Annotated in this window: 39 protein-coding genes and 8 pseudogenes; 14 read left to right on the forward strand and 33 right to left on the reverse strand. The window is 68.9% G+C overall.

Annotated features, from left to right (window positions below; translation table 11 throughout):
- Positions 1-703 precede the first annotated feature (703 nt).
- The 3 genes from ACZ4YY_RS27525 to ACZ4YY_RS27535 form a co-directional block, all read right to left on the reverse strand.
- Positions 704-1,939 (reverse strand): glycoside hydrolase family 5 protein, encoded by a 1,236-nt coding sequence (locus ACZ4YY_RS27525; RefSeq protein ID WP_468295739.1) that lies wholly within the window; start codon positions 1,937-1,939, stop codon positions 704-706.
- Between the two features lie 308 nt (positions 1,940-2,247).
- Positions 2,248-3,126: an alpha/beta hydrolase family protein gene (locus tag ACZ4YY_RS27530; protein ID WP_468295742.1), complete on the reverse strand. Its 879-nt coding sequence runs from the start codon at positions 3,124-3,126 to the stop codon at positions 2,248-2,250.
- 621 nt (positions 3,127-3,747) lie between these two features.
- A complete protein-coding gene (locus tag ACZ4YY_RS27535; RefSeq protein WP_468295745.1) occupies positions 3,748-4,395 on the reverse strand; it encodes a PaaX family transcriptional regulator C-terminal domain-containing protein in 648 nt (215 codons plus the stop codon).
- A 327-nt stretch (positions 4,396-4,722) separates the two neighbouring features.
- Between ACZ4YY_RS27535 and ACZ4YY_RS27540 the strand changes: the two genes are divergently transcribed.
- From ACZ4YY_RS27540 to ACZ4YY_RS27550, 3 genes are all read left to right on the forward strand, one after another.
- Positions 4,723-5,451 carry an NUDIX hydrolase gene (locus ACZ4YY_RS27540; protein ID WP_468295748.1) on the forward strand — a complete coding sequence of 243 codons (729 nt, stop codon included), beginning with the start codon at positions 4,723-4,725 and terminating at the stop codon, positions 5,449-5,451.
- A gap of 328 nt (positions 5,452-5,779) precedes the next feature.
- Positions 5,780-6,367, forward strand: coding sequence for a hypothetical protein (locus tag ACZ4YY_RS27545; protein WP_468295750.1), 588 nt, complete (start codon positions 5,780-5,782; stop codon positions 6,365-6,367).
- 1,147 nt (positions 6,368-7,514) lie between these two features.
- Positions 7,515-8,444 (forward strand): DMT family transporter, encoded by a 930-nt coding sequence (locus tag ACZ4YY_RS27550; protein ID WP_468295753.1) that lies wholly within the window; start codon positions 7,515-7,517, stop codon positions 8,442-8,444.
- Positions 8,445-8,679: 235 nt separating this feature from the next.
- On the opposite strand, the gene ACZ4YY_RS27555 is transcribed toward ACZ4YY_RS27550, so the two are convergent.
- Complete coding sequence (locus ACZ4YY_RS27555; protein WP_468295757.1) at positions 8,680-9,153, reverse strand: GNAT family N-acetyltransferase; 474 nt, start codon at positions 9,151-9,153, stop codon at positions 8,680-8,682.
- A 364-nt stretch (positions 9,154-9,517) separates the two neighbouring features.
- On the opposite strand from ACZ4YY_RS27555, the gene ACZ4YY_RS27560 reads away from it, so the two are divergent.
- Positions 9,518-10,084, forward strand: a complete 567-nt coding sequence (locus tag ACZ4YY_RS27560; RefSeq protein ID WP_468295760.1) for a transposase family protein — start codon at positions 9,518-9,520, stop codon at positions 10,082-10,084.
- Positions 10,085-10,186: 102 nt separating this feature from the next.
- On the opposite strand, the gene ACZ4YY_RS27565 is transcribed toward ACZ4YY_RS27560, so the two are convergent.
- The gene (locus ACZ4YY_RS27565) at positions 10,187-10,591 is read right to left on the reverse strand and encodes a type II toxin-antitoxin system PemK/MazF family toxin (protein WP_468295763.1); all 405 of its coding nucleotides are present in this window, start codon (positions 10,589-10,591) and stop codon (positions 10,187-10,189) included.
- Positions 10,592-10,756: 165 nt separating this feature from the next.
- Here ACZ4YY_RS27565 and ACZ4YY_RS27570 point away from each other — a divergent pair.
- Positions 10,757-11,436, forward strand: a pseudogene (locus tag ACZ4YY_RS27570) (hypothetical protein).
- 36 nt (positions 11,437-11,472) lie between these two features.
- Here ACZ4YY_RS27570 and ACZ4YY_RS27575 read toward each other — a convergent pair.
- Positions 11,473-12,384, reverse strand: a complete 912-nt coding sequence (locus tag ACZ4YY_RS27575) for a MerR family transcriptional regulator (RefSeq protein ID WP_468295766.1) — start codon at positions 12,382-12,384, stop codon at positions 11,473-11,475.
- A gap of 125 nt (positions 12,385-12,509) precedes the next feature.
- Here ACZ4YY_RS27575 and ACZ4YY_RS27580 point away from each other — a divergent pair.
- A pseudogene (locus ACZ4YY_RS27580) lies at positions 12,510-12,770 on the forward strand (BTAD domain-containing putative transcriptional regulator); the annotation flags it as partial.
- A 93-nt stretch (positions 12,771-12,863) separates the two neighbouring features.
- On the opposite strand, the pseudogene ACZ4YY_RS27585 reads toward ACZ4YY_RS27580, so the two are convergent.
- Positions 12,864-13,219 (reverse strand): annotated as a pseudogene (locus ACZ4YY_RS27585) (transposase); the annotation flags it as partial.
- A 240-nt stretch (positions 13,220-13,459) separates the two neighbouring features.
- Between ACZ4YY_RS27585 and ACZ4YY_RS27590 the strand changes: the two are divergent.
- Together ACZ4YY_RS27590 and ACZ4YY_RS27595 are read left to right on the forward strand one after the other, a co-directional pair.
- Positions 13,460-14,011 (forward strand): DUF6585 family protein, encoded by a 552-nt coding sequence (locus ACZ4YY_RS27590; protein WP_468295770.1) that lies wholly within the window; start codon positions 13,460-13,462, stop codon positions 14,009-14,011.
- A gap of 74 nt (positions 14,012-14,085) precedes the next feature.
- On the forward strand, positions 14,086-14,385 hold the full coding sequence (locus tag ACZ4YY_RS27595; protein ID WP_468295773.1) for a hypothetical protein: 300 nt from the start codon (positions 14,086-14,088) through the stop codon (positions 14,383-14,385).
- 474 nt (positions 14,386-14,859) lie between these two features.
- Here the strand turns inward: ACZ4YY_RS27595 and ACZ4YY_RS27600 are convergent, their stop codons facing one another.
- Positions 14,860-15,978, reverse strand: a complete 1,119-nt coding sequence (locus ACZ4YY_RS27600) for a fatty acid desaturase family protein (RefSeq protein WP_468295776.1) — start codon at positions 15,976-15,978, stop codon at positions 14,860-14,862.
- Between the two features lie 8 nt (positions 15,979-15,986).
- The gene (locus tag ACZ4YY_RS27605) at positions 15,987-17,042 is read right to left on the reverse strand and encodes a ferredoxin reductase (protein ID WP_468295779.1); all 1,056 of its coding nucleotides are present in this window, start codon (positions 17,040-17,042) and stop codon (positions 15,987-15,989) included.
- Between the two features lie 86 nt (positions 17,043-17,128).
- Here ACZ4YY_RS27605 and ACZ4YY_RS27610 point away from each other — a divergent pair, with 86 nt between their 5' ends.
- On the forward strand, positions 17,129-18,268 hold the full coding sequence (locus ACZ4YY_RS27610; RefSeq protein ID WP_468295782.1) for a PucR family transcriptional regulator: 1,140 nt from the start codon (positions 17,129-17,131) through the stop codon (positions 18,266-18,268).
- Positions 18,269-18,459: 191 nt separating this feature from the next.
- Here the strand turns inward: ACZ4YY_RS27610 and ACZ4YY_RS27615 are convergent.
- From ACZ4YY_RS27615 to ACZ4YY_RS27645, 7 genes and pseudogenes are all read right to left on the reverse strand, one after another.
- Positions 18,460-18,576: pseudogene (locus tag ACZ4YY_RS27615) on the reverse strand (hypothetical protein); the annotation flags it as partial.
- A gap of 323 nt (positions 18,577-18,899) precedes the next feature.
- On the reverse strand, positions 18,900-19,535 hold the full coding sequence (locus ACZ4YY_RS27620; RefSeq protein ID WP_468295785.1) for a TetR family transcriptional regulator: 636 nt from the start codon (positions 19,533-19,535) through the stop codon (positions 18,900-18,902).
- A 187-nt stretch (positions 19,536-19,722) separates the two neighbouring features.
- A complete protein-coding gene (locus ACZ4YY_RS27625) occupies positions 19,723-20,133 on the reverse strand; it encodes a nuclear transport factor 2 family protein (RefSeq protein WP_468295788.1) in 411 nt (136 codons plus the stop codon).
- 28 nt (positions 20,134-20,161) lie between these two features.
- Complete coding sequence (locus ACZ4YY_RS27630; RefSeq protein WP_468295793.1) at positions 20,162-20,416, reverse strand: hypothetical protein; 255 nt, start codon at positions 20,414-20,416, stop codon at positions 20,162-20,164.
- 207 nt (positions 20,417-20,623) lie between these two features.
- Positions 20,624-20,971, reverse strand: a pseudogene (locus ACZ4YY_RS27635) (alpha-galactosidase); the annotation flags it as partial.
- Positions 20,972-21,066: 95 nt separating this feature from the next.
- Complete coding sequence (locus ACZ4YY_RS27640; RefSeq protein WP_468295796.1) at positions 21,067-22,485, reverse strand: non-reducing end alpha-L-arabinofuranosidase family hydrolase; 1,419 nt, start codon at positions 22,483-22,485, stop codon at positions 21,067-21,069.
- Positions 22,486-22,595: 110 nt separating this feature from the next.
- The gene (locus tag ACZ4YY_RS27645) at positions 22,596-24,905 is read right to left on the reverse strand and encodes a beta-L-arabinofuranosidase domain-containing protein (protein WP_468295799.1); all 2,310 of its coding nucleotides are present in this window, start codon (positions 24,903-24,905) and stop codon (positions 22,596-22,598) included.
- Between the two features lie 1,253 nt (positions 24,906-26,158).
- On the opposite strand from ACZ4YY_RS27645, the gene ACZ4YY_RS27650 reads away from it, so the two are divergent.
- On the forward strand, positions 26,159-26,866 hold the full coding sequence (locus ACZ4YY_RS27650) for a family 43 glycosylhydrolase (protein ID WP_468295802.1): 708 nt from the start codon (positions 26,159-26,161) through the stop codon (positions 26,864-26,866).
- Entirely contained in the window at positions 26,863-27,210 is a 348-nt protein-coding gene (locus tag ACZ4YY_RS27655) for an RICIN domain-containing protein (protein WP_468295804.1), read from the forward strand. Before ACZ4YY_RS27650 ends, ACZ4YY_RS27655 begins: the two co-directional genes overlap by 4 nt.
- Positions 27,211-27,319: 109 nt before the next feature.
- Here the strand turns inward: ACZ4YY_RS27655 and ACZ4YY_RS27660 are convergent, their stop codons facing one another.
- From ACZ4YY_RS27660 to ACZ4YY_RS27675, 4 genes and pseudogenes are all read right to left on the reverse strand, one after another.
- Entirely contained in the window at positions 27,320-29,587 is a 2,268-nt protein-coding gene (locus tag ACZ4YY_RS27660) for a glycoside hydrolase family 97 catalytic domain-containing protein (protein WP_468295807.1), read from the reverse strand.
- A 276-nt stretch (positions 29,588-29,863) separates the two neighbouring features.
- The gene (locus ACZ4YY_RS27665) at positions 29,864-30,280 is read right to left on the reverse strand and encodes an AbfB domain-containing protein (RefSeq protein ID WP_468295810.1); all 417 of its coding nucleotides are present in this window, start codon (positions 30,278-30,280) and stop codon (positions 29,864-29,866) included.
- A gap of 74 nt (positions 30,281-30,354) precedes the next feature.
- A pseudogene (locus ACZ4YY_RS27670) lies at positions 30,355-31,067 on the reverse strand (LamG-like jellyroll fold domain-containing protein); the annotation flags it as partial.
- An 80-nt stretch (positions 31,068-31,147) separates the two neighbouring features.
- Positions 31,148-32,578 (reverse strand): glycoside hydrolase family 43 protein, encoded by a 1,431-nt coding sequence (locus tag ACZ4YY_RS27675; protein ID WP_468295817.1) that lies wholly within the window; start codon positions 32,576-32,578, stop codon positions 31,148-31,150.
- A 1,070-nt stretch (positions 32,579-33,648) separates the two neighbouring features.
- Between ACZ4YY_RS27675 and ACZ4YY_RS27680 the strand changes: the two genes are divergently transcribed.
- On the forward strand, positions 33,649-35,007 hold the full coding sequence (locus ACZ4YY_RS27680; RefSeq protein WP_468295823.1) for a glycoside hydrolase family 43 protein: 1,359 nt from the start codon (positions 33,649-33,651) through the stop codon (positions 35,005-35,007).
- A gap of 225 nt (positions 35,008-35,232) precedes the next feature.
- Positions 35,233-36,512: pseudogene (locus ACZ4YY_RS27685) on the forward strand (fused MFS/spermidine synthase); the annotation flags it as partial.
- A 488-nt stretch (positions 36,513-37,000) separates the two neighbouring features.
- Here the strand turns inward: ACZ4YY_RS27685 and ACZ4YY_RS27690 are convergent.
- From ACZ4YY_RS27690 to ACZ4YY_RS27715, 6 genes are all read right to left on the reverse strand, one after another.
- On the reverse strand, positions 37,001-38,431 hold the full coding sequence (locus ACZ4YY_RS27690; protein ID WP_468295827.1) for a glycoside hydrolase family 43 protein: 1,431 nt from the start codon (positions 38,429-38,431) through the stop codon (positions 37,001-37,003).
- 664 nt (positions 38,432-39,095) lie between these two features.
- Entirely contained in the window at positions 39,096-39,275 is a 180-nt protein-coding gene (locus ACZ4YY_RS27695; RefSeq protein WP_468295830.1) for a hypothetical protein, read from the reverse strand.
- A gap of 33 nt (positions 39,276-39,308) precedes the next feature.
- Positions 39,309-40,556, reverse strand: a complete 1,248-nt coding sequence (locus ACZ4YY_RS27700; RefSeq protein ID WP_468295835.1) for an MFS transporter — start codon at positions 40,554-40,556, stop codon at positions 39,309-39,311.
- 11 nt (positions 40,557-40,567) lie between these two features.
- A complete protein-coding gene (locus ACZ4YY_RS27705) occupies positions 40,568-41,461 on the reverse strand; it encodes a dihydrodipicolinate synthase family protein (RefSeq protein ID WP_468295838.1) in 894 nt (297 codons plus the stop codon).
- A gap of 35 nt (positions 41,462-41,496) precedes the next feature.
- Positions 41,497-42,816 (reverse strand): aminotransferase class I/II-fold pyridoxal phosphate-dependent enzyme, encoded by a 1,320-nt coding sequence (locus ACZ4YY_RS27710; protein WP_468295842.1) that lies wholly within the window; start codon positions 42,814-42,816, stop codon positions 41,497-41,499.
- Between the two features lie 220 nt (positions 42,817-43,036).
- A complete protein-coding gene (locus ACZ4YY_RS27715; RefSeq protein WP_468295845.1) occupies positions 43,037-43,471 on the reverse strand; it encodes a hypothetical protein in 435 nt (144 codons plus the stop codon).
- A gap of 300 nt (positions 43,472-43,771) precedes the next feature.
- Between ACZ4YY_RS27715 and ACZ4YY_RS27720 the strand changes: the two genes are divergently transcribed.
- Positions 43,772-45,190, forward strand: a complete 1,419-nt coding sequence (locus ACZ4YY_RS27720) for a non-reducing end alpha-L-arabinofuranosidase family hydrolase (RefSeq protein ID WP_468295849.1) — start codon at positions 43,772-43,774, stop codon at positions 45,188-45,190.
- Between the two features lie 586 nt (positions 45,191-45,776).
- Here ACZ4YY_RS27720 and ACZ4YY_RS27725 read toward each other — a convergent pair.
- From ACZ4YY_RS27725 to ACZ4YY_RS27755, 7 genes and pseudogenes are all read right to left on the reverse strand, one after another.
- The gene (locus tag ACZ4YY_RS27725; protein WP_468295853.1) at positions 45,777-47,834 is read right to left on the reverse strand and encodes an alpha-L-fucosidase; all 2,058 of its coding nucleotides are present in this window, start codon (positions 47,832-47,834) and stop codon (positions 45,777-45,779) included.
- Between the two features lie 684 nt (positions 47,835-48,518).
- Positions 48,519-49,307, reverse strand: a pseudogene (locus tag ACZ4YY_RS27730) (AbfB domain-containing protein); the annotation flags it as partial.
- A gap of 199 nt (positions 49,308-49,506) precedes the next feature.
- A complete protein-coding gene (locus tag ACZ4YY_RS27735; RefSeq protein WP_468295858.1) occupies positions 49,507-52,521 on the reverse strand; it encodes a hypothetical protein in 3,015 nt (1,004 codons plus the stop codon).
- A gap of 192 nt (positions 52,522-52,713) precedes the next feature.
- Positions 52,714-53,415, reverse strand: coding sequence for a FadR/GntR family transcriptional regulator (locus ACZ4YY_RS27740; RefSeq protein ID WP_468295861.1), 702 nt, complete (start codon positions 53,413-53,415; stop codon positions 52,714-52,716).
- Between the two features lie 86 nt (positions 53,416-53,501).
- The gene (locus tag ACZ4YY_RS27745) at positions 53,502-54,545 is read right to left on the reverse strand and encodes an ABC transporter permease (RefSeq protein ID WP_468295867.1); all 1,044 of its coding nucleotides are present in this window, start codon (positions 54,543-54,545) and stop codon (positions 53,502-53,504) included.
- 2 nt (positions 54,546-54,547) lie between these two features.
- Positions 54,548-56,143 carry a sugar ABC transporter ATP-binding protein gene (locus ACZ4YY_RS27750; protein WP_468295872.1) on the reverse strand — a complete coding sequence of 532 codons (1,596 nt, stop codon included), beginning with the start codon at positions 56,141-56,143 and terminating at the stop codon, positions 54,548-54,550.
- Positions 56,144-56,259: 116 nt separating this feature from the next.
- Entirely contained in the window at positions 56,260-57,309 is a 1,050-nt protein-coding gene (locus tag ACZ4YY_RS27755; protein WP_468295875.1) for a sugar ABC transporter substrate-binding protein, read from the reverse strand.
- Positions 57,310-57,671 lie beyond the last annotated feature (362 nt).

The raw sequence follows: 57,671 nt of genomic DNA on the forward strand, positions 1-57,671 counted from the left end.
GGAGACGGGGGTTGCCGTCTGGTGTTTCCCACCGCCGCACACCTGGCCCGGAGCCAGTCCCCCGCCCCGCGGCCCAGGCACTGCTGCCGCAGACCGTGCCCGGCCGAGTCCCGCCGCGCCGCCCTCGCGCTCTCCCGGACCGCGGCCAGCGGCGCGATGATCGTGGGTGCCTTGCTGGGCGGCGTACTGCTCGCCGCGGTCGGCCCCGGCTGGGGCCCGGCCGTCGACGCGCTCAGCTTCGCGCTCGCCGCCGCGTCCTTCGCGCTGGTCCGCGTCGAGGCCGCGCCGCCCGCGCCCAGCCCCGGCCTGGTGCATGACCTGCGCGTCGGCAGGGGGGAGTTCTCCTCGCGCTCGCCCCGTACACCCGGGTGCTGGTCGTGGCCGACTTCGTGGCGGGCGTGGGCGATGAGCAGGCCGGCGTCGCCAAGTGCGCGACCCTCGACGCTGACGCGTCAATCACCACGGGGAGTGGCGATTCGGGAGCGGAGGCGGAGGCGGTCGTCGGCTCCGGCTCCGGTGTCCCGCCGGCGGGGCCGTGCCCGCCGGCTTTCGTTCCGGTGCCCGGTGCCCTTGCGCACCACACCGAGCATCTGCTGCCCCGGCAGCGCCTTTCCGCGGCAGCGCGTAGGCGGTGGCGGCAAGGGCGACCGCGCCATCGGCACCGGAACGCAGGCACGTACCCGTCACCGGGTCTCCGGTCCTGCTACGTGCCGGACGGGCCGGGTTCGGCAGCACGGGCACCAACGCCGTTCATGATGGCATCGATGATGCCCTGCTGGGTCACCGTGAGGGAGCGCCGGTTGAACAGCCCGAACCCGTACCGGTCGGTCGCACCATTGTCCCAGTAGACGGTGGCTGCCCCGTACTTCTTGGAAGTGGCCGCGACGGCCCGTGCGAAGTCCGCGCGATACCTGTTGTTCGACGAATCGAATGATGACTTGTCGATCGAACCGTATTCGCCGACAACTACCGGATACCCCTTCGTGACGAATGCGTCGTACATTTTTTTGAGCTGCGAATCCAGATAGTCTTCCTGCCCCCAGGTCGACGTTTTCGACGGGTTGGTCGCCGCTCGCCCCCACTGCGTGATGGTGCCGCTTTCCTCTCCGGCGAAGTCCCACGGGCTGTAGTGGTGAACGGAGATCATGAGTCGCCGCTCGTTCGCGGGAATGGAGGGGGATCGATACTGGTCGGTCGGAAGCGTGAAGCCGTAGTTCCCCGCGGTGTAATCGATGTTCGTGTTCCAGCCGGGAACGAGCAGCCACCTCGAACTGTTGTTTCCGCCGGTCTTCCGTACGGTGTCCACGAAGATCTGGTTGTAACTGTTGATGTTTGAGTAGCACGGTTGGGTCGGGCGGCCGTACTGCCCGTCGAACTCCTCGTTCATGGACTCCAGGATCAGCCGCTGGTCGTAATTCTTGAACCTGTTCGCGACTTGCTGCCAAGCTTTCTGATACTTGGCCTTGATCGCCGCTTGGGAGGGTGAGTCGCAGATCAGCCACGAGCCGGTGATGCTCTTGTAGCCGTCGCCATGCATGTTGATCATCACATGCAGGCCCCTGTTGTAGGCGTAGTTGACGACTTCTTGGATCCTGTTCAGCCAGGATGGGTTTATCGTGTAATCCGGGCCGGGTCCTATGTACCCCAGGTAGGAGACCGGGATGCGGATCGTTCTGAACCCTGCCGCCCTCACTTTGTCGATGAGGGCTTGTGTGACGGTCGGCTGGCCCCATGCCGTTTCGCTGGGGTATCCGTTGGCGTTGGCTTCGAGTTGGTTCCCCAGGTTCCAGCCCGCGCCCATGTCGGCCACGATCTGCGAAGCGCTCGACCGTGCCACGGTGCCGGCCGATGCCTGATTCGCCGCGCCGTACACAGATGCGGCAAACGCCAACAGGACGGCAAGGAGAACGACTCTGATCTTCCCTGCTGGTGAAACCATGGGCTTACCTCTCAGATTTTGAGGGTCCCGGCCCCCAATTGGACATGTCTGCCCGAACGCAGGGGCCGGAGCCGCCGGCTGTTCGGGGATCTGTTCCCGGGCTCGGCCTGGGAACGCACACAGTGAACGGCGCCACGACCGGACTCGCAGGCGTCCGGGAAGTGGTCGGGAGCAGCCAAGCGCCCGTGCCGGGGACGAGGGCCGAGCCCCGCTGTTGCGTGTCCGTGGGCGGCCACGCGCATCCTGCACGGACCCCGATGCGCCGCGATCACGGCAGACGCGCGCCCGGGGCCGTGCGTGGCCGCTCGTCAGCTGAGGACGGACTCCCAGGTGGTGGCGCTGGAGGTGGCGTCGGCACGAAGGCGGTCGCGGGCTGCGGTGTCGCCGTACAGACTCCACCGCATCCAGTCCACGAACGTGTTCACGGTCCGGGAGTCGCCGAAGTAGTTGCTGTGGCCGGCGCCGCGGAAGGTGAGGAACGCCTTGGCGGCGGGCAGTTCCCGGTACGCCTGGCGGGCGGAGGAGATCGGGCAGGTGCTGTCCCGGTCGCCGTGCATGAACAGGACCTTGGCGCGGACCGACGGACTCGGGTTGCCCATGTCCACACAGGACATGGGAACCGCGGCGGTGATCCGTGCGTCCGGCCAGGCGGTCAGCAGGCCGTGGGTGGTCATGCCGCCCATCGAGTGGCCGGAGACGCCGACTCCGACCGTGGTGTTGACGTGGCCGGCCAGCGGGTCCCCAGCCGTGTTCAGGGCGAGGGTCCGGGTGATGACCTCGGAGACGTCCTTGGACTGGTTGCCGTTGTAGACGTCCTGGCCACTGAGGTTGGCGAAGTGGGGGGCGGGGACGATGAACCCCGCCTCGGCCAGAGGGCGGATGATCGCGAGGGACTTCTGCGGGCTGCTGCTGAAGCCGTGCATGAACTCGCAGACCGGGAAGACGCCCTGGGCGACGGGGGCGTTGGCGACCGGGGGGCCACCGGCGGCGCCGGTGGCGGGGTAGTAGACGTAGGTGGTCCACCGGCGGCTGCCGCGGCTCCAGGCGTACTGGCGCACGCCGACCGCGAACCGCTGGGTCGGAGCTCCTGCCCTCGCGGTGGCACCTGCTTGTCCCGTACCGAGCAGGGACATGCCCACGCCCGCGGCTGCGCTCAGGGTCAGGAAACTACGCCGTCGCATGGTCATGAGGACTCCTGGTGTGGGGGGTGAGCGGAGCGCTGCTCGGCCAGGTGCCGGGAGGAGTCGTCGGCGATGCTGCGGCAGTGACGCTGACCGAGGTGGTGGGGGGTAGCGGTGGGGGTGGTCAGGCCGGCGTGTCGCGCACGGTGGAGGACGTCCCGGCTCTGCCGGTTGCAGCGACCGTGGTGGTGATCGATGTGGCGTGGCCTTGCAAGCAGAGACATGGCGAGCCGGTGAACACCGGCCGACCCATGACCCGATCACGGGCGAAAGCCCTTGGCGCCCACCTGCCCGCCCGTCGGAGGGAGGTGGGATTTCCGCGGAAGCGTCGCAGCGGGGTGCCTCTCCTTCCACTCGCCGTGTGCTGCGCTTCTGGGAGCGTTCTCACATCGTCTTGCACCAGTCAGAGTCCCGATCGGGTGCCGGTCTGTCAATCATCGGCGCCCAACTCTGTTGCCTTCGACGCGCATTCGACAGATCGCAGGGGTGGGGGAGTGTTGTGTGGTTTCTCCGCGGACCGCCCGGTCACGCTCGCGGCGGTCCGCCGTCAGCCGTGGCCGACACCCGCACTCATACCGGCGATCGTATGGGCCCTGATGTCGAGGTGCGGTCCCTGCACGAATCGGGTCACCAATCAGCGCGGACATGGTCCTGGGCCGGCTGGAGCAGACCGTCGTACACCGCGACGCAGACTTCCCGTCCCCGTGACCGGGGCCGGCCGGGTGGCAGCAGCGCGATGGGGAGCAGCAGGTCCAGGATGGGGAAGTGCCGGTAGGCGTGCATGACCTCGGTCCGGGCGCGGACCGCGTCGGCACCGGTGACGCCGTCGGCGCTGATGTGCGGAAGCAAGTCGCTCCAGCGGCTGATGAAAGCCTGGGGTAGTGCTCGGCGATGCAGGGGCAGGTCCCACGCCTCGACCGGCTTGCGGTCAGCCTCCGTGTCCAGCTCCTCCTGCCGCGCGCGGAACACGGTCACCGCTCCCCGCGCCAGGTCGGCCACCTCGGTCCGCTCCTTGGGGGTCAGTGGGTGCGGCGGCACCCAGAGCGCGTCGTACAGCGGCGCGAATCCGCGCCCACGCAGCGCGCTGCGCAACGCGCGCCGCCGCGGGCTCTCCTGTTCCGGGACGGAGAAGGCGATCAGTGTCCACTGTCCGTCCCATGAGTCGGGTTGAGTGGTGAACGTGGCGATCGAGCGGGCGCCGTTCCACAGGTTGACGGCCGCCTCCGACGTCAGCCGGTAGGAGCTGTACCGCCCTCGCCGGCCGCTCTCCAGCACCCCTCGAGGGGCCCTGCCCCCACAGTTCAGCCACAACTGATCGACAGCGGCGGTGAGCTGAGACCCCAATGCCGTCGCCCCCCAGCTGTTGGTCACGCAGCGCGGCATGTCCGCGACCCTGCGCGGCCCTGTCGGTACTGGTCAGCGTCGGTCCGCCGGGCGGATTCTTCCCAGGCGGCCCGAATTCCCGGCTCGAGGCCTGTGGCGAGCGGTACGATCCGGGGCCCGCGGCCGGGGGCGCACCGGCATCGCGTTCCTGATCCGCGCCGCCCCGCGGAGGGGACTGGACGGGAGGTTTCGTTGCCCGATCAACCGCAGCCTCCCGCAGTGGAGCTTCCCGGCGTCCGCCGCCTGCTCCTGGCGGAGACGGACCCACTCCGGCTGACCGATGAGCAGACGGCGGCGATGAAGGGCAGGTGGGAAAAGGCCGTCGCGGCGAACCCGGCACTGTTCGACGGGCCCACCGTGGTGTGCGCGGGGCTGGAGTGGAAGGACGCGGAGACCCTGCTCCTGACCTGGTACCGGGCGACCTATCGCCGGTACGTCCTGCGGCTGGACCCTGTTCACGCCGTGTCCGCCCCGTCGGTGTTCGTGTCCGTTGCGCAGCCCACGGATGACAGCCGGCTGCTGGTGGGGCGCATGGCGCCGTCCACTGCGGCTCCCGAGCGCTGGCAGCTGCCCGGCGGGACGATCGAGCCCCCCGAGGTGGGCACCATCCTGGACGTGGAGTGCCTGCGCCGGCACGCCGCTCGGGAGCTCGTGGAGGAGGTCGGGCGCGAAGTTGCCTGCAAGGACCTGGAGCTGTGGACGGTGACCCGCGGCGACAAGGGCAACGTGGGCGTGCACTTCCGCGCTGCCGCATGCCCGGCCGACGAGCTTGCTGAGCAGTACGCGAGGCTTGTCTCCGCCGAGAGCGCCCAAGGCCGCACCCCGGAGCTGGACCGCATCACGTTCATCGGGTCGGACGCCGACGTGGCGGGTCTCGGCGGCCGCTGGGCCGATTTCCTGCCGGTGCTGGCCGCGCGCCATGCCGGCGAGCTCCGAGGTCCCGGCTGACGACCGGACACCCGGTGTACCGACGCTCACCGGGCGTCCGGCGTCCGCAGATCGATACGGGCGAACCGGGTGGCTGGGTGGATGGGCGGTGCCGCTGCCCGGGTGCCGCCGAGTCCTTCGGACCGGTCCTGGAACCAGGCCGTGATCTCCGGCCAGCCTGCGGGTACAGCGCGACCGTGTGGGTTGTCGTGGGTGCCGACGGAGCGTCAGGCGTCTCCGCCGACCAGGTCAGGGGCTGTCGACGGGGGACGGTCGGTGGAGCCACCCACCCTCTGCGGTGGCGAAGGGCGCCTGCGGGGCGCTGAGGGGTGGAGGATAGCGTGCGGGCATGGCGATGACGGGGAAGCGACGGATCCTGTACCGGCAGGGCAGCGGATTCTGGCGGATGACGGCGAAGTGGGTTCTGGTCTTCGGGGCCCTGTACCTGCTGGACGGCGGGCTGCTCCGGTCGTGGGGCGACGCTCTGGTCTGGCCGGTGATCGGGATCCTGCTGTGGGTGCCGTTCGGGATCGGCGTCGTCTGGTACCCGAGGAAGGACCAGCGCGTCGAGTTGACGGCGCGTGAACTGCGGGTGCGGCGCAAGCGACTGCCGATGGAGATGGTGAACCTGCTGCACGTGGCGCGACTGTGGTTGGAGGGACGGTCAACCGCGGACGACCAGCCGGTGCAGGAATGGACACGGTTCGACCGGGTCGTGTGGGTGCCGCTGCGGGACGGCCGAGCGTTCGGTGTGGAGTTCCGCGACCCGGCGGCGTTCGCCAAGGTTTTCGGTGCCTTCGCGGTCGAGGCGTGCGGCGGACCCGACATCGTCCGTGCGAGGGCCGCGGCGGAGACTTACCCGGATCCGCTCCCGATGCGGCCCCGCTCCGCCGCCGACGCAGATTCGTGGCTGGACGTCCTGGACATCTTCAACTGACAGCCGGAAACGCCGGCAAGGGGGCAGCTCCGTCAGAGCCCCAGGGAACTTCATCCGGCCGACGTTCTCGACCAGCTCCCTCAGGAGGCGCGTTCCACACAGAACACCTCCTGGTATCTGCCGAACTTGCCTGCACCACCGAGTATGCGCCTGACCCGCACAGGGACCCTTTGCCCTCCGGATAACGGCGGAGGCCGGCCCCAGGGCTCGGGTGTGCGTGTTCCGCTCGGCGCTGTCCGGATGGACGAACGTGGCCGGGGGCTGCTGCTGACGGTGCCGTCCGGGCCGACGTCCTCAAAGGTGACCGCGGCCAGGACCAGCGCGCCCGCCTCGTCCTGGTCCACCCTCCACCGCTCCTCGGGGACTCGGCCGCCTCGGATGCGCGACGCCTGGCCGGCGCGGCCGCTTCCCGCGGCAGCCCGGCCGTCACCGCGGGGCCTCCACGTCGCACCGTGACGCGAGGACGCCCGCCTCCAGCACGGCCATCCGGCCCTGTGGCGCCTCGAGCGGCTCGGCGGATGCCTCCAGCTCCCTACCTACCAGCGATGACGGCGGCCACGAGCTGGTGCAGGGTCTCGCTGAAAGCGGGCCCGGGCGTCAGCCACGCTGCAGCGTCCACGGCCGGCTACGGCCTCGACAAGGAAGGAGCCATCACCCAGTTCGAAGCAGCCAACGCCCGGGAGCTGACTCGCGTCAATGCGTCAATGCGTCACTGAAAACATATGCCGAGGCGCCTGCCCCCGTTGCCAGGTAACGTGATCACATGCAGCAGTTTCTGACGCCTCCGCCGCCCGCCGCTTAAGTCCTCGCACTGTGCCCGCCCGGGCCGCGCGGCCCGGCACCGCCCCTCGCCGCGTTGCCGGAGAGCCCTGTTAGCTCCGCTACGAGGACTCTCCGGCGCCTTGCGATGCACGGCACCGGACCACGCGGCCTGATCAGGCGCGCTCATAGTGCGAGGACCCCTAAGGCGGGCAGTCGTGCACAGCCGTCCCGAGGTGTCGGGATGGCTGTGTGGGTTGCCCACGGAAAGGATCGTGCTGGCAATCACTTGAGGAGATCTCCGTTGCAGTCCTCTTCTGCCCTGACTGTTCGTCAGGGTGCTTCCTACGTCGCGATTGCGGCCACAGCGTGGGGCACTGGCGGTGCTGTGGCCGCCGAACTGTACGACGTCGGCGGGATCGGCCCCATTTCCGTTTCCTTCTGGCGATTCCTGACCGGACTCGGACTCCTCCTGACCGCTCATCTGGTCCGGCGGACCCGGCGGCCGGAGACGGCACTCTCGCTGCGCGCAACGTACGTGGCGAACCCACGGCGAGTCCTGCTCACAGGCTTCGGGCTGGCCGTGTACCAGACGGCCTACTTCGCCGCCGTGCAACAGGCCGGACTGACCCTGGCCACGGTCGTGACCCTGGGCTCGGGCCCCGTACTGGTCGCCGTCGGAGCCCGGCTCACGCTGGGCGAGCGCACCGGCGCCGCCGGATCCGCCGCCGTAGTGAGCGGTGTCATCGGCCTGGTGCTGCTGATGGGCGGCGCGGGCGCGAGCACCGGCTCGGCTCCCCTCCTGGGCATCGGGTACGCGCTGCTCTCTGCGGCCGGCTACGCGGGCGTGACCCTGCTGGGCCGCTTCTCAGGCCGGAACAACGCCGATGGCACGTTCGAAGCAACGGTGACCGGCTTCGCGGTGGGCACAGTCTGCCTTCTGCCGATGGCTCTGCTGGAGGGCTTGCTGCCCGACATGGAACGCGCGGCCTGGACCTTGTGCCTGATCCTCTACTTGGGAGCGGTGCCGACGGCGCTGGCGTACACGTTGTTCTTCGCCGGCCTCAAGGGCGTTCGGGCGACCACGGCCTCCGTCGTCGCCCTGGTGGAGCCGCTCACGGCGGCGGTCATCGGCGTCCTGGTCTTCGAAGAGCGGCTCAACGCGGTCGTCCTCACCGGCACGACCCTGCTGCTGTTCGCCGTGCTCTTCCTCACGGCCGGCGAAGGGGCCGGCCGAGCGGCGACCCGACGGACGCCCGACCTCAGTGCTGACCACGGCCGGAACACGCCGCATCCGGCCAGGCAGACCAACGACTGAAGCCGACGCCCCTTGCCTGGTATTCCAGATGTGAATCGTGATCTCGCTGGTGCGGGCCGGTGCCCGGCTCCTGCGGTCCTGTGTGTCACACCCCAGTGGCAGACTGGCGGAACAACGATGTTCCGGAAGGGCAGGCAGGGCGATCCGGCAGGGTCACGCGGCAGCGGCACTGTTCGGGAGCGGCTGATGCCACGGGGGAGATGTACGGCTGTGATCGCTGGTGACGGCTGGTCGGTCAGGGGCATGAGACGTTGAGCGGCAGAACTCGGTGGAAGACGGCCATGGCTCGGCCTGGGCCGTTGTAGTCGTCGACGATCTTCGTGTCGAATCCGAGGCTGCGATGGAAGGCGATCGAGCCGGTGTTCTCGAGTGACGTGATCGCCTTCAGCTGCCGTGCACCATGACGTTCCGCGGCCTCAGCGAACGCCGCATACAGGCGACGCCCGAGACCGGTGCCTCGGGCGTCGTCACGGGTAGCGACCAGATGCACGTACCCGGTGCCGTTCGGAGTGACGAACCCGAAGATGTACCCACGGATTCCGTCCTCGGCCCGGGCAACCAGGCAGGTCGAACCAAACTCCTGCACCAGTGCCAGAAGGTGCAGCGATCGAAGGTCACGTTCGCCCCAGTAGCGGGAGTGATCAGACAGGACCTGGTGGAAGTCGGCCATCCCGGCCGGCACGATCTGTACGCCCATGGCGACGATCATGGCAGGAATCGTGGCCGTCACAAACGAAGACCCGTACGCGTTGGGCGAGTTGGGACGCAAACCTGGGCCCGTGTGGCTTGTTTCCACCCTGCCCCGTCGGGTACCTCTCGTGCGCACTTCGGCGAGTTGCTCGAAGAACCCGCCCCGAGGTGGGGAGCGGTCCGGAAGGCGGCACTCCACTGACGGCGCGGGGAGTCCGGCGGCGGGCCGCCGGAGCAGGGCCCCGGCAGCGGATGGTGTTGACCGAAAGGATCCTGGTCACGCCGGCGCACCTGGGGGCTGTGGCTGCCGGCTCGCCGCGCCGGCGGAGCTGCACAGGGTGAATCGCTCCAGCGTGTGCGGAGCGATCCGTGAGATGCGCCCCATGCTGGCCGCTCGCGGTTTCGCAGTCCTGGACCGTCCCGGGCCGCGGCTGCGTACGCTGGAGGGTCTGTTCGCCCGCGCCCACGTCCACGCGGAAGGCGTGGGCCTGCGGATCGACGGGATCGAGGTGCAGGTCCGGCGCCCGAGCGCGGGCCGCCCCGGCCGCAGGGCGTTCGTGTCCGACAAGAAGAAGCAGAACACCATCAGGACCACCACGTTCAGCGAAGCCAAGGGGCGGACCCTGTTCAGCAGGGTGTCAGGCCAGGCCCGCATGCACGACCGGACCGCCGTGCGCACCGAAGGCATCACCGAGCAGTTCCGCTGGCACCCGAAAGTGAGGACCGGGGTCGACGAGGGCTATCGGGGTCTGGCCAACGAGTTCCCCACCCACAGGTGGGCGCCCCGCCGGAGAAGCCGCAGGATGACGCGTTCCCCGGGCTTCGAGGCCGCAAGGGCTCTACGCGTACTCGCTGCTTCAGTCGAACGTCGCCGCCCGCGTCCGTGCCGTCTTCCCCAAGGGGCAGCGCGGCCGGCCTCGCCGCGATGCGGCCCAGTACTCCAGCCGTAGATCGTGATCTCGATGGTGAGGGGCGTCGAGGAGACAGGTGGCCGGCGTCGATCGTCTGGACGAGATCGGCCACGCCATCGGGGGCGTCCGTTCCTTCTCGGCCTACGCGAGTCCGCCGAGACGGAGGGCGTCCCTTATCTCGCTGAGCTTCGCGGTCGTCGCCGGGGTCCACTCCTTCTCCTGTTCACCGAGTCGGAGGGCATCCTCGATCTCGCCGAGCTTCGCTGAGGACAGGGCGCCCGCCCGCTCGATCAGGTCGTCTCGGGACACGGTGGTCAGCCACGTGCAAGGGGTAAGGCCTGGACGCGGGAACGCGAACCGCAGCACGCCTTCAAAGGGCAGTCCTTCCATGGCGCCTACTACCACTTCGACGCCCAGACCGCTGATGTCGACGCCCGCCGGAGCGACGACCTGCATCACCCGGATCCCGGACGCGTCGTCTCCCGACAGCAGTACGACCAGCCGCCGCTCGTCGAACTGGACCCACCAGACTTCGCCACGTTGCACATGTCCTCCTGACACGGGACGGCAGGCGGACGCTGCGCGACCCTGACGCGCTGTGGAGACGGTGCGGCCGCCGTTGATCATCGGTGTGTGAAGGCTGAAGATCATGCGGTGGCCGCAGGTCACAGCGTAGACCCTGTCCGCTGGCAGGAGGCGTTCGAGGGCCTGATGAGCCGGATAGCGGGGCGGTTCGCGCGGGTCGAACCCCGGTGTCGAGCGGGGAAGTTGGTGCTCGGGCTGCTGTCGGACCTGCCGCGCGAGAACTGCTGGACCATCGCCGAGTGGGCCGGGGAGGCCACCCCCGACGGCATGCAGCACCTGCTCGGCCGGGCGGGGCCGGAGCCAAGGGCCATCGCTTCTACGACTGGGCCGTCATCGACCTCGCCGACCCAAGGCCCGGCAGTCGCCAACTGCTGATCCGCCCCAACCGCAGCACCGGCGAACTCACCTACTACCGCTGCTCCTCGCCCACACCGGTGCCGCTGACCACGCTGGTGCGAGTCGCTGGATCAAGATGGCGAGTAGAGGAGTTCTTCCGATCCGGAAAGGGCCTGGCCGCCCTGGACGAGCATCAGGTCCGCCGCTACGCGTCCTGGTCCCGCTGGGTCACCCTGGGCATGCTCGCGCACGCCTTCCTCGCCATCGTCCGAGCAGACGAGCAAGCCCGCCGTCCTGCACGAGACGCCCTCGTACCGCTCACCTGCAACGAGATCCAACGCCTTTTCATCGCCCTGGTCGTCCGACCCGTCCACGACGTTGCCCATCGGCTGGGCTGGTCGGCCTGGCGACGCCGCCACCAAGCCCGATCCCGGGCCAGCCACTACCAGCGACAAGCCGCCCAGGCATGAAGATGACGATCTACGGCTGGAGTACTGCGCCGTGTTTCAGGTAGCGGGTGAGTCTTGGGCGGATAGTTCTTCCGCCAGTTCCATACAGCGCAGGCGAGCCGGGGAGAAGTCGTAGGGCATCTTGCCGGTGGCTTCGAACGCGCTCATGGAGTCAGCCTCCCGCCTGCCGGAGCTGAGGTCGGCCTCGTCCTCGCCGTCATCGGCGGTGGCAGCGGGCACAGTGTCCCAGGCGTCGAAGAGGGCATCGTCGTCCTTACCCAGGCCGGACTTCTCGATGACGGCCTGCAGGGCGCTTTCGAAGGCGTGCCGCTCGGCGGCCACTCGAGCCACCCGTGGATCATCGACGGCGACGCTGTCATCGAGTGCCTCCTCGGCGTCATCGATGCGGTCGGAATCCTCCCGCAGAGTGGGATGCGTGGCCAGGGCGACGAAGCGGGTGGCCTGGACGGCCGCGCCGAGCGGGCCGAAGATCCGCTCAGTGACCAGCAGAGTGTCCAGGTCCGCCTGACGAAGGGAGCCCTCGGGCAGGCTCTTGAGGCGTTCGGTGACGATGTCGGAGAGCAGGCCCATCCGGCTGCCTTCGGTGCGCATCCGCTGCACGGCGGTCCGTTGCCGCCGCAGTTCCGCCTCCTGCTCGGCGAGCGTTTCCTCCAACCGATCCAGGATGCCCGCGATGCCTTCTCCGCTGTCCGCGCCGACGGAAGCCGTGCCGGTGGTGAAGGCGTCACGGATGTCGTCCAGGGCGATCCCGGCGTCGGCCATCTTGCGAATCCACAGCAAGCGGATCATGTCCTCGTACCCGTAGCGGCGGCGGTCATCGCCGCCTCGCTCAGGCTCGGGGAGCAGGCCGATCTCGTGGTAATGGCGAATCGCCCGTGGCGTGGTGCCGACGAAGGCCGCCGCGTCACCGATCTTGACCTGACGGGGTGGCCTGAAAGACGAATGCATGAGCAGGGACCTTTCCTCAAGGCATCGGGACGTAAGTCCACCGGACCACATGCCGCTACGGAAGGTGCAACCCGTTCGATGCGGGGTGCCCAGGGCCGGCGAGGGGCCGGACGGGTCGGAGCTGAGTGGGGGGCCAAGAACGGCGTTCCGCACTGCTGGACTTCTGGGACGTGCAGCTTTGCCTCGGTTGCCATGGGGAACTGCTTGCGGCATTGTCCGCGCACGCCCGGTTGTGTCGCTTGGGCGAGCGTCTGGCCGGACAGTTGATCTTGGCCTTGTACCGCAGTGGCAGGGCGGCGGACGCGCTCGCTCACTACGAACGTCTGAGGAAACTTCTGGCCAGCGAGCTGGGCACCGCCCCGGGTCCAGCGCTGGCAGTGCTGCATCAGCAAATTCTCACCGACGACCCGGCAGTGTCGTCGCCGGTGAGTGCAAGCGAACAGGCGGCGACACAGTCCTCTGCTTGGCTCCAACCACACCAGCCGCTGGCCCGAGCACGGGACGTCCGAACGGAGCCACGGCGACACGTCGACCGCGAGCACCAGGCGCCCGCCCTCGAAACGCGGCAGCGGCAACCTGGCCGGCACCAATCCGCAGACGGTCGACGTCGATCCCGCCACGGTTGAGCGCGCCGTACAACGCGCCGTGCCCACGGCGGTGTTCGGGCATCAGTGTCAGATCAACCGGCGACTTCACCGGGCCGTCCGCACACCGCGTCCACCAACACGAACAGTTCGTCGCGCCGGGCGGTCAGACATGCGTAGAAGGCCCCTCGGAAGCGTGACGCTTCCGCGAACGCTTCCGGACGGACAGCATCAGGCAGCAGACTCGTCATCACTGACTTCGTCTCGGTCACGTGCGCTCCTTGGACGAGCACGGGATCAGGCGAAGGCTGCCTCCACGTCCGGCGAACTCCCGGGTGATCGACCTCGTTGGGGACGCTGTCGAGTCCGCAAGAAAACGACCCCGGCAGCCGGCTTGCATCAGACGAAGTCGTCGTCAGCGGTGTCCAGTTCGTCGCGGTGCTGGACGCGGGCCCGGCGATCGAGAGCGATTGGCTCGCTACCATGGCCCGATGGCCGGGACGAGCAAGCCAACCGACACGCCGGCGCCCCGTGTGCTGGCCCACGCCGCCCGCAAGAACCTCGGCGAGTTCGAGCAGCGGGTGCGCCGCCGCCCCGGCCTCGGCGGGGCGGCGGCGTGTCTGGTGATCCTCGTCGTCGTCATGAACTTCCTGGTCAACGGGCCGGAGAACGTATGGGGCCGCGGCGTTGTGGTGGTCGGCCTGCTGATCGTCATCACATGGGGTTATGTCTGGTTCCAGCGCGTGCGCGGTGGGCTCTACCTGTTCTCGGAGGGTTTCGTCGACGCCGCCGGCAGGCGCATGGTCAGTGTGGCGTGGTCGGAAATCCGGTCCATCGAGGGCCAGGAGACACAGTTCGCCATTGGCTCGCTTCCGGCGGGCAGCGCCTTCGCCTACGAGGTGGCGTTCACGTCGCGGGCGACCGGCCACGAAGCGGAGTGGAGATTCAACACCACGTACAGCGACGTCCCTCAACTCGCCGGCCTGATCTCCCGGCGTTCCGGTGTCCCGGTGACCGGCCTCACCGACCCGTACCAGCTGTGAAGTGGCGTCGGGGCCCCAGGTGAGCCACTCAGTTCGAGACACCGTTCGAGGCCGGAAGATAAAGGACAAGCTGAGTGCCCGTTTCTGACGTCATCCGCACCCGGGGCCGGTCCCGCTTCGCGTACGACACCGCCGCCGACCTCACCGGCCCCGGGACGCCGACCGCCGTGGCCGCCAGGAAGGCCGCCCGTGGGATGGCACGCGCGGCGGCCGTTCCGTTCAACGGGGACGAGGAGTGGTATCAGATGGCAGGGATCATGGTCGAGGCGATGTGGCATGCGGGAGTAGCGGCTGGGTTGCCGCCGCTGGAGGGGCGCCCGAACTGCCGGGCCCACCTTCGGGACTTCATGGGCCGTGGGATTGCCCAGCGGTGACAGTGGGCGGGGTGGCCGAACCGATCAGTCCAGCAGGACGACCGCCTCACCAGTCACGTGGCCCGGCGAGCTCGTGAGGTTGCGCTGGGTGTTGCGACAAGTGTTGCGCCGAGCGTTGCGGGACCTGCCGATCCCCTCTCGTCTCTGTGCAGGTCAGTGATCGTCTTGGCGTGGTCGGGTTGCTGACGTCCCCGGTGCGCCCCCCCCTCGCCCATGCCTTGGCTGGAGTTGAGGATGAGGGAGGGCGGGATGGGCGGCGCGGACACGGCCGGGAATCGGGGCGCGCTCACCGGGTGTTGCGCGTCGGCGGGGGCGCGGCGCCGTGCTGCCGTCAGTGCGGCGGTGACGTCAGGTGGGGGACCTCGGTAGGGGAGAGGTCGGGGCGGGCGCGGTGCCGGCGTGCGGGGTGGCACCATCGGCCGGAGGCGTCACGGGTTGCCGGTTCGGCCGACGGGTCTGAACCAGTCCCGGGAATCAGGCCGCGACGAGCTCCTGCTCGCGGGCCGGCGTTTCGACCTTGGGCCTCTTGTTCGGCAGCGAGAGCCGGACAACCTTGCGCCACGCGGAGAACACCTGCTTGGGCAGCGGCCCGGTGACGTACTCCAGCTCGTACTTCTCGAACAGCGCGCGCACCTTCACCGCGACCTCGGCGTACCGGTTGCTCGGCAGGTCCGGGAACAGGTGGTGCTCGATCTGGTGCGACAGGTTGCCGGTCATGAAGTGCATGGCCTTGCTGCCGCTGATGTTCGCCGAACCCATCATCTGGCGCAGGTACCACTGGCCGCGCGTCTCGCCCTTGATCGACCGGCGCTCGAATACCTGTACGCCCTCGGGGAAGTGCCCGCACATGATCACCGAGTGGGACCAGATGTTGCGGACCAGGTTCGCGGTGAACGTGGCGGCGAGCGTGGGGAGGAACGACGGGCCCGACAGCAGCGGGTGGATCACGTAGTCCTTGAGCACCTGCTTGCGGATCTTGCGGCCCACGGCCTTGGCCCGCGCGCGGAACTCCGGGTTCTTGCGGCGGCGCTTGTGCAGGTTCTTGCCGAGCTCCAGGTCGTACGCTGCGATGCCGTACTCGAAGAAGCAGGCGTTGATGAAGTTCCACAGCGGCTGGCCGAGGTGGAACGGGTGCCACTTCTGGTCCTCGTCGACGCGCATGATGCCGTAACCGAGGTCGTTGTCCTTGCCGATCACGTTGGTGTACGTGTGGTGCAGCTCGTTGTGCGAGTGCTTCCACTGATCGGCCGGCGAGACGTGATCCCACTCCCAGGTGGTGGAGTGGATCTTCGGGTCCCGCATCCAGTCCCATTGGCCGTGCAGGATGTTGTGGCCGATCTCCATGTTGTCCATGATCTTCGCCACGGACAGACCGGCGGTGCCGATCAGCCACGCGGGCGGGAAGACCGAGAACAGCAGCACGCCCCTGCTGACCAGCTCGAGCTTGCGCTGCGCCGAGATCACCTTGCGGATGTAGGCAGCGTCTTTCTCTCCGCGGCTGGCGATCACGTCGTCGCGGATCGCGTCCAGCTCGCGGCCGAGCTCCTCGATCTGCTCCGCGGTCAGGTGTGCGGTGGGGTCGATGGCGGTCAAATGTGCTCCTACCGTTCGATGTCGCAGGGGCCCGCCGCGGCGGACACGCAGGTCTGGATGAGGACGCCCGGCTCGGCCTCGGTGATCTCGCCGTTGCGCAGGTCGCGGACGGCGCCCGCCTTGAGCGGGGTGACGCAGCCGAAGCAGATGCCCATGCGGCACCCGGACGGCATGAGTACGCCGGCCTCCTCGCCGACGTCCAGCAACGGCGTGGCGCCGTCCGCGTCGACGGTCTTGCCGGTGGCGCTGAACGTGACCTCGCCGCCGTCGCCGGCGGCGACGATGCCGGGGCGGAAGCGTTCAGTGTGCAGGCGCTCTGGGACGCCGTGCTCGCTCCAGTGCTTCTCGGCGGCGTCGAGCAGGCCCGCGGGACCGCAGGCCCAGGTCTCGCGCTCGGCCCAGTCGGGCACCAGTTCGTCGAGACGGGTGATGTCGAGCATGCCGTCGGTGTCGGTGTGCACCTCGGTGAGCTGCAGCTTCCTGTCCGCGACCAGGTCGTGCAGTTCGTTGCGGAAGATCACGTCTTGCGGCTGTGGCGCACAGTGGACCATGACGGCGTCGTCGAACTCGGTGTCGCGCAGCATGCCCATCACGGGCGTGATGCCACTGCCGGCCGTCAGGTAGAGCACCTTGGCGGGCTTGGCCTGCGGCAGCACGAAATCACCGGTCGCCTGGTCGAGCTGGATCAGCGTGCCCGGTTTCACCCTGCGGACCAGGTGGTTGCTGACCTTGCCGTCCGGGATCGCCTTCACGGTGATCGTGACGCGGCCGTCCCGGCGGTTGGTCGGCGAGGTGATGGAGTAGGCACGCCACAGGCGCACACCGTCGACGTCGACCCCGATCCGGACGTACTGACCGGCCGTGTGGCCGCGCCAGCCCCGCCCCGGCCTGATCACGATGGTCGCGGCGTCATCCGTCTCGGGGTGCACGGCCTCGATGCGCCCACGCAGGTCAGCGCCCGCGCGCAGCGGGCTGACCAGGTCGAGGTAGTCCGACGGCAGCAGCGGTGTCGTGACCATCTCCAGCAGTTTCCACGCCCTACTGCGGAGGGCTGCACTCGTCATGACTCCAGCTTGCTGTGCCTCGAGGCGTAAAGTCCTGACCGCAGGACGTAAATTTGGTCGGCTGAATTGTTCGCAGGGAACAAAACATGAGCCATGCAATCCGGAGGGCCAGCGAACTGGCCCTCAACGAGACGACGGTCACCGCACTGCGGGCCGTGCTGAAGACCACCGCCGACGAGGTCGTCCAGGCGATCATCGACGAGGTCCCTCCCTACGCCAACGCTCTGTCGGGCCATATGGGCGCCACCATCCGCCGAGCCGTCCGCACCGCCCTGGGGCACTACCTGGACCTCGCCACCGGGAACGCCACAGGCGGCGACGCCGGTGACGCGGCCTACGAGCTGGGCCGCGGCGAGGTGCGCGACGGCCGTTCGATGGACGCCCTGCTCAGCGCCTACCGCGTCGGCGCCCGCGTGGCCTGGCGATGCCTGGCAGCGGGTGCCGTACCCGCAGGTCTGCCCGCCGCCGAGGTCGCCAAGTTCGCCGAGCTGACCTTCGCCTACATCGACGAGCTCTCCGCCGCGAGCGCCGCAGGCCACGCCGACGAACTGGCCGCCCGGGGCAGGGACCACGAGCGCCACCTGGAACACCTGGCCCGCGACCTTCTCGCCGGCGCGAGCCCGGACGTGCTGCTGGCCTCTGCCCAGCGGGCCGGGTGGCAGCCTCCGGTTTCGCTGACCGCGGTCCTGCTGCCCGCCGCCCAGGCCCGGCCTGCCTACCGCACGCTCGACCCGAGCACCCTCGTCCTCGACGATCTGCCGGACGCCACCGGTGTGCTGCTCGTCCCCGATGCCGACCGATCACATCTGTTGCGGCAGCTGAACGACCGCACCGCCGTGGCCGGCCCCGCCCGGCCCTGGACTCGAGCGTCCGCCTCGTACACACGAGCCGTACGCGCGCGCTCCCTCTCCTCCGATATTCGCGACACCGAGGACCACCTGCCCGAGCTGGTGCTGAGCGCCGACGTGGACGCGTTCGCGGACCTGCGCGCCCGAGCCCTCGCACCTCTGCGGACCCTGCCTGTCGCGACCGCACGGCGGCTGGAGGAGACGTTGCGGGCGTGGCTGCTGCACCAGGGCAGGCGGGACGAGGTGGCGGCGGCGTTGTTCGTCCATCCCCAGACGGTCCGGTACCGGATGTCGCAGCTGCGGGAGCTGTTTCCGGATCTCGCATCGCCACACCGGGTCCTTGAACTGACGCTGGCGGTCGGTCTTCGGGTCAGCTGACGAGTACTGCCTCGTTCCCGGTGTCCTTGGCTGGTCGGCGACCAGGCGGAACTGGTTCGGCTCCTGTGAGGGACGGGGTGTCCAGGATGGCGGACAACCGTGCCAATCGCCTTGTCCGGCCTGGCGGATCTGACGGGAGGAGTACGCGCGGTCGGCCAGGACATGAGCAGACCGGGTGCGCGGAGGTCCGCCCCCGGTCCGCACCCGCCGAAGCGCTGGGGCGTCGGTACGGGTAGCGGCAGGCGCTTGGCGAGTTCGGGGAGCCACCGGAACTCGCTGCGCAAGAGCGCAGGGGCGCGCTCCGTCATGGGCAGGCGCACGGCCAGGTCGTCGCCGAGTCACCAGAGCTGATTGTCCCAACCTGAGGGGACCGGCTGAATCTCGAGGTCGGCCGATTCGGGATGCTGGGCCCGAACGAGATCACGGACAAAGCCCTCGTCGATGTCGGCTCGTTCCACTTGCCCTCCGAGTTGAGGGTGCCGAGCTGAGAGCGAAGGCAAGCCCTTCGCGCTGGGGGCGCGGCTGGTCGCGTGCGTGCGAGCGGCTTGTCTTTCGGACGCACCTGCTGAGTGATCAGCACGTGCGTCGGAAACGGGTGGACCCTGCCGGACGCCGGTCCGCTGAGTCGCTGTCAGGTGGGCTTGCCGGTGATGTCTGCCAGGAGTGCTGTGATGACCCGGTCCGTGGCGGCGGTCATGTCGATGGAGTCGGGGGCGAGCAGCCACTGGATCTGGAGGCCGTCCATGACGGCGATGATCGCGGTGGCCGCCTCTTCGAGGTTGAGGTCGGGGCGTGTCTCGCCGAGTTCGGATGCTTCTGCGAGGGCTTCGGTGACCAGGGTGCGCAGGCCGGCATAGCGGTCGCGGAAGTACTCCTGGGCGGGGTGGCCCTCCGTGACGCTCTCCGCCGACAGGACGGCGTACAGCCGGACAATGCCTTCCCGTTCGGTGTTGCGGCGGACGGTGTCGACCAGGTGACGCAGGAAGGCCAGACCGCGGGGGCGGTCGGGGCCGAGCTGTTCGATGTCGGTGGCGTCGCGCAGGTCGAGGACGCTGGTGAGCAGCTGGGCCTTGGAGCGGAAGTAGTGCAGGACGCCGGCCTGGGTGACTCCCGCGCGGTCGGCGATCTCCTGCAGGGAGGCGTTGTTGTAGCCGCGGGCGGCGAAGGTGTCCATGGCGATCTGCAGGATCTCCTGCCGTCGCTGCTGGGCCTTGAGGCTTCTTCCTGTGCGGGGCTGCCGCTCCCCGTTCGGCGTGCTCTCGCTCATCGCGCGGAGTCTACGGGGCTGTCGATCGGTGGTCACCTTCCGATCAAACCCCGCAACCTGTGTACCACGAACCCTCATTTCACAAACGCGCAAACGCGCAAACGCACAGACGGGCCTCCGGCCGCAGTCGCAGTCACGGCGTGCTTCCATCTGAGCCTCAACTTCTCGAGATCCCCGACAGCGTCAGCTATTCAGGGTCCTTGCGCCCAGGTTCGGCAAGGCGCCGAACGGCGGAATCGATGTCCTCACCGCCGGCCTCGACCTCTTCCATGTACAGCCGGGCCCAGGAAATGCAGTCATCTTCAAGGCCCATGACGATGACGCCGCGCATCTCAAAGGACGTGCTGTCCTCGCGGGTGCCGAACCAATGCCACTCCGACCACTCAGTGCCGTCCGCGGCAGCCGTGGCCAGCAGCTCCGCCCTGAGATCGGGGACCTGGCGGAAGAACATCGCCCAGTTCCTCCTGACCCCGTCCCGTCCCTGGAAGGCACGCGCCGGGTGTGCGGGCTGCTCACTGCGGTAGTCGGGACAGAAACAGTCAACGAACGCGTCCAGGTCATGGTCATTGATCGCCTGACGCAGCCGCTGTGCAACCATCCTCCGCTCCTGTACAGCCACGAAAGGCTCAGCCCGGGCCGCCGCCTCCGCCGCCTCCGCCGCCTCCGTTGTCGGGGAGGCCGAGGCGGAGTGCGAGACCGACGAGGCGCTCGATGAACTCCTCGGGGAAGTCACCGCCGGGGGACGTGGGCCGATCCGCGACGGGCGGAGAGGTCTTGTGGTTCTCGCAGCCGCAGTGGGCCATGGCTTGCGGAGCGGCTGCGAGGAAGGTGGCGATCAGGACCACGGCGACAGCAGCGCCGCGGCCGGTTCGAGTGGGCATGTGCACCTCCCAAAGGTTGGCCAGTCACTCCACCCCTCCCACCCCGAACCAGCGGCACAAGCCGAACCAAACGTATTCCGCCCATAGGTACGCGGGTCTTCACGCAGATGGTGGCCCTTGGCTGGGCACGCCTCCGACCCCTCAAGGCTCAAAGCAACCTCTGGTGCGCCTCTGACGGTGAGGTGGTCGGTGAGCGGAGAGGGGGCAGGTGGCGCCGGTGGGGGCGTGGAAGCTGTTGGGGTTGATGCTGTAGACGATGGGACGGCCGGTGGCGCGCAGGGCGTCGCGCATGGTCGTGACTGCGCGATCTGCTCGCTGAGGGTGCCGCTGCCGGAGCACCAGTCGTACTTGAGGCAGGACGACATTGCGTCGGCGGCCTGGCGGACCTGCGCCTCGGTGATTCCGCACCCGAAGCTGTTCCAGCTGTTTCACCCAGCGGCGGGGTGAGCGCCGGGCTGTCGGGGGCGGCCGAGGCGGTCGTGCCGGCACAGGCGGTGACGCAGGCGCTGAGCGTCAGCGCGGTGCCGTGAGGCGCCGCAGCAGCCGCCTGTGCAGGGGAACGTGGGGGAGTCCTTCCCGGCCCGCAAAGCGGAAGCCGCTTTGCGGGCCTTGTGAGTACGGCTATTCGGTTGTGGTCATGGGTGCGCGGGTCAGCGCTGCAGGGTGAGGAGGCCCGGCCGGTACGGCCACTTCAAGTAGTCGGTGCCGCTCGCGGTGGCGCCCCTGCCCTGGTAGAGGAACTGCAGGTTGCAGGGGTCGATGGTCTTGGTCTGGTCGGGGTTGTTGCGGACCAGGTCACCGTGGCTGATGTCGTTGGTCCAGGTCTGGTTGGTGTTGGCCTTGCCCGCGAAGGGGCTGCTCTCGCTGCCGGCCTGCACGGTCCACGGACCGTTCAGGCTGGAGGCGGTGAACGAGCGGAAGTAGCGGCCGTTCGCGCCCTTCGCCTCGACGATCATGAGGTACTGGTTCTGGCCCTGGACCTTGTAGACCTCCGGCGCCTCGAACACCCTGTCCTCGGTGTCGCTCAGGACCGTCGTGTACGACGAGCCGAAGTTCCCGGGGAAGTTTCCGATCGGCATGCTCGCCTTGTAGATCTTGCCGTTGTCACCGGCGAAGAACAGGTGCATCTCCTTGTCGTCGGCGATCAGGGTCTGGTCGATCGGGCCGGTGGGGGAGTTGTCGGTGCTGGGCAGGGTGCCGGTGAACAGCGGCTGCGGCGCGGACCAGCTGTTGGGGTTGGTGGGGTCGGTCGACGTGCGGTAGTTGAAGGGCCAGCCGCCGGCCCACTGGGAGGCCATCACCCAGATGTTCTTGGGCGCGAAGTAGATCAGCGTGGGCGCCACCGCGCCCTGGCTCATGGCGGTCTGGGGGGCCGTCGCCATGTCCGACCAGTTCGTGAAGGGGCCGAAGCCCATCGAGCGCCAGTTGCTGCCGTCGGAGTACGTCCCGTAGACCAGGTGCTTGCCCTGGTACGTCACGTTGGTGAAGTCCTTCAGCGCGTACGATCCGTTCGCCGGCTGCGCCAGCGCCCCGGTCGAGGTCCACCGATAGGTCGACGGAAGGGGACACGTGGTGCCCGACGCTGCCAGGCCGGTCCACTTCTGGTTGCTGCCGCCGTTGCACGTCGCGATTTCCACCGCCGTGCCGTTGGCCGTTCCCGAGCCCGTGGCGGCCAGGCACAGCCCGGACTCCACGGCGACGATCGTGCCGTCGGAGTTGGCCCGCCACTGCTGGTTCGTGCCGCCGTTGCAGCTCCAGATCACCGGCCGGGTGCCGGGCGTGGTGGCGTGGCCCGGGACGTCCAGGCATTTGTTGCCGTACACGGTCAGCTGGTTGTTGTCCGTCAGCGTCCACTGCTGGTTGGTCCCGCCCCAGCAGTCCCAGAGCTGCAGGTTCGTGCCGTCGGTCTGGCTGGCTCCCGGTACGTCGAGGCACCGGCCGGAACCGACACCGCGCACGGCGCTGGTGGTGGCCGCCTGAGCCGGGTTGGCTATGAGCGTCGCCGCCGAAGCGAGCAGGGCCGCGAGCACCACAGACAGATGTCTGCGGTCGAAACGTAGTCTGTACATGGGACCTCGTACTTTTCGAGTGAGCGGATGTTCGTGATATCGAACGTAGGTCGAAGTGTCGAGCGTGCGGAAGGCTGGAGAGCGACCAGGACCTACGTCCGCGGCAAACCTCAGTTCCGCACGATGCGCCACCGGTTGTCGGCGGTGCCGTCGTCCGAGTCCTGGACCGCGAACGCGCCGACAGCGGTGGAGTTGCTCGCGATGGCGAGCAGCTTGCCACTGTTCTCGTTGCGGATCTTGTAGGTGCCGTCTCCCTGGTCGAGCAGCGTCCACCTGTGGTCGGCGGTGCCGGTGTCCGACCACTGCAGGACGGTCGCGCCGTCTGCCGTGGACATGCTCTGGACGCCGAGCACCTTGCCGCTGTGGGCGTTGCGGAAGCGGACCGCGCTTCCGTCGGTGATCATGTACCAGTCGTGGTCGGCGGTGCCGTTGTCCGACCACTGCAGAGCGCGGCCGCCGTCGGCCGTGGACATGTTCTGGATACCCAGCAGGAGGCCGCTGCTCGCGTTGACGAGACGGACGCTGCCGGCGGCGTTCCAGTAGACGGTGTAGTTGTGGCCGTGCGCGTCGTGGAACGGACCCAGGTTGACGGTGGAGCCGTTGGCGGTGGCCGTGAAGGCGAGCGAGGTGCTGCTGGTCCGTGTGATCGACGAGGTGTTCAGCGTCGGGAGGGAACTGAGCGTGGTGTTGCCGTAGTTGCCGGACAGGACCACCGGGCCGTAGGTGATCGCGGAGACGTCCTTGTTGTCGTTGGCGGCTCGCATGACGACCCGCATGGGCAGGCGGACGGTGACGGTGTCGCCGGAGGTCCACGAGCGGCTCAGGGTGGCGTAGCTGCCGGGGTTGGTGGCGATGTTCTGCCGCGTGCCGTTGACGCTGATGGTGGCCTCGGAGGTCCAGCTCGGGATGCGGATGCGCATCGCCCAGGTTCCGCTGACGTTGCCGGTGACCTGCAGGGTGGTGGTGTCGCTGACGGGATAGGTCGTGGTCTGGGTGACCGTGATCCCGCGCTCCGACCAGTTGAGTACCGAGGGCACGAACATGTTGACGATCAGCGTGTTGTCACTGCGGTAGTAGATGGAGTCCATCAGCCTGGTGTGCATCTCCAGGCCCGTGCCCTGGCAGCACCAGAAGGTGCCGTAGTCGGTGCTCCAGGTGCCGCCGCCCCACGCCGGGCCCACACCGCGTCGGCTTCCCGGGTTGAGCGGGGTGAAGTAGGTGACGTGGCCGTGGTTGTCGGCCGGGTTCTGCTGGCCGATCATCTGGTTGAGCCATGCCCGCTCGTAGTAGTCGAACAGCGCGGCCCGGTTCGGGTCCAGCGCGAACAACTCCCGGGTGAGGAGGAGCATGTTGAAGGTGTTGCAGCTCTCGCAGGTGTCATTGTTCAGGAAGCCGGCGATGGCGTTCGGGGCGCGGAAGTGCTCCGCCTGGCTGTTGCCGCCGATGGCGTAGGTGTGCGCGTTGACAGTGATGTTCCAGGCGTTGGTGGCGATGTCCCGGTAGCGGGTGGTTCCGGTGGCCTTGAACTCCCGGGCGGCACCGATCCACTTGGGTACCTGGGTGTTGGCGTGCAGTCCGCTGAGCCGGTCCTGGTTGGCCGCCAGCGGATCGAACACCGCGGCGTGGTCGAAGCGCCGGGCGGCGGTGAGCCACCGCGCGTCACCCGTCTGCTGGTAGAGATCGGTCAGCACGGTGTTCATGCCGCCGAACTCGGTCTGCAGCATGGCCTGCATCTGCTGGGCGGTCAGCCGGCCGGTGCGCCAGTCGACCCATCCCGCCAGGGCGAGCAGCACGTCACGCGCTTGTGTGCTGCCGATGTGGCGCCACACGTCCAGCAGGCCGACGAGGGTCTTGTGGATGGTGTAGTAGGGCACGTTGCCGTTGGTCAGGGTCCGCTGCTCGACAGCGGTGAAGTCGGACTCGGGGTAGCCGGAGAGATACCCGGTGTTGAAGCCGGCGGCGCTGTTGTTGGCCTGGCACTTGGCCAGCTCCGCGACCATGTAGTTCGCCTTGTCCCGGCAGACGGTGTCCCCGGTCACGGCGTACAACTGCGCCCATGCCGTGAGGAAGTGCCCTTGGACGTGGGTGCGGAAGGGGAAGTTCGGTGCGTCCCACCCGCCGGTGGCGGCCGCGCCGTTGGTGGAAAGCCGGTGGTTGGCGCGGAAGTTGTACAGCAGCCGGTCGACATCGACGAACCGCAGGTAGTTCTGCGTACGGTTCTGGTTGTCCAGCCACCGGCTCGCGGTGAGCCGGACCTGGCCGAATTCGAAGGGGTGCGCCAGGACCCCGATGTCGGCCCGTGCAGGGGGAACGGCCGCCGCGTGGGCGGCAGAGCCGCCGATGAGGAAACCGGTGGCGGAGCCGGCGGCGGTGGCCCCGGCTGCCTGCAGGAGGCGCCGTCTGCTGAGGGAGGAAGACATCTTGAACCCTTCGGTGGCGAGAGTGCGATTACTTGCCCGTCGGTGTGTCGGCTCACATGTCCGGCGGTCCGGTGCAGCACGTCCAGGGCTGGTGTACCGGCGGCGTGACGGCCCTGCGGCGCCATACGTCCGGCAGGCCGACGGCATCACAGCAAAGTCGTTGCCGACGGCCACCTTCCTGGCCGCCGTGCCGGTGCGAACTCATGCGCGTGAGACTCATCCGGCACTGTGGTCGGTTCGCGCTGTTCGATCGTCGGAACTCCGCTCGGACTCGGCGACTGGGGGCAGGGCGGCAGCACGGGTCGACGAAGAAGCCCGGGACCCTCAAGAGGTCTCGGACTCATCGGTCCTCTCCACTGCTACATGGGATGGATTAACGGACATGAGTGTTGCTTCTGTCTAGCCTTGCGACACAAGAGCCTCGCCCGCTTCCCGGATGAGCGTCCGGTCGGCGCCCTTCCGCCCGTGAGACATCGGTTGTGTTGAGAGGGGTGTGAGGAGTGCGCCGTGTGCTCGGCGAGCCCGCCGCGATGAGCCTGCCGGAGAAGCCGCAACGCTCGGAAAAATAAGGGACGATCCGTTGACTTGGTGCGACCGGAACTCTAGCTTCGGGTCAGCTTGTTCGGCGAACCGCGCCCTGTTCGATATTTCGGCCAGTCTCCGTGTTCGGTTGCCCCGAGAGGAACCCGCATGCCCCTTCGACAGTCCGTCCTCCGTGCAGGAGGTCCGGCCACAGCCGTTCTCGTCCGTACGGCGGTGTTCGCGACGGCCGCCGGTGCCCCGGTGGGCCTCCGGCCGTGGGGGAGAGCGATGAGCTCGACCGGACGGAACCGGTCGCGGTGACGGTCGACCAGGCCGCGCGGCAGCGAGGACCACTGCCACGGCCGGTCGCCGTCGTGGACAGCGTGCCCGCCAACTCCGACTCCGCGCATACCACCTAGGAGGCCGAGGCCGCCGCCGACACCCTTCGTTCAGCAACGTGACGGCTGATGCCACGGGCACCAGGGCCGCCGACATCGCCTGCACCAACGGCAGCACGCCGCCCGTACGGCCGTCCTCCACCGGGAGGAGCTCGAGGCGTGCGTGACTCGGAACCTGCGACCGCGGCGGGACTGGACCCCTCAGGCCCTCAAGGCCGAGTCGCCCGCACGGGCAGGTGGCGGTGCTTCCCGGGCCGGCCGGTATCTGCGCGAGGCGGAGCTTCGCTCGAAAAACCGCCCGTACACGCGATGACCATCGGCGAAGGAAAAATCGTGGACATCACCAGACGACAGCTCGGCCGGCTCGCCGCGGCCGGCACCGGGGCGGTCGTACTGCCGGGCCCGCTGCCGCCGAGCACGGCGGTGGCGGCCACACCGCTGACCGGACCGTGGGGCGGCCAGGGCGACGGCACCTTCGTCAACCCGATCATCCCGGCCGACCTCAGCGACTGGGACTGCATCCGGGTCGGCTCCGACTACTACGGCATCACCAGCACCTTCGGGTACTCGCCCGGCATGGCCGTCCTGCACTCGAAGGACCTGGTCAACTGGCGGACGCTCGGCGGCGTGGTGGACGACGTCGCCCGTATCGGACCGGAGCTGAACCGGGACCGGACGAACCGCTACGGCCGTGGCGTGTGGGCCGGGGCCATCCGCTACCACGCGGGCCGCTACTGGGTGTACTTCAATACGCCCGACGAAGGCTTCTTCATGTCGTCGGCCCCGTCGCCGACCGGGCCGTGGGAGCCGTTGCACTCCATGTGGCGCACCTCCGGCTGGAACGACGTGTGCCCGTTCTGGGACGACGACGGCCAGGGCTTCCTGGTCACCACCCACTACGCGGACGCCTACAAGGTGCACCTGTTCAAGCTGTCCGCGGACGGCAGGTCGCTGGTCGGCCCGTCCACCGTCGTCCACCAGTCGCCGCGCAGCGGGCCGCCGACCTCTCCGCTGTCTCGACCGCGGACGGCGTCGGCGTGATCCAGTGGCCCGACAACGGTGAGTCGAACCAGCACTGGGCCTTCCAGTCCACGGGGGACGGCTACCACACCATCAGGTGCGTCCGCAGCGGCAAGGTGCTCGACGTGGCGGGGTCCTCGACGGCGGACGGCGCGGCGGTCGTGCAGATGACCGCCGACGGCCGGACGAGCCGGCAGGGGCAGCTGCGCCCGCAGACCGGTGGCGAATTCGTCCTGGTCAACCGCAACAGCGGCAAGGTGCTCGACGCCAAGGCAGGCAGTACGGCCGACGGTGCCGCGCTGATCCAGTACCGCGACGTCGGCAGCTCCAACCAGCGATGGACCTTCCACCGCGTCACCGCCTAGGTACCGGGCCGTTCATGAAGGGGGCCTTGCTCGCCCGAGCAAGGCCCCCTTCGAAGACGCTCCCGGCAGGCAGTGCCGTACTACGGAGTGGCCGTCTTGTTCAGCGGTGTCAGGAGACGGTGAACATCTGGTGGTCGGCGCCGTCGTACGGGCGTTGCTCCAACTGGTCGCCCTGGGCGCTGCCCGCGGTGAGGTAGAGACCGCTGTGGCGGTTCAGCAGCCGGATACGGCCGTTGCCCGCGTCCTCCGCCAGCCATTCGTCGTTGGTGTTCGCGTTGGCTTCGTAGGTGTACTGGACGGCCGTCGCGCCCGCGTCGCGGGAGGCCCACCGGATGACGACGTCCTTGCCGCTCGCCTCATTGACGATCCGCGTGTATCCGTCGCCGACAGGCACGAACGCGAAGCGCTGGTTGGTGCCGCCGGTGCTGGACCAGCGGATGATCGCGGCGTCGTTCGCGAGGCTCTTGCTCTTCACGTCCAGTACATGGCTGCTGCCGGCGACGGTCACCGTGCGGTTCCCGGTCGGCAGGGCCGCGACCTTGGTCAGCTTCACCGCATGACCGCCGTTGGCGACCGCCGGGACGCTGAGCGTGTCACCGGCCTGGATGACCTTGCTGGTGCGGGTCAGGCCGTCGGGGCCGTCGGTGATGATCTCCGCGTGCCAGCTACCGGAGCCGAGGAACGCGGTCGGGTAGCTGATGGTGGCGGCGCCGCCGCGCCGGAGCGCCCCGACGAACCACCGGTCGCCGTCGCGGCGCGCGATGACCCCTCCGGTGAGCGGGTCGCCCGAGACGTACTTCGTCTCGTCCCACACGGTCGGCAGCATGCGCAGCCACCGCTGCGCCTCGGGACGCGCCTGGTAGTCCGAGATACGGCTGCCGGGCAGCATGATGCCGCTCTCCAGCAGTACGCCCAGGGCGAGTTCGGCGGCGTCGCTGTTCGGGTTGCCCTGCTGGAAGCTCATCGGCGAGTAGTCGGCCGGACCCAGTGCGCCGCGGGTGAACGGGAGCGCGGCCACGTGACCGATGTTCCGGCCGCCGGGATATTCCTCGCCCCGCACGGCTTCGTTGGTCAGCACGTGCGGCCAGGTGCGGTGGACACCGACGGACAGGCGCGAGCCGTGCAGGTCGACCATCAGCTTGTAGCGGGCGGTGTCGGCCAGGGCCGCGTCGTACCACTGATGGCGGGCCCGGGTCTCGGAACCCATGAAGTCCATCTTGACGCCGACGACACCCCACCCGGTGATCTTGGTGAACTCGGCGTCCCGCTCGGCGGCGGTGTCCAGGTCCTGCCAGTGGTACCAGAGCATGATCCGCACGCCGCGCTCGCGGGCGTAGGTCACGAGCTCGGGAATGATCGCCTGGTTGGCCTTCCACCCGTCGTCGACGAGGAGATAGGGCCAGCCCTGCGAGGAGGCGTAGTCGGCCCACTGCTTGAGCTTGGTCAGGTCGCGCTGGGTGGCCCACATGCCGTCCAGCCACGGCCACGCGGCGACGCCCGGCTTGATCCACGAGGTGTCGGAGATCTTCGACGCGGGTGCGACGTCGTCGACCAGCGTGGACTCCACGATCGTCGCCGTGCTGCCGATGGCGGCGGTGCGCCACGCTGTGGCGAACGCGCCGGACCGTACGATCTGCGCGTCGGCCAGCGCGACGGTGAACCGGCCGGTGCCCTGGGTGTGGGTGAACCGGCCACCCGAGTAGTCGCCGTCCACACCGGACTCGGCGAGCAGTACCCGCGCGCCGTTGGTCTGCTGGGCGTACATGCCCATGTCGTAGGAGCCCGTCGCCACGTCGGCGACCGGAGAGGTCACATACCCCTTCTCGTGGTCGGCGCTGAACTCCTGCCGGGACAGCTGGGCGTCGGCCGGCAGTTCGAACGAGGTGGCCTCGCGCAGCACCGTCGCACCCGACGGCAGCTCGTAGCGCAGCGCCATGCCGTCCGCGGACGTGCGGACGTGCACGGTCATCCGCGCGGAGCCCTTCGCGAACACCAGCCTCGTCTCGGTCGCGGACCGCGTCCGGACGCGGGACTTCCCCGCCTCGACCTCGTAGGTGTACGAGACGGGCGCATCCGTGCGGCTGACGAAGTCCACTCCGGTGGTGAAGTCGGCCTGGCTGGTCACCAGCCCGATCGGAGCGGGTATCAGGGCCTGGCGGCAGTTCCAGGTCGCGCCGAGCGAGAGGGCGCCGTTCGCGTCCAGCGCCACGGTGGCGCGCACGCCGTCACAGCCGGTCTGTGCGACGCCGGGCTGGACCGAGGTCCAGTTCCCCGGCGTGGCGGCCGATGCGGGCGTCGCAGTGACCGAGCCGATGACGGCGAGGACTGCGGCGGCCGTACCGGCGGCTCGAATCCGGTTTCGTCGGTGGAGTTTCATGCGGCCTTCCGAGAAGGGGCGGGTGGGTGGTCCGGCGCGTATCGCTTGCGCCGGGAGTGGGAGGGAGATTGCCTTTACATCCCATCACTGTCAAGGAAAAAGCCCCGATAGCTCGGGAGTTACCCCGCTGCAGGGCTCAATGACTGGCTTTTTATGGGATGTCTGGCGTTGGTTGGGTGAGTCGACTGTCGGGTGGAGCGAAGCCGTCGCTCGGTCAGGCGGGTGGCCCGCACGGCAAGGCCGTGCGGGTCACCCGTGTGCGTGAGGGGGAATCGGTCAGGCCCAGGGGCTGACCGCCGTGAAGGAGCTGTCGGCGCGGAAGGTGGTGTTGTCCTGGTAGGGGTCGATGCGCAGTTCGTAGTTGTGGTGGCGCAGGTAGCGGCCGGGGTAGTTGTACGACTCCAGGGAGACCGAGCCGGCGGTCGAACCGGGGCGGGCGCAGTAGGTGGCGTCCTTGTTGAACAGCGCTGTGCCACCCGGCGCGTCGAAGCGGACCCGGAGGTCCTTGTGGCGCAGGTAGCGGCCGGAGGCGTCACGGAAGGAGTAGCAGCTTGCGTCGGCGAGGCCGGGGACGATCGTGAAGGTGGCGCTCTGCTTGACCGCCGTGGTGCTGGAGGACGTCACCGGGTCGAGGTAGCCGAGGCTGTCGGAGCGTACGGCGGCGTAGCGGCCGGGGAAGTTGACCGACCGCACGAGCGGGTGGTGCCGGTCGGCAGGGCGGTGCCGCCGGTGACCGGGGTGATGCTGCTCAGGGTGGGGGCGACCTTCTTGCCCTTGAAGAGCTTGTCACCGCTGAAGACCGACTTGCCGATGTGGTTGGCCGTGGTGGTGCCGGATCCGATGGAACCGGGGGTGATGCTGACCGAGGTGTTGCGGGCCACCTCCACGCCGTCCCGGTACAGGATTCCCGTGGTGCCGGTCTGGGTGTAGGTGACGTGCTTCCAGACCGAGCGCTGCAGTGCCCCCGAGGCGGCGGTGTTCTGCTCGGTGGACGGGCCCCCGGAGGCGATGGCGGTCCGGAACGAGTCGCCGGTGGTGAACGGGTACCCGTTGCCGGCGCCGCTGCTCGCGGTGTTGCCGAAGCCGTAGAGGAAGTAGGGCGTGGTCTGGTTGGCGTCGATCTGCACGTCCGTCGAGACGGTGATCGAGTTCATGCCGCTCATGATGTTGTCCGGCACCTTGATATAGGTGTCGGAGACGTTGAACGTGAGCCCTTCCCGGAACCGGACCAGCCGGCGGTGCCGTTCACGGTGCCGTCCCGGCCGTTGCCCGAAGAGTCCGCCGCCACCGTGCCCGAGGTGGCGTCGAGTTTGTACCAGAGCGCCAGGCCGTCGGTGATCTCCGCCGCCCGGGCGGGGGCCGCCGGGCCGACGACGCCCACCAGGAGCGAGACAGCGGCGGCCACGGCGGCCAGAGCGCCCTGCCGGAATCTCGGGCGGCGCTGTGCTGTCACGCCGCGCGTTCGAAAAGTGTCCGGCATGCCGGACAGCTCCTTTCGGCCTGGTGGAGCGATGGGTGGGTGGGGGCGCCGTGTAGGCGCCCCCACCTTGTCGGGTCAGGTCAGCTCGTCACGCGGAAGGTGGCGTCACCGCGCCCCGTCGCCGTGGTGATGGGGTCGAGGCGGAGCTGGTAGGCGTAGTGGCGGATGTAGCGGTCCGGGTGGTTGTAGGACTGGAAGGAGGACCAGGTGGAGTCGGCGAGCCCGGCGACCTGGCGGAAGGTGGCGTCCGCCGCGAACTGGGCGGTGCCGTCGTTGCGGACCAGCTGGAAGTCGTAGTTGGCGTGGCGCAGGAAGTAGCCGGGCATGTTCACCGACTCGAAGGAGACGGTTCCCGAGCCGGCCAGGCCGGGCCGCAGCCGGAACTTGGCGTCGTCGCTGGTGATGTTCTGGTCGATGCGCACGTCGAAGTCGGCGTGCCGCATGTACCGGTCCTGGAAGTTGAACGACTGCAGCCGCTTGGCGGGGGTGCTGGGCCAGCGGGCGAGGACGCGGGTTTCCTCGGCGGTGGTGAGGTTCATGATCGAGCCGTGGCGCTTCTTGTTGACGCCCAGGCTGTAGCTGCCCGATGTGGGGAGCTGGTAGGTGCCGACGGCGGAGGGGTTGGTCGTCGTGACCGGCATGTACCCGCCGCGGGAGGCGTACTGGTCGAGGTACAGGGTCCACTCGTTGCGGTCGCGGAACTTCATCCACATGGGGCCCTCGACCTGGGCGCCGGTCAGGCCGATGCCGGAGAGGTTGCCGAGGGGGGTCCACGTCCCCAGGATGGAGTTGCTGCCTTCGATGGTGATCTGGCCGTCACCGGAGGCCCGTACGTAGCGGAAGTTGCCGACACCGGCCGGCACCTCGACGATCTGGGTGTCGATGAGTTCCTGGGTGCCGGGGCGGTCGATGTAGGTCTGCGGTGTGGTGATGGTGCGGAAGTCGCTGGTGCGGGCGTAGAAGATGCGGTGCTTCGTCTTGCCGTCGAGGGGCACGTTCGTCGCCCAGTACAGGACGTAGTCGTTGGTGGCCGGATCCCAGATCGCCTCCGGGGCCCAGGCGTTGCGCCCGTCGGGGATCGCGCCGGCGACGTTGAGCAGCCACGGCTCCGACCAGCTGATCAGGTCCGTGGACTCCCACACCACCAGGTTGCGGCTGCCGTTGTTGATGGAGTCCGACCATGACTGGCCGCAGCTGATGCACAGGTCGGTGGCGATGATCCAGTACTTGCTGCCGTCGGGGGACCTCACCAGTGCGGGGTCGCGCACGCCCTTGGTGCCGATCGTGGAGCGCAGGATCGGCGCCCCGCCGTTGAGGTCGTTCCAGTGCAGCCCGTCCGCGCTGTGCGCGAGGTACATCTGCTGACCGGCCGACCCCTCCCCGGTGAAGTGCAGCATCAGGTAGCCCGGGTCGGCCGCGGCCGCCCGGTCCGGTGTGATCAAGGCTTGGGATGTGAAGAGCAGGCACGCGGCGAGCAGTATCGCCGACAGCCGGGCGCGAAGCGCGGACATCTCTGTCTCCTGTCGTTCAGCGAAGGCCGTCACAGGGCGTGGAACGCCCGGATCGCATGGCGGGCAAAGCTCGGAGACCGGCCTCGGTGCGGGCGGGACAGGACCGGCTGCCGCGCGACGCGGAGGAGGCCGACTGGATCCGGGTGACGGTGTGTCCGCCGTGTGCGGTGCGCTTCGCCGTGGGGTGGCGGCCGGCCTGGGCACGCGATGCCGGTGCGTTCGTGGTGACGGCTGGTGAGGTGAGGGCACGATGTCGCCGGATCGGGGTGGTCGCAGGCGTGGTGCGGCGAGACCGGCCTGCGTCGCACCACACGTCTTGTTCTCGTACGGCTCCTGTTTCTCTTCTCGTCCGGGCCCAGCTGCCTCCAAGTACGGGGAAGTCAGCGGCGGCCGACCGGGTCCGCGCCTCCCGGGTTCGACCGCTGTCGAGCGCCGTGCGGTGTGCCTCCCAGCGTTCGGCCGGGGGGAAGCCTTCCGTAGCCGACTCCCCGTTCCGCCGAAGCGAGTTGTCCGATAAATCGAACAGCGTTCGTAAGGTCGGGCAGACGTTAAGTGTGGGACGCGGGGAGCGTCAATACCTCCGGCAGCAGGAGTCCGTAGGACCTGAGAAGACTGGTCGCAGTCGGTTGGCCGGGGTGGGACGGCTTCGGTGGCGAGCGCTGCCGTCCGCCGCCCGGCATGAGCAGGGTCGCCCACAAGGGATTTCCGGCCACAGCTGGTGCTGACGTGCAGCAGTGCGGCGGCCCGACCGAGATCTGGGTGTCGGCCAGACCGCGCCGGATGCGGCGGGGGCGGGGGCGGCATGGAGCCCGAACACCCTGGGCGGGGTGTGGGGCAATGTCTCCACTTGCGGGCTCCCTGCCGAAGCCGTGCCTCGCGGCGGAGGCCGGCGATGTGCGCCCGGTGATACCACGTCTGGGGAACGGGATGCTCCTGATGCATTGACGCACGCGTGGCTGAAACTTATGTTCTGATCGCGCTGCCGCACGTTGTTCGTAATTACGAACAAAATGACATTTCCCATCACGGCGGATCGGTCAAGCGGACGGGCCGGTCCCCTGGAGGAAGAGTTGAACAGAACCGTAAGAAGACTGCTCGCCCTGCTGGGCCCGCTGCTGATGGTCCTGCTGGGTGCCCCAGCCCTCCAGGGCACCGCGGCCGCCGCCGCGCCGCCGGCCGGGCAGACCACGCGGTACACGATGACCGCGTTCACCAATTCCAGCGAGTCGAACATGTACGTCTACGACTCGCCGGACGCCACCGGCTTCACCCTCCGCAAGGGCCCGGCGTACACCCCGCCCTCCGGGCTGATCCGTGACCCCAGCATCTTCAAGCACACGGACGGCTTCTACTACATCACCTACACCACCAACTGGACCGGGAACACGATCGGTTTCGCCCGGAGCGCCGACCGGGTGAACTGGACGTTCCTGAACAACTACACGATCCCGATCAGCGGACTGACCCGCACCTGGGCGCCGGAGTGGTTCGTCGACAGCGACGGCAGCGTCAACGTCATCATGTCGCTGACGTCGGCGAGCACCGCCACCCACTTCACCGCCTGGAAGATCACGGCGACCAACTCCGCACTGACCACCTGGTCGGCGCCCACCCAGCTGTCCGGCATCGGCCCGAACTACATCGACACCTTCGTCGTCAAGATCGGCTCCACGTACCACGCGTTCACCAAGAACGAGACGACGAAGTACATCGAGTACGCCACCGCCTCCAGCCTCACCGGCCCGTACACCATGCGCAAGACGGGCAACTGGGCCGGATTCGGTGACTGGGTCGAGGGCCCGGCCCTGGTCCAGCTCGACAACGGCGGCTGGCGCATCTACTACGACGGCTACCGCGCCGGCAAGTACTGGTACAGCGACAGCTACGACAACTTCGCCACCTGGACCACGCCCACCGAGGTGCCCGGGCTGACCGGCTTCATACGCCACGCCACCGTGCTGAAGGAGACGGTCTCCGGCGGCGTCACCCTGCCCACCAACACCACCAGGTCGCTGCAGTCGGTCAACTTCCCCGGCCGGTACGCCGCGGTGCACTCCGACAGCCTCGCCTACGTCGACCCGGTGAGCTCCTCCAGCAGCACCGCCGTCAAGCAGAGCGCCACCTTCACGGTCGTGCCCGGCCTCGCGGACGCCAACTGCTACTCCTTCCGCGACTCCTCCGGCCGCTACCTGCGCCACTGGGACTTCCGGGCCCGCTTCGACAGCAGCAACGGCACCGAAGTCTTCAACAAGGACGCCACCTACTGCGCCCGCCCGGGCACCGCCGCAGGCTCCGTCCGCCTGGAGTCGTACAACTACCCCGGCCGCTACCTGCGCCACTACAACTACGCGCTGCGCGTGGACCCCTACCAGGACACCGACACGTTCCGCGCCGACAGCTCCTTCACGGCGGTCACCCCCTGGGTCTGACCCGTCCGATCCTTCCCCCAGCCGCCGTGCCGTCGCGGATCCCCCCCCGCGGCGGCACGGCCTCCTTCCCGGCGTGCGCCACTACTGCGTCCGGCGCCCACCGGCAGCGGTTCGGCGTGACCCCACCGCCTCCGCCGCGGTGGCGCAGTCAACGACTCCGGCGACGGCCGTCCGCCGCCGGAGCCGCTCCGCCCGCCCCACCGCGGTCCGGAGCTCACGGCTCTTCCACGCCGGCTCATCGGCCCCTTGCTCGGCATGTCGGGAGCGGTCGTGGCGCTCACCCCGGCGGTGCTGCGCGCCTGCGGAGTGGGCACCGGCGATGCTCTTGTTGATCGCGGCGCTGACCTTCGTGCCGGGCGCGCTGCTCTCCGCGGTGACGCCGATCGTGACCGAGCTGGGTCTGACCAGCCTCGCCGAGACCGGAACGGTGGTCGGCCGACTGTCCGGTGTCGGCACCGTCGGCGCCATCGTCGGCACAGTGCTCACCGGCTTCGTCCTGGTGTCGCGGTTGCCGGTCAGCGGCATACCGATCGGTCCCGGCACCCTGCTGGTGGCCGGCTCGGCGCTGGTCGAGCGGCGAACGCGCGACTGGAACAGCGCCCCTGCCCTGGCACACGTGGTCGTCGCCGGCGGCCTCGCCGCCATGGTCGCGCCCGATGCCTGCGACACGGATACTAAGTACCACTGCCTACGGGTCGTCGAAGACCGCGACCGGGCAGTGGCCGCACCCTCCTGCCGGACGGCCTGCGGCACTCCTACGTCGACATCGACGACCCGACCTTCCTGGAGTTCACGTAGTGCGGGCCATCGCGTCGGTGGTCCATGCCGCCTTTCCCGAAGGTGAGCCACTCGCCGCCTACCACGTGGGCGGCGGCGGGCTCACCTCTCCCCGTTACCTCGCGGCCACGCGGCCCGGCACGCGCAGCCTGGTCTCCGAGATCGACGACGGGGTCGTGCGTGTCAACCGCGACCGACTCGGCTGGAGACCGGGAACCGGAATCGAGGTACGCGCCGAGGACGGCAGGCTCGGCCTGCGGCGACTGGAAGCCGGCAGCCGTGATCTCGTCGTCGGCGACGCCTTCGGAGGCGTCAGCGTGCCGTGGCACCTCACCACGGTGGAAACGATGACCGACATACGAAGGGTGCTCGACGAGAACGGCCTGTACGTCGCCAACCTCATCGACCCCGGTGCTCCGGCCTTCGCACGTGCCGAAGTGGCCACCCTCGGCGAGACGTTCGAGCACGTCGCCCTCGTCGGTGAACCCGCCGACATCGGACTCGACCCGACCGCCGCACCCGAGGGCGGCAATCTGGTGGTGCTCGCCTCCGACCGACGCCTCGACCTGCGCGCCACCCAGGAAGCACTGGACGCCCGGAGAACCGGCTGGAAGATCACCACGGGGGACGACCTCGCCTCCTGGACCGGCGATGCCCGACCGCTCACCGACGACCACGCACCCGTCGACCAGCTCCTCCAGCCCTCCAGCCCACGGAGCAGCCGGTGACACGACACACGTCCAGGCCCTGATTGCGATCGGCACCGACCTCGGACCGGGCTCGCCCCTTCCCTCGGTCCGACCTGCCGCTGCCGCTGGCGCGAGGGGCTGGAGAACCGGCGGCGGGCCTCGCCGAGCAGTACGGAGGGGACCGGGCGGCAGCCGCCCGGTCCCCTCACTCCCTACCCCCGTCGCCGAGCCGGATTCCTGATCGGCGTCACGACACGGTCAGGTAGATCTTGCGCACGGTTTCGATGGTCTTCCGGACACCGACGAAGCCCGGCTTCATGACCGTGGCGGGCAGCCGTCAGGCCCTGGCAAGGCGTCGCACGACGCGAACAGCGCGGGACCTCACCGGGTCAGCCCGCCTGGGCCGGACGCGGCCTCTTCGGACGGCGGGGTCGCCGGGACGGCTCGTGGAAGGGAAGCCGGCGCCTGCCCCGCTGGTGGGGCGGTCGGGGCGCGGTGAAGGCGCCGGCTTCCCTGTTCCGCGCGGGTCAGTTCGTCACGCGGAAGGTGGCGTCACCGCGTCCTGTCGCGGTGGTGATCGGGTCGAGCTTCAGGTAGTAGGCGTAGTGGCGGATGTAGCGGTCGGGGTGGTTGTAGGACTGGAAGGAGGACCAGGTGGGGTCGGCGAGGCCGGCGACCTGGCGGAAGGTGGCGTCGGCGGCGAACTGGGCGGTGCCGTCGTTGCGGACCAGTTGGAAGTCGTTGTTGGCGTGGCGCAGGAAGTAGCCGCGGTAGTTCACCGACTCGAAGGAGACGGTGCCCGTGCCCGCCAGGCCGGGCCGCAGCCGGAACTGGGCGTCCAGGCTGGTGATGTTCTGGTCGATGCGCACGTCGAAGTCGGCGTGCCGCACGTAGCGGTCCTGGAAGTTGTACGACTGGAGCCGCTTGGCCGGGATGTCGCTCCAGCGGGCGAGGACGCGGGACTCCTCGGCGGCCGTCAGGTTCAGGATCGAGCCGTGGCGCTTCTTGAGGGCGCCCATGTTGTAGCTGCCCGACGCCGGAATCTGGTAGGTGCCGGGGGCGGAGGGGTTGGCCGTCGTGACCGGCATGTACCCGCGTCCGGAGGAGTACTGGTCGAGGTAGAGCGCCCACTCGTTGCGGTCGCGGAACTTCATCCACATGGGGCCCTCGACCTGGGCGCCGGTCAGGCCGATGCCGGAGAGGTTGCCGAGGGGGGTCCAGGTGCCGAGGATCGAGTTGCTGCCTTCGAGGGTGATCTGGCCGTCACCGGAGGCCCGCACGTAGCGGTGGCTGCCGACACCGGCCGGCAGCTCGACGATCTGGGTGTCGATGATCTCCTGCGTGCCGGGGCGCTCGATGTAGGTCTGCGGTGTGGTGATGGTGCGGAAGTCGCTGGTGCGGGCGTAGTAGATCCGGTGCTTCGTCCTGCCGTTCAGGGGCACGTTCGTCGCCCAGTACAGGACGTAGTCGTTGGTGGCCGGGTCCCAGATCGCTTCCGGCGCCCAGGCGTTGCGCCCGTCGGGGATCGCGCCGGCGACGTTGAGCAGCCACGGCTCCGACCAGCTGATCAGGTCCGTGGACTCCCACACCACCAGGTTGCGGCTGCCGTTGTTGATGGAGTCCGACCACGACTGGCCGCAGCTGATGCACAGGTCGGTGGCGATGATCCAGTACTTGCTGCCGTCGGGGGACCTCACCAGTGCGGGGTCACGCACGCCCTTGGTGCCGATCGTGGAGCGCAGGATCGGCGCCCCGCCGTTGAGGTCGTTCCAGTGCAGGCCGTCCGCGCTGTGCGCGAGGTACATCTGCTGGCCGTTCGACCCCTCCCCGGTGAAGTGCAGCATCAGGTAGCCCGGGTCGGCCGCGGCCGCCCGGTCCGGTGTGATCAAGGCTTGGGATGTGAAGAGCAGGCAGGCGGCGAGCAGTATCGCCGACAGCCGGGCGCGAAGCGCGGACATCTCTGTCTCCTGTCGTTCAGCCGGTGCCACCACGGGGAGCGGCACATCGAGGGGCGGGGGAAGCTCGGTCTCGCTGTGGACGGGACGGGATGGGGCTGTCGCCCGACGTGGAAGGGGCCGGCTGATCCGGGTGACGGTGTGGCTGCCGTGTGCGGTGCGCTTCGTCGTGGGTGACGGCGGGCCTGGGAACACACGATGCCGGTGCTTTCGTGGTGACGGCTCGTGAGGTGGGGGCACGGTGTCGTCCGAGTGGGGCGGTCGCGGGGCGCGGGGGCCGGCCGGCGCGGTTGTCGGTTCGGGCGCACGCGGGCGCGGTGCGGCGAAGCGGTCTGCGGTCCGGCGCCTGCGAGGCGGCTCTTCGCCTGCGCCGCTTTGCGCGTCCTGTCGTCGTACGGCTCCTGTTTCCCGGCCGGGGGGAAGCCTTCCGTGGCCAACTCCCTGTCCGCCGCAGCACGTTGTTGTCCGATATATCGAACGACGTTCGTAAGGTCGGGCAGACGTTAAGTGGGGGAAGCGGGAAGCGTCAATACCTCCGGCAGCAGTAGCCCGTGGAACCTCGGAAAGCCGGTCGCGGTCGGCCCGGCCCCGGCCGTTCGCGAGGGCCGCGACGCGGACGGAACCGCCCGGCGGGACATGCCCCGCCGGTCTGTTCGGAACCCACCCGTCACCTCTCGGCTGTCGTGCCCCACGGGAGGGCTTCTCCCGAACGCAGGTGGTCTCTCAGCCACAGCTCGGTGCCGCTGACGTGCAGCAGCGCGGCGGCCCGACTGAGGGAAGCGCCGCGGACGGACAGTGCCCGGAAGATCGCCTCGTGCTCGGCGAGCGGCTCTCTGGCATGCCGCAAGGCACTCTTTCGATGATGATCGGTTCGTCACCGTCATGGGCGCTTCTCGTTGGCTCTCGCGAAGCGCGTTTCGATGGTTGCGGTGACGACGGCAGCGGAGACGGCCAGGACGCCGACGATGAGCGGTAGGCGGACGCTCATGCCCGTCAGGGAGCCGGCCAACGCCGTTCCAGCGGATCCAGACGTGATCTTCAGTGCCGCGACCCAGATGAAGACCTGGCTGCGCGCTCTGCTCGGCGCGTATTCGGTGCGAGCCGCGAGGGTGGAGGCGAAGAAGAAGGCGTTGAGGATTCCGGCGAGGGCGTAGGCCGCGACGGACACCGCGAAGGCGGGGCTCGCGGTGACGGTGAGGAGTCCGGCGACGACGCCCAGGGCGAGGCGGCGCATCAGCAGGTCCGGGCCTCCGGTGAGGGGGAAGACCATGACGGCTATGGACCCGGTGAGATTGCCGAGGCCGTAGGCGGCGGTCAGTACGGCCGCGGTGGCCGGCTCGATGCCGAGGATCTTCGTCATGTGGACTGCGGTGATCGGCAGTGCTGCGACACTCAGGGCGACGATCATCGTCAGGTAGACGGTGCGGCGGAGGTGGCCGGTGCGGGCGATGAGCGCGAGGGTCGCTCCCGGCTTGAGGATCGTCTTCTTGTCGCCGCCGTGGGACGGCGCGGTGAACGGCAGGAGCAGGACGCCGCCCGCCGCTGTGGCCGCCCCCGCCGCGAGTGCGAGGGCGGCCGCGGCGGGGGAGGCCCAGCCGGACAGGGCGGCCACCAGGGACGGCCCTACGGTGCCGCCGATGCCGTAGGTGGCCACGTCCCAGCCCTGGGCCCGCCGTTGCGTGTGCAGTCGCGGTCCGACGATGGCGGGCAACCGGCTGCTGATGCCGCCTGTCAGCAAGGGCCCGCAGGTGCCGGCCGCGGCCAGTATCAGCCCGGTCAGCACGGCGGGGACGTGACCGTAGGTCAGTACTGCTGTGGTCAGGGCGGTGGCGTACAGCAGGCAGGCCGCCGCGATGACCTTCCGGCCGTCCTGGGCGAGGTCCAGCGGCCGGGCGACGAAGGGGCCGAGCAGGTGCGGGGCGGTGATGCAGGCGCCGAGTACTCCGGCCAGTGTCCCGGGGCCGCCGGATGAGGTGACGAGGAGGACGACGGCGACCACGGCTCCGCCATCGGCGGTGCGGGCGAGGGCCGCGGCGATGACGTAGCGCGCCAGGCCGCCGCTGCCTCTTCCGGGCGCGGTCGGTGCTCCCGGCGTCCTCGGTGTGCGTGCTGTGTGCTGGTGGCTCATGTGGTCGGTGCTCAGGAGGTGAGCCGGAGGGCGTCCAGTGTGGCGACGACCTCGCGGCGGGCGGTCTCGTCCAGGCCCCGCAGGGGAAGCGGCAGGTTCGGTTCCCCCGTCAGGCCGAGGTGGGACGCGGCGGCGGACATGACGCGCAGGCTGCTGTGACGGCGGCACAGCGCCCACAGCGGTTCAAGCCCTTCGGACAGTTCCGTGGCCGTTGCGGCGTGGCCGGCCTGGGCGGCACGGGTGAGGGCGAGGGCGGTCTGCGGGAAGGTGCCGCCGATGACCGAGTACCAGGCGTCGCACCCGGCGTTCAAGCCGCGGGCAGCCGTCCAGTCGCCGCTCACCCCGATGGTGACCGTGCCGGGGATCAGCTTGCGCAGCGCGTCGATGCGGAGCTCGGCCTGACGCGGGTCGTCGGGCACACCGGGGATCTTGATCGAGCCGACGTTCGGCAACTGCGCGATGCGGCCGTGCAGTTCGTCGGTGAAGTGCACGTGCGTGGTGCCGGGGTTGTCGTACACGCACAGCGGTACGGAGAGCTCGCGGGTGACGTCCTCGTACAGACCGAACACCTCGTCCTCCGTGAGCGGCTGATACGTCATCGGGGCGAGCAGCACTCCGGACGCGCCCGCCTTCTGCGCGTCCTCGGCCAGCTCCAGCACGTGCGAGGTGCGCAGCGCGCCGATACCGACGATGACCGGTACCCCGGCGGCGGCCTCGACCGCGGTCCTCGCGGCGTGCGCGCGCTGCTCCCGGGTGAGGTAGGCGTAGCCGCCGGTGGAACCGAGCGCGCCGATGGAGTCCACGCCGGCGGCGGCGAGGCGGGCGACGAGCGCGGCATACGCCGCTGTGTCGATGCCCTGCTCGCCGGTGGGGGTGAGGGGGAAGGCGCTCAGACCGCGGAACACGATGACTCCTCGCAGTGGGTGGGAATGGGTGATGGTCAGTTGGCCGCAGCGCGCAGTTCGGCGACGACCGCTGCGAGTTCGGCGGCGAAAGCTTCGGCCTGCGGCTCGGTGATGGTGGAGGCGGTGACCCGGATCGCGCCCTGATGGACGGCCGGATCCGGCGCGAAGAGGTGGCCTGGCCGCACCGCCCAACCCCGCTGTGCCAGGGCCGTGACCGCGGCCCGTGCGTCGACGTCGAGCTCGACCCAGACGTTCAGCCCGTCGGGCCGGTACGGCACGTCGATGCCGTGGGCGTGCAGCCGCTCGACGAGCAGGCCGCTGCGCTGTGCGTAGACCTCGCGGGCCCGTTCATGCAGTTCGTGGACGTGCGGATCGAGGAGGAGTTCGCGGGTGATGTGCTGCAGAAGGCGGCTGACCCATGTGGTGCCGGCGCTCAACCGCGCCTCCAGGTGCGCGGCGGTCTCGGCATCGGCCGCAACGAGGGCGAGACGCAGATCCGGTCCGAGGAACTTGGACACGGACCGCACCAACGCCCAGCGTGCGCTGCTCGATGGCGTGATCCGGTGGTACGGCCGCGCGGAGACGGCCGAGAAGTGGTCGTCCTCGATCACGAGGACCTGGGGGTGCTCCGCCAGGATCGCCCGCAGGTCGGCCGCCCGTTCCTCGGTGAGACTCGCGCCGCTGGGGTTGTGGGCCCGGGGTGTGCAGACGACCGCGCGGGCACCGGCCTGAAGGGCTGCCCGCAGAGCGTCGGGGCGCATGCCGGCGCCGTCGACCCCCACGGGCGCGGAGCGGTAGCCGTTCAGCCGCAGGGTGCCGATGCTCGCCAGGAAGCACGGGTCCTCGATCGCCACCAGATCCCCGCGGGTGAGGTGAGCGGTCAGAAGCCGTTCGGTGGCATCCACCGCTCCATGGGTCACCAGCGTGCGGAACGGATGATCGATGTCCTCGGCGAAGTCGGAACGCGCCCAGGCGTCCAGCCCGGCGTCGTTGGCGGGCCCGCCGTACAGCGGCTGGCTGTACTCGCCGCGCCGGGCGGCGGTCAGGATGTCGGGCAGCAGCTGCGGGTCGGGGTTGCCGCTGGCCAGGTCGACGTGGTCGCCACCGACAGCGACGCCTTCGCGCGCGAGTTGCGGCACCGCCGCGATCACCGTCCCTCCGCGACCCCGCGTCTCGGCAACTCCGGCCTCGACGAGCCGCCGGTAAGCAAGGGCGACCGTGTTCCGGTTGACTCCCAGCTGCGCCGCGAGCGCGCGCACCGGGGGCAGGCTCGAGCGCGGCACCAGCTCGCCTGATGTCACCTGGTCCCGCACACTCCCTGCGATCTCAGCCGCGGTAGTGCCCCTGATGCGCACGCGATCAGCTCCACACGAAACGATGGATTCGTCCTATGCCAAAGTTTGTCCTATGCCAAACGTACGCTGCGTGTCGCCGTCGACGCCAGCAGCGTTCCCTCAAGGCGCTCTGCGTCGGCCGCGCCCGAAGGCCGCCACGCGCGGATCAGTGGCTGAATACACCGGAAAGACATGGGCCACGGCGGGCAGCCGCCTCCCACGTGAGCCGCGCGGTTCTTGATCAGGGGATGGAGGGCAGTGCCTTGTCGGGGTGGGCGGCGTGGACGAAGCGCACAGCGGTTCCGGTATGGATGCCGAAGAGGTGCACCGGATGCACCGGGTCGGCGGTGTGCCGGGCCTCGTCCGGTACCCGGTCTCTCCACATCTGACGCGGAGTGATCATGGTTTGGTCGAACGCGCGGCGCTGTGCGCAGTAGCTGACGGGTGGAAGAGCGGGGTGCTGCGCCGAGTGCGTCGTGATCAGCAGACGGGGGTCGGGCGAAGCGGGCCATCGCTGCTGCCGCGTCCGCGGCCACTCATCCAGAAGGGTCGGCCTGTCGAGGCAGGCGGTGTGCGGCTGCCCGCGCAGGTGCAGTCGTAGCGTCCCCCGGGCCAAGCCGGGTGTGGTCAGGGGCATCCGGGCGACGTCCATGACCTTGATGGCGGGAACGGCCACCAAGCCGACAGCCGGACGCCCCATCGCGTGCCCGCGCCCGCACCGCACTGCTACCTCCCCCTCACGACAAAAGACCCGCATAAACCACGGAACCCGAAGCCGACTGGTTCAATCTGCGATTGCGGCTCGCGAATCGTGTGAAAAGTATTGACGCAGTTCACCGGAACCTTAAAATCCAGTCGATCGACACTTCGACCCTCGTTCGTAATACCGAACGCATCAGGGCCGCACCCCGACGGATTCCGGACAGCCTCTGACGGGCGAACCGGTACCGCCAGTTCAAAGGATGACGAGGTTCGCATGCACAGACGTAGTTTCAGCCGCAACCGCCCGTCTGCGGTGCTCGCCGCTACCGTTGCCGCCCTGACCGCCGTGGCGGGGACGCTCCTCGCCAGCCCCGCTCAGGCGGCCACCACCAGCGCCGTGCGCGGCGTCGCTTCCAACCGGTGCCTCGATGTGCCGGGCGCCAGCCAGACCGAGGGCACGAACGTGCAGATCTGGGACTGCAACGGCGGTACCAACCAGCGGTGGACGCTGACGGACAACAACCAGCTGACCGTCTTCGGCAACAAGTGCCTGGACGTTCCGGGCCACGCCACCACGGCCGGTACCCGGCCGGTGATCTGGTCCTGTAACGGCGGCACGAACCAGCAGTGGCGGGCGAACGCCGACGGCACGATCGTCGCCGTGGAGTCCGGGCTGTGCCTGGACGTCAGCGGCGGCGCCACGGCCAACGGCACGGCGGTACAGCTGTGGAACTGCACCGGCAGCAACAACCAGAAGTGGACCGGCCTGTCCGGGACGTCCACCACGTGTGCCCTGCCGTCGACGTACCGGTGGTCCTCGACCGGTCCGCTGGCGCAGCCGCAGAACGGGGCGCTCGCGGTGAAGGACTTCACCACCGCGAAGATCAACGGCCAGAACCTCGTCTACGCCACCACCTCCGACGGAAAGGCGTGGGGCGCGACGATGTTCAGTCCCTTCACGAACTGGTCGGACATGGGGACAGCCACCCAGAGCAAGGTGAGCGGCTCGGTGATCGCGCCCGAACTGTTCTACCTCTCGACCAAGAACATCTGGGTGATGGCCTCGAACGGGTGGGACACCGCCTGGCCCTTCACCTACCGCACGTCCAGCGACCCCACCAACCCCAACAGCTGGTCCGCGCCGCAGCCGCTGTTCACCGGCAGCCTCCCCGTCGGCGGCCCGATCGACCCGACCCTGATCGCCGACGACCAGAACATGTACCTGTTCTTCGCCAATGACAAGGGCGGCATCTTCAAGTCGACCATGCCGCTCGCGAACTTCCCGAGCAGCTTCGGCTCGTCGTACGAGACGGTCATGAGCGACACCGAGGAGCGCCTGTTCGAGGCCCCGGAGGTCTACAAGGTCCAGGGCCAGAACCAGTACCTCATGATCGTCGAGGCGCGGGGTGCCAACGGGCGCTACTTCCGCTCCTTCACCGCCACCAGCCTGAAGGACAGGTGGACCGAGCAGGCCGGCACCGAGAGCAACCCCTTCGCGGGCAAGGCCAACACCAACCAGACCTGGACCAACGACATCAGCCACGGTGACATGATCCGTGTCAACTCCGACCAGACCATGACCATCGACCCCTGCAACCTGCAGTTCCTCTACCAGGGCAGGTCTCCCTCATCGGACGGCACCGGCTACCTGTCGTTGCCGTACCGGCCCGGCCTGCTCACCCTGCAGCGCTGACCCGCCCGCTCAACGGTGATCGCGACGCGGGGCGGCCCACCGACGCGTGGACGAGCCGTCCATGACGTAGGCGAACCCACCCGCTGACCGACCCACCACCTTGAGGAACCCCGGCCGCACGTCGGCCGGGGTTCCTCGCTTCCGGGGTGAACGGACCGGACCCCCAAAGAATTTCGACACGGATGTCGCATTCCAGGGCGCGGCCCTGGTAGTTCAGCGCCGCTTGACGTCCGGTGCGCCAAGAACAAGGTGGCGGGCCTCACCCCCGCCATGGCCGCCGGCATCGACGACGTCTACCTGCGCGGCGGCACCTGCCGCCTGTCCCAGGCGTTCGCCCTGGGCGCGTCCGACTCCGGGCGCAACGGCTTCAAGGTGGTTCACGCCGCCTACCCGGGCGAGAAGCCCGTCCTGAGCGGGGCACCCAAGGACAGAGGGTTCACCGTTTTTTTGACAGCCGCTGTTCGTCGACGGAGTGCGGGCCCAGCGCGTTCCGAGGGCACCGGCTTGCCGTCCTGCAACGCTTCCCACCCGGTCGTGTGCCGCAGCTCCGACCGGGCGGGAAGGTGGGTCAAGGGGATGGCGCCGGTCAGGCGACCGGGCTGAACGTCCACAGCAGGTTGGTGCTCTGCTGCCACGTCCACTGCTTGGTCACGGACCCTGAGGCGACACTTCCGCCGCTGTCGAGGACCAGTCCCGTGCTGCGGTTGGCGATCGAGTACTGGCCCTGGCCGCGGTGGGTGATCTGCCACTGCTGGGTGTTGCTGCCGTCCCAGGCCTTCTGCCGGGCCGGGTCACCGTTGGTGGTGGAGCCCCAGCCGTCGGCGACCATGCCGTTGGTGCGGTTGACGAGCCTGTAGTAGCCGTTCCCGAGTTCGATCGCCTGCCACTGGAGATTGGCGTGGTCTATCGGCTGCCACTGCTTCAGGTTCGAGCCGCTGGCGACATTGCCGCCACTGTCCAGCGCCAAGCGGCTCGTGACATTGGTCAGGCGGTAGTACTTGTCGGCCCTGAACGTCACCTTCAGTGATCTGATCGCGTCATTGTTGCCGGTCGCCACGAGGTCGGGGGTGTTGGAGGTGAACGTCCAGGCGGTGCCGGTGAAGTTGTCGCCGGAGTAGCCAGTCACCTGGTAGCCGTCGGGTACCAGGAGGGAGGAGGCCATGGCGGGCCCCAGGCCGGCGGCGGACAGCTGAGAGGAGGTGTAGCTGCCCAGCGGAAGAACGGCGCCGCTGCCCTGGTAGTTGACGTTCGAGAACACCGCTGCGGAAACCCTGATGGGCATGCCCTGGACCTCGACGCACACCACGGAGACGTTGGCGTCCGGCGCGGTGGCCGGCACGGTGACGTTGATGGTGCCGCCGCTGACGGTGTACTGGAGCGCGACCGAGGGGTTGTTCAGCAGATAGACGCGGCGGATCGTGTTGTCGAGCGCCGGGATCCGCAGCTGGCCGTTCGTCGGCCAGGTGAAGACATGGGCGAAGAGCTTGCCGCTCTTCTTGGTGACCTTCCCCCACGCCGGTTCGGTGGCGAACGGGCTGCCGCTGGTGCCGTGAATGCTGTCGCTGTACGTCGACATCCATGAGGCCAGGCCGTTCAGGACGGTCTCAGTTCCGGCGGTGACCAGGCCCTCACCCGTGGGGCCGATGTTCAACAGGTAGTTGCCGTCCCGGGAGACCACCGTGACGAGTTCCTGGACGATGTCCTTCAGTGATCTGTAGCGGGTCTCCAACCCCGCGTTGTAACCCCAGGAGCCGTTCATGGTGGAGCACTTCTCCCACTGCCGGTCCATCGGCTTGGCGGGTACCCCGAACTCCGCGACCGCGTAGTCGCCGAGACCGAGGTCCCGCTTGACCCGTTCGTTGACGATGAGGTCAGGCTTGCGGGCGATCAGCCAGTTGTAGAGGTCGACGCCGTCCGATTCCAGCCACCAGTCCTCCAGGGTGGGGCTGGAAGGCTCGCCGGACCAGTCGCCGTCGAACCACAGCAGCGCCGGGTCGTAGCGGTCCAGCAGTTCCTGAAGCTGCGCCTTCATGTCGGCGATGTAGGCGGTGCGGGCGGCCTGCGAGGACATCGTGGTGAAACCGCCCTGGAAGCGGTCGACCTGTGAAGGATGGTTCCAGTCGAGGATCGAGTAGTACAGACAGAACTTGATCCCACGGCTCTCGCACTCCCTCTTGAGGTCCCCGAGCAGGTCGGTCTGGAAGCCGCTGTAGTCGTGCAGGTTGTACAGCTTGCTGCCGGTGGTGTCGGTGAAGCTCGCCACGTCGGAGTCCCACATCGCGTAACCCTCGTGGTGCTTGGCGGTGATCACGAGGTACTTCATGCCGGCGTTCTTGGCCAGTTCGGCGACGGCGGCGGCGTTGAACTGACTCGGGTTGAACTTCTGGCTGACCTGGGTCTGGTAGCTCGCCTTGCTCCACCGCTGCTGGTCCATCGCCCACTCGCCCCTGGCGAGATACGAGTAGGACCCGAAGTGGATGAACATCCCGAACCTGGCCTGGTACCACCAGTCCATCTTCGAGGGGACGGTGTACGCCTCGGCGGTGGAGGGCCACAGGGCCTGCGGCAGCCCGAAGGCCGCCACTCCTCCGGCAAGGGCGGCGGCCTTCATCAGAGAACGTCTGCTGAGGGAGGCAGAGGACATGGTGCGGCTCCATGTGTCGGGGGGAGGGAGAGCAGGGTGTAAGGAGCGGAACACCGGCGCGGCGGCCGTGTTCCGCTTCAACTTCCAGAAGACATCCGATGGATTTATAGATGAAGCGCAGTGGCCGCGTCTACAGCTGTGGCGATACCAATCCAAAGAACAACGTTAAGAAGGACTTTTCCGGCGATATGCTAGCCCCTGAGGGGTCACCAGCTCGATGAATGGGAGCGCTACACATCGGATCTATGGCGGGGAAGTTGTCCAGCCTGGTGGGGCCTACGGGTGGCGGTTCCCGTGGAGTGATGGCGTGCTGTGGCCCGCAGGACGTTGTCCAGGTAGACGTCCACCAGTCGCCCTTGGTCGAGATGGTCAGGTCCCGGCTGGTGCGGTCTGTGCTCACCGGGGCCGACGCGGACGCGCTGGGAGTCTGGAGCAGGACGGCAGCCGCCGCGGTGACGGCGGACTTCGACGCAATGGGTCGCATGAGCGGCTAACCCGCAGGACCGAGCGGGCCCGGGGCCCGAGCCCGCGATCACTCGCAGGAGCGAGCAGAGCCTGCCTCACGGCCTTGAGGGATGCGGGAAAGGCCGCCACGCGAGCGGTGTGACAGTGTGCCAATAGGTGCGGCGGGCTCCGTCCCGTGGGGTCGGAGCCTGCCGAAGGATAACGGGCCGTATGTGTGGCTCACTGGGTGTAGAAGGTGGCGTCGGCCCGGTCGGTCGCCGTGCTGAGGGCCTGGACCCGCAGCAGGTAGTTGTAGTGGCGGATGTAGCGGCCCGGCAGGTTGTACGACTCGTAGGAGACCCCGGCGGAGTCGGAGAGGCCGGCGCGGGCGGTGAAGGAGGCGTCGCCGGCGAACAGCGACGTCCCGTCGTTCTTCTCCACCCACACCTCGTTGTTCTTGTGGCGCATGAAGTAGCCGGGGAAGTTGGCCGACTCCAGGGAGACGGTGCCGGTGCCGGTGAGTCCGGTGACGACGCGGAACTGCGAGTCGGCCAGCGGCGCGACGTTCGCCTCGATCTTGGCGCGGTACTCCCAGTGCCGGATGAACCGGTCGGGGAAGTTGTAGGAGGAGAGCCGGATCGGGGTGAGGCCGTCGGCGACGGGGATGCCGAAGTCGGGGGTGCCGTCGGCCTTCCAGTAGATCTTCTGGACGCGGGTGCGGCGGTTGGGGTCGTTGAGCGGGGCGCCGCTGATGTCCTTGTAGCTGCGGTCGTGGTAGACGAGGATGTCGGACTTGCCGTCCTCGGAGACCGTGAACTGGTTGTGGCCGGGGCCGTACTGGCTGGTGGCGGCGAAACTGGCGAAGACGGGGTTCGGGTTCTTGGCCCATGACGAGGCGCTGAGCAGGTCGTCCGAGGCGGAGGCGGTCAGCATGCCCATGCAGTAGACGGCACTGGTGGCGGCGGCCGAGAAGGTCATGAAGACCTTGCTGTTCCGCTGGATCACGGCAGGGCCCTCGTTGTGGTGGCCGTCGGCTGATTCAACTTGGGGCTGCTTTCACGCGAGCGGCCCGCCGAGGGCATGAAGTAGTGCCCGGCTGCGGGGCCTGGGACGGGCGGTGGGGGCCGGCGGCCCGGCGTGCGCGTCCCAGGATGCCGCTGCGGTGCGGACCGCCCGTGCCGGTGGGTCCGGCACGGGCGGTGTGGTGCGGCCGGTGGCCGCCGTGCGGTCACCGCACGTCGAACCGGTCGATCACCAGCCAGTTGCCTCCCGTCTTGGTGAGGGTGAGGGTGTGCCGTCCGACCGGTAGCCCGCTGACGGAGTAGACGGTCTGCTGGGCATGGCGGCTCGCGGAGAACGCGTTGACGGTTCCCTGGGAGGTGCCGTCGAGGGAGACCGCGATGGTGCCCTCGTCGGAGTTGGTCTCGGTGACGAGGCTGATCCCGGTGCCGGTGAAGGTGACGGTGACCGAGTCGCCGTTGGCCGTGGCGGCCCGGACGTCGTCCTTGTAGTCCCCGAAACCCCGGTTGCCGTAGGAGCGCCAGGAGGCGCCGGTGTAGGCGATGGAGGAAGCGGTGTCGTTGTACACGCCGGTGACCTGGAAGCCGTCCAGGGTGGCCCGGCTGCCGCTGCGCTTGACGACCTTGATGGTGTGGCTGCCCGCGGTCAGTCCGCTGGTGCTGTAGATGACGGCCTGGGCCTGGCGGGTGGTGGCGGAGGTGTCGACCAGGCCCATGGAGGTGCCGTCGAGGAAGATCTCGACCTGTCCCTGGTCGCTGTTCTTCTCGCCGATGACCGAGATACCGGTGCCGGTGAACGTCAGCGAGGCGGTGTCGCCGTTGGTCGCCGTGGAGTGCAGGGCGTCCTCGTAGTCGCCGAAGCCGCGGTTGCCGTTCGCCGTCCAGCTGCCGGTGTAGGAGATCGCGGTGTCGTCGTCGTCGATCCTGCCGGTCAGCGGCTGGTGGGCGGCGTCGGGGCCGGCGGCGTCGATGATGGCCTGGGCGGCGGAGGGCCAGGCACCGCCGGAGACGATCGTGGCCTGGTTGAAGGTGATGTTGGTGCCCTTGTTGTTGACGGCGGCGGTGTCGGAGTAGTTGTCGTGGATGTTGATGTCGTGGATGGTCGGCGTCCACATGCCGATCCAGTTGTTGCCGCCGAGGCGGGCGACGTTGTTGTAGGTGTTCCAGTACGAGCTGCCCTCGTCCTGGTACAGCCGGTTGTTGGTGCGGTTGCCGACCTCGACGAGGTTGCCGGCGAGCACGGACGTGGTGGAGCCGTCCCCGTTGCCCTGGCCGCCGAGGGTGTAGATGGAGCCGCCGTCCTGGAGGATGTTCATCACGTCGTGGACGTGGTTGTTCAGGATCTTGTTGTCGCCGGCGTAGTTGGTGCCGTGCTGGCAGGTGGTCAGGCCCTGGGCGGACTGCATGGAGCACGGTGAGGCGTAGCCCCAGCCCCAGCCGAGCGACATGCCGGAGTAGGGGGTGTGGCCGACGTCGTTGTGGGAGATGGTCAGGTCGCGGGTGTAGCCGGCCCAGATGCCGACCGCGTCGGAGTAGTCCTGGCCGACGTCGGAGATCCAGTTCTGGGAGACGGTGTCGCCGGTGGTCATGCGGCTGGTGTCGGTGAGGTAGTAGTCGTCCACCTCGCCCACGGAGACGCCGCCGCCGGAGGTGTCGTGGATGTAGCTGCCGGTGATGGTCGAGTTCTTGGTGCCGTCGGCGAGGTCGATGCCGGTGCCGCCGGTGTGGGTGACCTCCACGTCGTCGAAGGTGATGTCCGAGCCGCGGTGGACCTGGACGGCGGCGGGGATGCGGATGGGGGCGTTGTTGTTGCCGGGGTCCCACAGCACGCCTGCCTGGTTGTCGATGTAGCCGGCCGTGGAGGGCAGCGTCCAGGTGGTGTAGGCGAAGGTCAGGCCCTGGAAGGTGATGTCGTGGACGGGCGTGATCGCGTCCGGCACCACGGTGAAGCCGTCCAGGAGCATGGAGGTCCCGCCGGTCTTGACCAGCTTGATGGTGTGCTGGCCCTTGGCCAGGCCGCTGACGGAGGCGACGACCTGCTGGGCGAGCCGGGGGGAGCCGGCGGCGGAGACGCTCTGGACCTTGGCGCCGTCGATGTAGACGTCGATGCCACCCCCGTCGCTGTGGGTCTCCGACAGTACGTCGATCCCGGTACCGGTGAAGGTGTAGCTCACCGAGTCGCCGTTGGTCGTGGTGGTGTGCACGTCGTTGTAGAGGTCACCCAGGCCACGCCCGCTGGAGGTGCTCCAGGAGCCGGTGTACGTGATGGCCGGGTCCGTGTCGTTGACCGGGGCGAGGTGACCGGGCGTGCCCTTCGCGTTCAGCAGTGTTTCGGTGGTGGGCAGTTCCACGTCGGCGGTGCTGAGGTCCTCACCGCTGCGCGGCTTGTAGTACAGGAACCCCGCTGAGCTGTCGAGGTAGAACTCGCCGGGGGAGTCGAGCAGCTGGTAGGCGTTCTCCACGTAGCTGATCGCGGTCAGCTTGGGCAGTCCGGCGCCGTTGAAGGGGAAGCCCCGGTTGGGCACCGAGGTGTTGTTGTTCCGGAAGCAGGTCGGGTCGACGTTGAGGCTGGACCCGCCGCCACTGGGCGCGGTGATGCTCGCCAGGGGGCAGCGCATGTGCTTCCAGGCGTTGTTGTGCACGATCTCCACGGAGGAGGCGTTGGTGAACGACGTGTAGGTGGAGTTGGTGGTGGTGAAGCTGGACCCGGAGAGGGTGAAGCCCGAGGGGTTGAGCGGACCGCGTGCGCGCTGGGCCCGCACTCCGTCGACGAACAGCTGCCGGCTCTGCGTGCCGGCCGGCACGGAGGCGCGGTAGATGTTCTTTCCGCTGTCGAAAACGGTGAACCCGCTGACCTTGGTCGCCCCGTTCAGGACGGGCTTCTCCCCCGGGTGGGCGGCGTAGACGACCTTGAAGCCGTTGCGGCCGGAGTCGGACGGACCCAGGGCGAACGCCTGGGACAGGCGGTAGGTGCCGCCGCGCAGATACACGTTGATGTCGGCGGCCATGCCGGGGGCGAGGCCCGCCACCTTGCTCTTGGCGCCGTCCAGGCTGCACGGCGCGCTCAGCGAGCAGGTGCTGCCGGAGCCGGAGGGAGAGGCGTACAGCAGGGTCGGCGTGGCGGCGTACGCCGGGCCGGCCGTGGAGAGCGTGGCGCATATGAGCCCCGCCAGTGTGCCGAGCGCACCGGACAGGCCGGCGGCTCTGGAGCGGAACAGCGGCATTGATGCTCCTTCAGGAGGGTGAGGAATTCGGGGGGCCCCGGTCCACCAGGGCGGCGCCCGTCGGCGTGGATAACGCCGAGCGTCTACCGGTTGCGGCGCTTGGGGGAGTTGGTGACCCGCCGTTGGTGACCCGCCGCAGGCCGGCGTGGGAGGGGGGATCGGGCGGTGGCGGGAGCGGGGCGGGTACGGCGGTCAGCCGGTGAGGGGTTCCTCAGGGGTATCGGTCAGGCTGGTCGCCAGCCACTGCTCGACGGCGGTGATGTGCACCGTGGCGGCCGAGGCGGCCAGCAGGGCGTCGCGTGCCCGGAGCGCGTCGAGAATCTGCCGGTGGTCCCGGTGCGCGTTGTCCACGGCACGCCGGGTCTGGCTGCCGCGGACGATGCGGGCGCGCTGGGTGCTGGTGGACAGCACGCGCAGCAGCATGGAAAGCACCGGGTTGCCGACGGCTTCGATGATCCTCGTGTGGAAGGCGATGTCATGGGCGACGAACTCCTCGACGGTGGCGGCCGACTTGGACTGCTCCAGGATGTCGTCGAGTTCTCGGAGGTCTTCGGGTGTCAGCAGCGCGGCGGCCAGCCCGGTCGCCTGCGGCTCCAGGAGCCTGCGCACCTGGATCAGTTGCAGGGCGGTCCGCCCCTGGGAGACGTCCGAGGCGAAGGAGAGCGTCTCCAGCAGGAGGTGGGGCTCCAGGCTGGATACGTAGGTTCCGTCGCCCTGCCGCACCATGAGGATGCGCATCGCGGTGAGCGCGCGGACGGCCTCGCGCAGCGAGTTGCGGGACAGGCCCAGCTGGGCGGCGAGGAGTTCCTCTTTCGGCAGGCGGGATCCGGGCGCCAGTTCACCGGCGACGATCATCGCCTTGATCTTGTCCATCGCCACGTCGGTGAGTGCCACGTGAGTGCCTTCCTGTGCCGGGGGAATGTGCGAGCGCGCTCCGCCCGCGGTACCGAGGCCGGGGCGGAGCGGCGCGCGGGCCGCCGTTATTCCTGCTTCTCGCCGGAGGCGAAGCGGGAGATGATCAGGGCGACGATGATGATGGCGCCGTTCAGGAACTGGTTCCACAGCGCCGGTACGCCCGCCAGGGTCATGACGTTGACGACGAGCTGGAGGGTCAGGACGCCCGTGAGGGCGCCGAACACGGAGCCCTTGCCGCCGTTGAGGCTCACCCCGCCGATGACCGTCGCGGCGAAGACCTGGAAGATCCAGCCGCTGCCCTGCGTCGCCGAGATGGAGCCGTAGTGCCCGCTGTAGAGGATGCCGGCGAACGCGGCCAGCAGGCTGCCCAGGATGAGGACCACCCACACGATCCGGTCGACGCGGATGCCGGCGGTGCGTGCCGCCTCCGCGTTGCCGCCGATGGCGTACAGGGCCCGCCCGTGCCGCAGCCAGGCCAGCGCGCTGCCGCCCGCCGCGAACAGCACCGCGCAGATCCAGATGGCGGCCGGGACGCCGAACCAGGACGCCTTGCCCAGGTAGGTGAACGAGGACGGCAGGTCCACGATCGACTGGCCCTCGGAGAGGGCGACCTGCAGACCGCGCAGCATGGTCAGACCGCCGAGGGTGACGATGAACCCGTTGAGCCGCAGCTTCAGGATGAGGAAGCCGTTCAGGACGCCGATCGCGACCCCGACGAGGAGGCACAGCGGGATGGCCGTCCACTCGGGAAAGAGCCCCAGCCCGTCGAACCGCCCCCCACTCGTCGGCAGGACGAGCCATACGGCGATGACCGGGGCCACGCCGATGGTGGACTCCAGGGACAGGTCCATCCGCCCGCAGATGAGGATGAGAGCGGTGGCGAGGACGAGCAGGCTCAGCTCGGTGGACTGCTGCGCCACCCCGATGAGGTTGTCGGCGGTGAGGAAGGCCGGCGAGACGATGAAACCGATCAGGCCCAGCACGAGGATGGCCGGGATCAGGGACAGTTCACGGAAACGGCCGAGGCCGAGCCGGCGCCGGGCGGTGTCCGCCGAGGCCGGCGCCGTCGTGCTCGGTGCGGGCTGCGTGACATCTGTGGTGGCGGACATGTCTACCTTCCGTGCTGGTGAGTGCCGGACGCCGTGGACGCGGCGGGCGGGGTGGTGGCGTTGGCGACGCCCTCGATGGCGGCGACGACCTGCTCGTCCTTCCAGCCGCGGTCGAACTCGGCGACCACCCGTCCGTGGAACATGACCACGACCCGGTCGCAGGCCTTGAGGTCGTCCAGTTCGTCGGAGACGATCAGCGCGGCCTTGCCCTCGTCGGCGGCCCGCCGGATCCGGCCGAGAAGGAACTCCTTGGACTTGACGTCGACACCGTTGGTGGGGCGGATGGCCACCAGGACGTGCGGGTCGGTGGCCAGCGCGCGGGCGACGACGACCTTCTGCTGGTTGCCGCCGGAGAGCGCGGAGACCGGGGTCGCGGCCGTCGGGGTCTTGATGTCGAGGTCACGGATCATGTGCTGGGCGAAGGCCCGGGTGCGGGCGGGCAGCACGACGCCGAACGGGCCGAGCTGGTCGGTGACGGTGAGGGTCGCGTTCTCCGCCACGCTGCGGTTGTTGACCAGGCCCTGCAGATGCCGGTCCTCGGGAACGAAACCCACTCCGGCGGCCAGGGCGGACGGCACACTGCCGGTGCGCACGTTCCTGCCGCCGACCGAGATGCGGCCGCTCGTGGCGCGGTGCAGACCGGCGACGGCCTCACCCACCTGGACGTTGCCGCTGGCCGCCGCTCCGGCGAGCCCGACCACCTCGCCGGAGCGCACCGAGAGGGAGAGGTCCTCGCAGGTGCCGGGCAGGCTCAGCGCGTCGATGCGCAGCAGCTCCGCCCCGTCGGCCGGTGCGGCTGCGGACGCGCTCGCGGAGCTGGGGGCCGCCGAGGCCGCCTCGCCGGTCATGGCCTCCACGAGCAAGCGGTGACCGAGTTCGGCCACGGGCGCGGTCAGGATGTGGGCCGCGTCACGGTAGACCGTGACCGTGGTGCACAGGTCGTACACCTCTTGCAGGTGGTGGGAGATGAAGAGGAAGGCGACGCCTTGCTCCTGCAGGTCCCGGAGCTTGTCGAAGAGACGGCCGATGCCGCGGGCGTCGAGCTTGGCGGTGGGCTCGTCCAGGATGATGAAACGGGCGCCGAAGGACAGCGCGCGGGCGATCTCCACGAACTGCCGCTGCTCGACGGTCAGGTCCCTGGCCCGTGCGGCGGGGTCGACGGCCACGCCGTACTCGCCAAGAAGCTCCTGCGCACGCTGCCTGAGCTGCTTCCAGCGGATGGGGCGCACCGCGCCGGGGCTCTGCCGGTTCAGGAAGAGGTTCTCGGCGACGGTCAGCTCACCGATGACGGTGGACCGCTGGTAGACACAGGCGACCTTCGAGCGCCAGGCGTCGATGTCGCCGAAGGCGGGCGCCGGCGCGCCGGAGAAGCGCAGTGAGCCCGTGTCGGGCTGCTGGAGACCGGTGAGGATGGACACGAGCGTCGACTTGCCGGCGCCGTTGCGTCCCACCAGGGCGTGCGACTCGCCCTCGGCGATGCTGATGCGGGCGTCGCGCAGCGCGACGGTGGCGCCGAACCGTTTGCTGATGCCGGTCGCCTCGGCGACCGGGGCCCGGGTTCCGGAGCCGGCCGCCGGGGTGGTGGCGGTGTCCGCCATGGTGGGTACCGTCCTTCGTGTACGGAGGCTGGAGCCGAGGGGCGCGGGCGGGTACCCGGGCGCCGGGGAACGAGGGCTGCGCGTTCCCCGGCGCGGCGGGTGGGAGATGCGGGTCGTCAGCCGACGTTGTTTCCCCACAGGGACTTGTCGTCGACGTTGTCCTTGGTGACCAGCGGGGCGGGCAGCTGGTCTTCGAAGCCGTTGGGGAGCTTGATGATGGTGGAGCCGTGGTCGGTCGGCCCCGGCTTGAACGTCTTGCCCTCGGCCGCGGCCTGGGCGTAGTAGAGCGCGTACTTGGCGTAGAGGTCGGCGGGCTGGGAAATGGTGGCGTCGATCTGGCCCTTGCGGATGGCGTCGAACTCCTGCGGGATGCCGTCGTTGGAGACGATCGAGATGTGCCCCTTCTCGCCCGCGGGCTTGAGCAGGCCCTTCTGCTCCAGCAGTGCCAGGGTGGGCTGCAGGAACACGCCGCCGGCCTGCATGTAGATGCCGTTCAGGTCCGGGTGCTGGGCCAGCAGCGACTGCAGCTTGGCGGAGGCGACGTCACCCTTCCAGTCCGTGGGCAGCTCGAAGACCTTGATCTTGGGGAACTTGGTCTTCATGCACTCGGCGAACGCCTCCGAGCGGTCGCGTCCGTTGATGGAGTCCAGGGCGCCCTGGAACTCGGCCACCTTGCCCTTGCCGCCGAGCTGCTCGCCGAGGAACTCGCAGGCCTTGGTGCCGTACGCCCGGTTGTCCGCGCGCACGACCATGTAGACGTCGCCCTTGTCGGGCCGGGTGTCGACACTGACCACGGGGATCTTCTTCGAAGCGAGGGTGTCGAGGGTGGAGGCGACGGCGCCGGTGTCCTGCGGCGCCATGACGACGGCCTTGGCGCCCGTGTTCTGGAACACCTGCACGTTCGCGACCAGCTTGGTGACGTCGTTCTGCGAGTTGCTGATCGGCAGCGCGTTGATGCCGTCGGACTTGATGTCCTTCTTCACGTACTCGGCGTAGGAGTTCCAGAAGTCGGAGTCGGAACGCGGCAGGTCGATCCCGATGGCGGGCTTGTCGCCGCCCGAGCCGACCGAGTCGGTGCTTTCGCGGTTGCACGCGGTGGCGAGGGCCAGTACCGCGAGCACGGCGGTGGCGGCTGCGGCGGTGGAACGGGTGCGAGCGAGGTTCATGCCGTGTTCTCTCCTTAGCCAGGGCACTGGGGCCGCAGGGCAACGGTGGGGAGGGCGTACCTGCCTGCGGGGGAGGGGCGAGGTCGCCGGACGGGCAGTTGCCGATCCGGCGCGCAGAACGCGCCGGATCATGCCCTGAGGGGTGAGTGTGAGGGGTGGCTGGGGACCGAGGATGCGGAGGCTGAGCGGCTGCACGGAAGTGAGCCGAATGGGCGCACTGAAGGTGCAACCATTCCTCCGATGTATCCCGGACGTCGAGGACGTTACGACGACGTTGCTGACGTTGACAAGAGTTCGCCGTCAGAGATTTGCGTGACATCACGCCATGGGGCACGAAGGAACCGTTCCGACCTCGCGACTTC

It is taken from the genome of Streptomyces sp. NPDC030143 (assembly GCF_055573695.1).

Coding starts and splice junctions, on each gene's coding strand:
- ACZ4YY_RS27725 (WP_468295853.1), bottom strand. CDS start 47,834: ATGTCCTCTGCCTCCCTCAGCAGACGTTCTCTGATGAAGGCCGCCGCC.
- ACZ4YY_RS27720 (WP_468295849.1), top strand. CDS start 43,772: ATGCACAGACGTAGTTTCAGCCGCAACCGCCCGTCTGCGGTGCTCGCC.
- ACZ4YY_RS27660 (WP_468295807.1), bottom strand. CDS start 29,587: ATGAAACTCCACCGACGAAACCGGATTCGAGCCGCCGGTACGGCCGCC.
- ACZ4YY_RS27690 (WP_468295827.1), bottom strand. CDS start 38,431: ATGTCCGCGCTTCGCGCCCGGCTGTCGGCGATACTGCTCGCCGCCTGC.
- ACZ4YY_RS27620 (WP_468295785.1), bottom strand. CDS start 19,535: ATGAGCGAGAGCACGCCGAACGGGGAGCGGCAGCCCCGCACAGGAAGA.
- ACZ4YY_RS27745 (WP_468295867.1), bottom strand. CDS start 54,545: ATGTCCGCCACCACAGATGTCACGCAGCCCGCACCGAGCACGACGGCG.
- ACZ4YY_RS27560 (WP_468295760.1), top strand. CDS start 9,518: ATGCTGGCCGCTCGCGGTTTCGCAGTCCTGGACCGTCCCGGGCCGCGG.
- ACZ4YY_RS27645 (WP_468295799.1), bottom strand. CDS start 24,905: ATGTCTTCCTCCCTCAGCAGACGGCGCCTCCTGCAGGCAGCCGGGGCC.
- ACZ4YY_RS27755 (WP_468295875.1), bottom strand. CDS start 57,309: ATGAACCTCGCTCGCACCCGTTCCACCGCCGCAGCCGCCACCGCCGTG.
- ACZ4YY_RS27590 (WP_468295770.1), top strand. CDS start 13,460: ATGGCCGGGACGAGCAAGCCAACCGACACGCCGGCGCCCCGTGTGCTG.
- ACZ4YY_RS27530 (WP_468295742.1), bottom strand. CDS start 3,126: ATGACCATGCGACGGCGTAGTTTCCTGACCCTGAGCGCAGCCGCGGGC.
- ACZ4YY_RS27605 (WP_468295779.1), bottom strand. CDS start 17,042: ATGACGAGTGCAGCCCTCCGCAGTAGGGCGTGGAAACTGCTGGAGATG.
- ACZ4YY_RS27625 (WP_468295788.1), bottom strand. CDS start 20,133: ATGGTTGCACAGCGGCTGCGTCAGGCGATCAATGACCATGACCTGGAC.
- ACZ4YY_RS27640 (WP_468295796.1), bottom strand. CDS start 22,485: ATGTACAGACTACGTTTCGACCGCAGACATCTGTCTGTGGTGCTCGCG.
- ACZ4YY_RS27700 (WP_468295835.1), bottom strand. CDS start 40,556: ATGAGCCACCAGCACACAGCACGCACACCGAGGACGCCGGGAGCACCG.
- ACZ4YY_RS27750 (WP_468295872.1), bottom strand. CDS start 56,143: ATGGCGGACACCGCCACCACCCCGGCGGCCGGCTCCGGAACCCGGGCC.
- ACZ4YY_RS27735 (WP_468295858.1), bottom strand. CDS start 52,521: ATGCCGCTGTTCCGCTCCAGAGCCGCCGGCCTGTCCGGTGCGCTCGGC.
- ACZ4YY_RS27555 (WP_468295757.1), bottom strand. CDS start 9,153: ATGATCGTCGCCATGGGCGTACAGATCGTGCCGGCCGGGATGGCCGAC.
- ACZ4YY_RS27630 (WP_468295793.1), bottom strand. CDS start 20,416: ATGCCCACTCGAACCGGCCGCGGCGCTGCTGTCGCCGTGGTCCTGATC.
- ACZ4YY_RS27675 (WP_468295817.1), bottom strand. CDS start 32,578: ATGTCCGCGCTTCGCGCCCGGCTGTCGGCGATACTGCTCGCCGCGTGC.
- ACZ4YY_RS27525 (WP_468295739.1), bottom strand. CDS start 1,939: ATGGTTTCACCAGCAGGGAAGATCAGAGTCGTTCTCCTTGCCGTCCTG.
- ACZ4YY_RS27545 (WP_468295750.1), top strand. CDS start 5,780: ATGGCGATGACGGGGAAGCGACGGATCCTGTACCGGCAGGGCAGCGGA.
- ACZ4YY_RS27575 (WP_468295766.1), bottom strand. CDS start 12,384: ATGCATTCGTCTTTCAGGCCACCCCGTCAGGTCAAGATCGGTGACGCG.
- ACZ4YY_RS27610 (WP_468295782.1), top strand. CDS start 17,129: ATGAGCCATGCAATCCGGAGGGCCAGCGAACTGGCCCTCAACGAGACG.